General features: G+C 58.8%; 32 protein-coding genes. 28 read left to right on the forward strand and 4 right to left on the reverse strand.

The window, feature by feature from the left end; genetic code table 11:
• Positions 1–176 precede the first annotated feature (176 nt).
• Genes coaE through uvrB form a run of 3 tightly spaced genes read left to right on the forward strand, consistent with a single transcriptional unit; the run spans position 177 to position 3,684 of the window.
• Positions 177–818 carry a dephospho-CoA kinase gene (gene coaE / locus JMJ97_RS07795; RefSeq protein WP_260699805.1) on the forward strand — a complete coding sequence of 214 codons (642 nt, stop codon included), beginning with the start codon at positions 177–179 and terminating at the stop codon, positions 816–818.
• Positions 811–1,392, forward strand: a complete 582-nt coding sequence (locus tag JMJ97_RS07800; protein ID WP_022093787.1) for a lytic transglycosylase domain-containing protein — start codon at positions 811–813, stop codon at positions 1,390–1,392. The genes coaE and JMJ97_RS07800 overlap by 8 nt, the downstream gene beginning before the upstream one ends.
• A 51-nt stretch (positions 1,393–1,443) precedes the next feature.
• Entirely contained in the window at positions 1,444–3,684 is a 2,241-nt protein-coding gene (gene uvrB / locus JMJ97_RS07805; RefSeq protein WP_035138903.1) for an excinuclease ABC subunit UvrB, read from the forward strand.
• 65 nt (positions 3,685–3,749) lie between these two features.
• Here uvrB and JMJ97_RS07810 read toward each other — a convergent pair whose 3' ends face one another.
• The 4 genes from JMJ97_RS07810 to JMJ97_RS07825 all read right to left on the reverse strand — a co-directional run bounded on the left by JMJ97_RS07810 (position 3,750) and on the right by JMJ97_RS07825 (position 9,872).
• Complete coding sequence (locus JMJ97_RS07810) at positions 3,750–5,390, reverse strand: NAD(P)/FAD-dependent oxidoreductase (RefSeq protein WP_260699806.1); 1,641 nt, start codon at positions 5,388–5,390, stop codon at positions 3,750–3,752.
• Positions 5,391–5,470: 80 nt separating this feature from the next.
• Positions 5,471–6,742, reverse strand: a complete 1,272-nt coding sequence (locus JMJ97_RS07815; protein ID WP_260699807.1) for an NAD(P)/FAD-dependent oxidoreductase — start codon at positions 6,740–6,742, stop codon at positions 5,471–5,473.
• Positions 6,743–7,573, reverse strand: coding sequence for an Mrp/NBP35 family ATP-binding protein (locus JMJ97_RS07820; protein ID WP_022094864.1), 831 nt, complete (start codon positions 7,571–7,573; stop codon positions 6,743–6,745).
• A 145-nt stretch (positions 7,574–7,718) separates the two neighbouring features.
• Positions 7,719–9,872, reverse strand: coding sequence for an LTA synthase family protein (locus JMJ97_RS07825; RefSeq protein ID WP_260699808.1), 2,154 nt, complete (start codon positions 9,870–9,872; stop codon positions 7,719–7,721).
• Positions 9,873–10,065: 193 nt separating this feature from the next.
• On the opposite strand from JMJ97_RS07825, the gene uvrA reads away from it, so the two are divergent.
• The 25 genes from uvrA (at position 10,066) to JMJ97_RS07950 (ending at position 41,417) form a co-directional block, all read left to right on the forward strand.
• A complete protein-coding gene (gene uvrA / locus JMJ97_RS07830; RefSeq protein WP_260699809.1) occupies positions 10,066–12,945 on the forward strand; it encodes an excinuclease ABC subunit UvrA in 2,880 nt (959 codons plus the stop codon).
• Between the two features lie 132 nt (positions 12,946–13,077).
• Positions 13,078–13,578 carry a Cys-tRNA(Pro) deacylase gene (gene ybaK, locus JMJ97_RS07835; RefSeq protein ID WP_260699810.1) on the forward strand — a complete coding sequence of 167 codons (501 nt, stop codon included), beginning with the start codon at positions 13,078–13,080 and terminating at the stop codon, positions 13,576–13,578.
• Positions 13,579–13,683: 105 nt separating this feature from the next.
• A complete protein-coding gene (murJ, locus tag JMJ97_RS07840; RefSeq protein ID WP_260699811.1) occupies positions 13,684–15,264 on the forward strand; it encodes a murein biosynthesis integral membrane protein MurJ in 1,581 nt (526 codons plus the stop codon).
• A gap of 6 nt (positions 15,265–15,270) precedes the next feature.
• The gene (uvrC, locus tag JMJ97_RS07845; protein WP_338404621.1) at positions 15,271–17,211 is read left to right on the forward strand and encodes an excinuclease ABC subunit UvrC; all 1,941 of its coding nucleotides are present in this window, start codon (positions 15,271–15,273) and stop codon (positions 17,209–17,211) included.
• Between the two features lie 365 nt (positions 17,212–17,576).
• Entirely contained in the window at positions 17,577–19,190 is a 1,614-nt protein-coding gene (locus tag JMJ97_RS07850; RefSeq protein WP_260699813.1) for an ABC transporter substrate-binding protein, read from the forward strand.
• Positions 19,191–19,345: 155 nt separating this feature from the next.
• A complete protein-coding gene (locus JMJ97_RS07855) occupies positions 19,346–20,302 on the forward strand; it encodes an ABC transporter permease (protein WP_022094871.1) in 957 nt (318 codons plus the stop codon).
• 3 nt (positions 20,303–20,305) lie between these two features.
• Positions 20,306–22,321 carry a dipeptide/oligopeptide/nickel ABC transporter permease/ATP-binding protein gene (locus tag JMJ97_RS07860; RefSeq protein ID WP_006236160.1) on the forward strand — a complete coding sequence of 672 codons (2,016 nt, stop codon included), beginning with the start codon at positions 20,306–20,308 and terminating at the stop codon, positions 22,319–22,321.
• Positions 22,322–23,149, forward strand: coding sequence for an ABC transporter ATP-binding protein (locus JMJ97_RS07865; protein ID WP_006236159.1), 828 nt, complete (start codon positions 22,322–22,324; stop codon positions 23,147–23,149).
• Positions 23,150–23,229: 80 nt separating this feature from the next.
• Positions 23,230–24,207: an acetylxylan esterase gene (locus JMJ97_RS07870; protein ID WP_260699814.1), complete on the forward strand. Its 978-nt coding sequence runs from the start codon at positions 23,230–23,232 to the stop codon at positions 24,205–24,207.
• Positions 24,200–25,051, forward strand: coding sequence for an acetylxylan esterase (locus JMJ97_RS07875; protein WP_260699815.1), 852 nt, complete (start codon positions 24,200–24,202; stop codon positions 25,049–25,051). Before JMJ97_RS07870 ends, JMJ97_RS07875 begins: the two co-directional genes overlap by 8 nt.
• Positions 25,052–25,119: 68 nt before the next feature.
• Positions 25,120–26,040: a dihydrodipicolinate synthase family protein gene (locus JMJ97_RS07880; protein ID WP_260699816.1), complete on the forward strand. Its 921-nt coding sequence runs from the start codon at positions 25,120–25,122 to the stop codon at positions 26,038–26,040.
• A 172-nt stretch (positions 26,041–26,212) separates the two neighbouring features.
• Positions 26,213–27,178 (forward strand): ROK family protein, encoded by a 966-nt coding sequence (locus JMJ97_RS07885; protein WP_022094876.1) that lies wholly within the window; start codon positions 26,213–26,215, stop codon positions 27,176–27,178.
• A gap of 70 nt (positions 27,179–27,248) precedes the next feature.
• Positions 27,249–27,935, forward strand: coding sequence for an N-acetylmannosamine-6-phosphate 2-epimerase (locus JMJ97_RS07890; RefSeq protein WP_260699817.1), 687 nt, complete (start codon positions 27,249–27,251; stop codon positions 27,933–27,935).
• Positions 27,936–28,036: 101 nt separating this feature from the next.
• Positions 28,037–28,957 (forward strand): RNase adapter RapZ, encoded by a 921-nt coding sequence (gene rapZ / locus JMJ97_RS07895; protein WP_022094878.1) that lies wholly within the window; start codon positions 28,037–28,039, stop codon positions 28,955–28,957.
• Positions 28,958–28,963: 6 nt separating this feature from the next.
• Positions 28,964–29,893, forward strand: a complete 930-nt coding sequence (whiA, locus tag JMJ97_RS07900) for a DNA-binding protein WhiA (protein ID WP_260699818.1) — start codon at positions 28,964–28,966, stop codon at positions 29,891–29,893.
• Positions 29,894–30,086: 193 nt separating this feature from the next.
• On the forward strand, positions 30,087–31,112 hold the full coding sequence (gene gap / locus JMJ97_RS07905; protein ID WP_055286941.1) for a type I glyceraldehyde-3-phosphate dehydrogenase: 1,026 nt from the start codon (positions 30,087–30,089) through the stop codon (positions 31,110–31,112).
• A gap of 140 nt (positions 31,113–31,252) precedes the next feature.
• Positions 31,253–32,443 (forward strand): phosphoglycerate kinase, encoded by a 1,191-nt coding sequence (locus tag JMJ97_RS07910; RefSeq protein WP_035138885.1) that lies wholly within the window; start codon positions 31,253–31,255, stop codon positions 32,441–32,443.
• Positions 32,436–33,203 carry a triose-phosphate isomerase gene (tpiA, locus tag JMJ97_RS07915; protein WP_035138884.1) on the forward strand — a complete coding sequence of 256 codons (768 nt, stop codon included), beginning with the start codon at positions 32,436–32,438 and terminating at the stop codon, positions 33,201–33,203. Before JMJ97_RS07910 ends, tpiA begins: the two co-directional genes overlap by 8 nt.
• A gap of 5 nt (positions 33,204–33,208) precedes the next feature.
• The gene (gene gpmI, locus JMJ97_RS07920) at positions 33,209–34,762 is read left to right on the forward strand and encodes a 2,3-bisphosphoglycerate-independent phosphoglycerate mutase (protein ID WP_260699820.1); all 1,554 of its coding nucleotides are present in this window, start codon (positions 33,209–33,211) and stop codon (positions 34,760–34,762) included.
• A 164-nt stretch (positions 34,763–34,926) separates the two neighbouring features.
• Positions 34,927–35,181, forward strand: a complete 255-nt coding sequence (secG, locus tag JMJ97_RS07925; protein WP_006236144.1) for a preprotein translocase subunit SecG — start codon at positions 34,927–34,929, stop codon at positions 35,179–35,181.
• Positions 35,182–35,474: 293 nt separating this feature from the next.
• Entirely contained in the window at positions 35,475–37,151 is a 1,677-nt protein-coding gene (locus JMJ97_RS07930) for a peptide ABC transporter substrate-binding protein (RefSeq protein WP_055286936.1), read from the forward strand.
• Between the two features lie 156 nt (positions 37,152–37,307).
• Complete coding sequence (locus tag JMJ97_RS07935) at positions 37,308–38,345, forward strand: ABC transporter permease (RefSeq protein ID WP_022094885.1); 1,038 nt, start codon at positions 37,308–37,310, stop codon at positions 38,343–38,345.
• A 14-nt stretch (positions 38,346–38,359) separates the two neighbouring features.
• On the forward strand, positions 38,360–39,295 hold the full coding sequence (locus tag JMJ97_RS07940; RefSeq protein ID WP_055310513.1) for an ABC transporter permease: 936 nt from the start codon (positions 38,360–38,362) through the stop codon (positions 39,293–39,295).
• Positions 39,296–39,297: 2 nt separating this feature from the next.
• Complete coding sequence (locus JMJ97_RS07945; RefSeq protein WP_022094887.1) at positions 39,298–40,389, forward strand: ABC transporter ATP-binding protein; 1,092 nt, start codon at positions 39,298–39,300, stop codon at positions 40,387–40,389.
• Positions 40,389–41,417: an ABC transporter ATP-binding protein gene (locus JMJ97_RS07950; protein ID WP_022094888.1), complete on the forward strand. Its 1,029-nt coding sequence runs from the start codon at positions 40,389–40,391 to the stop codon at positions 41,415–41,417. The genes JMJ97_RS07945 and JMJ97_RS07950 overlap by 1 nt, the downstream gene beginning before the upstream one ends.
• Positions 41,418–41,580: the final 163 nt, after the last annotated feature.

Here is a 41,580-nt window from a genome sequence, read left to right on the forward strand (position 1 = left end):
GCCGTGCGCTTGAACTGAGAAGGGGGAGGCCTCGCGGCCTCCCCCTTTTTGCGTTGTATACACGTTGTACTTTGGGACCTAGCTCCCCCGTATTCGCTCTTACTGTTTGGCTGTATTTTGAGTTCTTCTAGTGTATTTGAGCGATAATTACTCGCATTGGCGTTAGGGAGGGCTTGATGTTTACCGTGTTTGTCTTGGGCAATATTGCTTCGGGTAAGTCGACTGCCTGCCGCTATTTCGAATCTCGTGGCGCTATGCTTATCGATCTGGATGAGCTTGCAAAATCTCTGTATGTGCCGGGCTCTGATATCGTCAATACTCTCGCGGATGAATTCGGTTGGGACATTTTGGATGAGGAGGGCGGCATTCGCCGCAGCATCCTCGCTTCTCGGGCTTTCGCTTCTCCTGATTCGGTCGCACGACTCAATGGCATCGTGCATCCCGTTCTGATTGAACAGCTTTCGCTGAGGATTCTCGATCCGGTTTGTTGTACGGTTTCATCTCCCCGTTACCCCTTTGCGGTGGTCGAGGTTTCTGCTCCGACTGGTTTTGAGGATGCATTTGGCTTGGCTGATGAAATTCTGGTCATTAGCGCCCCTTTGTCAGTTCGTCGCGAGCGCGCTATTCAACGTGGCATGGAGCCATCTGATTTCGATGCCCGTTCTGCTTGCCAGCCCGAAGAGTCTGCGCTGTGCAATCTCGCTACAACTGTGATTGACAATGCGGCAGACGATAACTCGCTCTTTGAACAACTGGACGCATGGCTTTCGCGCCATGGGTTCGGGGATGTAGTGGATAAGGAGGAGGCCGATGCCTAAGACACGTTTCCTTACGTGGTATCGCCTTATACCGCTGGCTGCCGTTTTTGCCTTCGGCCTTATCTCATTCGTTTACTCGTATGCTCCTGCCGCTTTCTTTAAGCCGCTGTATCCGATTGACTACGAGGCGTATGTAAAGCAATCCAGTATTTCGCATAATCTGGATCCGTATCTGGTGTGCGCTGTCATTAAGTCTGAATCGAATTGGGATCCCGAGGCCGAGTCGAATCAGGGTGCTCAGGGATTGATGCAGCTGATGCCCGAGACTGCCCAGGATATGATCGCCAAGGGCCTTGTCGACGGTGGCGAGTATTCGGCCGACAACCTTAACGATCCGGCTACGAATATCGAGTTTGGCTGTGCGTATCTCTCGTATCTTCTAGCGTATTTTAACGGGTCGACTGACAGTGCCATTGCTGCCTATAACGCCGGCATGGGCAATGTCGACGGATGGGCGCAGCAGAGTACGTCGCTTCATAATGCAATCACCTTTCCCGAGACGCAGGCGTATCTGATTCGTGTCAATAATGCCTGGGTTCGCTACAAGACCCTCTATCCCGATCGGTTCGTATAGGACTATGCCTGCCGCCTGCGTATACTGCAGATATATGAGTTAGGAGTATCCATGGCGGAATTTGAAGTAGAACGCGTTGGTGGTGAACTTAAGCGCTTTGGCGTTGAAGGCTCTGACGTGCCGTTTAAGGTCGTGTCTCCCTATGAGCCTGCCGGTTCCCAGCCTAAGGCCATTGAGTCGCTTGTGCAGGGCGTGAGGGACGGAGACCGCTATCAGGTTTTGTTGGGCGTGACTGGTTCGGGCAAGACCTTCACGATGGCAAAGACTATTGAGGCCCTGGGAAAGCCGACGCTGGTCATGGCTCCGAATAAAACGCTCGCCGCTCAGCTTGCGAGCGAGCTCAAAGAGTTCTTTCCCAACAACGCTGTGGTCTACTTCGTCTCGTACTACGACTACTATCAGCCCGAGGCGTATGTGCCGCAAAGCGATACATATATCGAGAAAGACTCCTCGATTAACGAAGAGGTTGAGATGCTGCGACATCAGGCGACCGCATCGCTGCTCTCTCGACGCGATGTGATCGTTGTCGCATCGGTCTCGTGTATCTATGGCATTGGCTCTCCTGAGGACTATGCGGGTCTGGCTCCAAACGTCGACAAGAAGGTGCCGCTCGAGCGCGATGACTTTATCCATGCACTTATCGACATTCAATATGATCGCAATGACTATGACCTTGCACGCGGCACGTTCCGCGTGCGCGGCGATGTTGTCGACGTGTATCCGCCTTATGCCGAGCATCCGTTGCGGTTTGAGTTCTTTGGCGACGAGGTCGAGCTGATTGCCGAGATCGATGAGGTCACCGGTGAAATGCTGCGTGAGTACGAGGCCATCCCCGTATGGCCGGCATCGCACTACGTGACCGAGAAGCCGAAGGTCAAGGCGGCTCTGAAATCGATCAGCGAAGAGTGCGAGAAGCGCGTGGCGGAGCTCAAGGCGACCGACAAGTTGCTCGAGGCGCAGCGTCTGCAGCAGCGCACCGATTATGATCTTGAGATGCTCGAGACGATGGGCTTTTGCAACGGCATCGAGAACTACTCGCGTCATCTGGACGGTCGCAAGCCGGGTGAGCCGCCGTTTACCCTAATCGATTACTTTCCCAAGGATATGCTCTGCATCATCGATGAGAGCCATGTGACGGTGCCGCAGATTCGCGGCATGCACGAAGGTGACCGCTCGCGTAAGGTGACGCTGGTGGAACACGGTTTTCGCCTGCCCTCGGCGCTCGATAACCGCCCGCTTCGTTTCGATGAGTTTGAGGCAAGGATACCCCAGTTTATCTATGTTTCGGCCACGCCGGGCGATTACGAGCTGCGGGTGAGCCAAAACGACGTGGAGCAGATTATTCGTCCGACCGGTCTGCTCGATCCCAAGATCGATGTGCGTCCGGTTCGCGGTCAGATTGACGATCTTGAGGACGAGATTCGCGAGCGCGTTGCCCGCAAGGAGCGCGTGCTGGTGACCACGTTGACCAAGCGCATGGCCGAGGACCTGACCGACCATCTGCTTGATGCGGGCATTAAGGTCAATTACATGCATTCTGATACGGCGACAATGGACCGTGTCGAGATCCTGCGAACGCTGCGCGAGGGCAAGATCGATGTTCTCGTTGGCATCAACCTGCTTCGCGAGGGCTTGGATCTTCCCGAGGTCTCACTGGTGGCAATTCTCGATGCCGATAAGGAAGGCTTCTTGCGCAACCGCCGTTCGCTGATTCAGACGATTGGCCGTGCGGCCCGTAACGCCGATGGCGAAGTCATCATGTATGCAGACGTTGTGACCGATTCGATGAAAGAGGCCATCGAGGAGACGCAGCGCCGTCGTGAGATTCAGATGGCATATAACGAAGAGCATGGCATTGTGCCCAAGACAGTGCGCAAGGCCATCAACGACATCTCAAGTTTTATTGCCGAGGCCGAAAAAACCGTGGGTTCCAAGGGGCGCTCGAAGGGCGACTCCCTTGGCCATGGCGCATTCTATACGCCCGATGAGTCGGGCGAGGGCGGCGTGCCGGAAACGGTGGCACCCGAGCAGACACTTGCGGAGCAGTTGGAAGAACTGCCGCATGACGAGCTTGTGCGGATCGTCGAAACCATGGAAGAGGATATGCGCAACGCTTCTGCCGCCATGGACTTTGAGGAGGCGGCGCGCCTGCGCGATGCCGTCGTTCAGATTCGGGCGATGCTCGAGGGCGCGTCTGAGGACGAGACGATCGAGCGCTTACGTTCGCAGGCCCGCAAGGGTTCCACGTTCGCATCGGGCAGAAAACGCCAGGGTGCACGGTTTAAGAAATAGCGAACAGGCCCCGAGTTCCCTGTGGAGCTCGGGGCCTGTGTCTTTTGCGCGCTGGAATTCGTGCGCTAGAGGTCTGCGATCAGGGCTTCGGCACAACGGATGCCGTCGGTGGCCGCGCTCATGATGCCGCCAGCATATCCAGCTCCCTCACCACAAGGGTAGAGGCCCGGGGTCGACACGGCATGGCACGTTCGGTCTCGGGTGACAGTGACAGGTGAGCTCGAACGAGTCTCCACGCCGGTAAGAACGGCATCGGGACGGTTGTAGCCTCGTAGCTTTTTTCCGAGTAGGGGAAGTCCCAGGCGGAGCGACTCGACGATATGCTGCGGCAGGGCTTCGTCAATTGCCGTCCAGGTCACACCGAGCGGATAGGTGGGCTTTACCTTTCCGGGCGCCTTGCTGGCGCGTCCTGCGAGGAAATCTCCGACGAGTTGTGCCGGTGCGTTCCAGTTGGAACCGCCCAGGCGATAGGCGGCCGCCTCGCAGGCACGCTGGAGCTCGATGCCGGCGAGCGGGTCATCGTTGGGAAGGTCCTCAGGCGTGACGTTAACGAGCAAGGCGGCATTTGCGTTGCGTCCGTCGCGGGCATTGAGGCTGGCGCCGTTGACGCACAGGTGGCCCTGCTCGGAAGAGGCGGCGACAACCTGCCCGCCGGGGCACATGCAAAACGAGAACACGCTGCGGCCGTTGGGAAGATGGGCGACGAGCTTGTAGGGGGCTGCTCCGAGGGCAGGATGTCCCGCCAAGGCTCCATATTGGGCTCGGTCGATGTCGCGCTGCGGATGCTCGATGCGAACGCCCATGGCAAAGGTCTTTTGTGCGAGGGCCACGTTGTGGTCCTTAAGGAGCTCAAAAATATCGCGAGCAGAATGCCCGCAGGCGAGGATGAGGTGCTTTGTCTCGATTGGCTCGTAAGCGGCGTCTTGGGACGATTGGACATCAATACCGGTGATGGCGCCAGACGCGTCGATGTGAATGTCGACGAGCTTTGTTCGATAACGGACGATACCTCCGAGCTGCTCGATGCGCTGGGATATAGCGGTGACAACCTTGGGAAGGATGTCGGAGCCAATGTGCGGCTTGGCATCCCACAGAATATCGCGGGGCGCACCCGCCTCGACGAAGGTTTCGAGGATAAGGCGATGGGCGGGATTTTTTGTTCCCGTATTGAGCTTGCCGTCCGAGAAGGTCCCCGCGCCGCCCAGACCAAACTGAATATTGCTCTCGGGGTCGAGGATGCGCTCCTTTAGAAAGAGGTCGATCGCCTGCGAGCGGCGAAATGCCGGGTCGCCGCGCTCGATAAGCAAGGGCTTAAGACCTGCTTTGGCGAGCGTGAGCGCAGCGAAAAGGCCGGCGCATCCGGCGCCGACAACGACAGGGCGTTCTTGAGGTGCGTCGGAGACGGGGGAGGGGAATGAAGGCTCATCGTCTTCTATCGCGCGTACGCGCGAGCGGTCACGCTCGGCAACGCTGTCGACCGCTTCTCGCTCGAGGTGGGGACTAGTCAGCTCAACACGAAAGCTCAGGATAAAATGGACGTCTCGTTTTTTGCGAGCGTCGATTGACTTGCGGTGGAGTTCGATGGACTTGATCTCGGAGTCCTTGCAACGTAGGATGCGCTTGGCGACTCGCTTGCCAACAATGAGGCAGGTATTTTCATCGCCGGCTTCATCGAGCGACGCGTTGACTTGGGTGATTTCGATCATCGAGGTCTCCTTAGAGGCAAGAAAGAGGCCGTCCGGTATCCCAGACGGCCCGAATGCGTTTTTGATTATAGACTGCGCGGCTACAGGCTGCTTGCAGCGCGAATGCCCGAGAGCCAGGCCCACGCAAGGTTAAAGCCTCCGCAATCGGCGTCGATGTCGAGCGCTTCGCCGCAGACGTAAAGCGGGGCGTCGACAACGCTGCGCGCGCGTAGACTGAGTGTTGAGATGCTCTCGACAGATACGCCACCACGCGTGACCTGCGCCGAGCGCTCCTCGGCTGTTCCCTCGACGAGCAACTTAAAGTGCTTGAGGATCGAGACCAGGTGGATGACATCGTTGGAGCCTGGATGGCACTGCTCGAACGCTGTACAGACGACGCGGGAGAGTTGCGGGGCGAGCATGCCGTCGAGCCAACGGGGATCGCGGGGCGAAAAGCCGCCGAGCAGCTTAACGCGCCGGTTGAGCATATCGAGCAGCTCGTCTTTAGAGAGGTCGGGGAAAACGTCGAGCAGGATCGTATCGCCGCGCTGGATACGACGGGAGAGGTTGAAGACAGCGACGCCCGAGATGCCGAAGGTTCGAAACAGTACTTCACCGTCTTCGTGCCAGAGCTCACTATGGTTACGGGTGAGCGTCAAGCGGGCGCGGACGCGCAGACCATCCAACGTCTTGAGTGCTGCCCGATCGCCAACGACCGTTGCCGATACGGGGCAGAGGATGGGGCGCAGCGAAGTGAGGGGGAGACTAAACGTATCGGCGATACCGGTGGGGTTGCCGCCCGTAGCGATAATTACGGCATGTGCCTGCAGGGCCTCGTTCTTGCGAGGGACATCGGCGAGCGCTTTCCGAAGCGAGCGGAGCTCCGATTTTCGGTCGTCGTGCTTTTTTGCCTTGAGCGCCCGCGCTGGACGGTCTATTTGGAGTGCCCAGCCTTCGGAAGCTTTGTGCGCCGAGGCAACGTTGGCTCCGCAGATTAAGGTGATACCTAGGCGGTCGCAAACGTTGAGAAGCGCGTCGCGCACCGATTCTGCGCGAAGGGAGCGCGGGTACAGCCGGCCTTCCTCAGAGGTTGTCATGATGCCCAGCGAGGAGAAGAAACCCATAAGCTCTTGTTCGGGTTGGGGGCCCATGACGGATTCGACGAATGCGGGGTGGTTATACCGCTGAGAACCAATCGATTCGTTGGAGAGGTTGCAGCGGCCGTTACCGGTCGCAAGGAGCTTAAGGCCGCAGGCGACATCGCGCTCAACGATGCAGACGCTTTTGCCAGCACGTGCGGCCGTAATGGCGGCGGCGAGGCCTGAAGCCCCGCCGCCGATTACCAGGACGTCATAGAAGGCGCTCGTGTTCACTTAGGCCTCGTCGGTCTCGTGCGGGGTAATAGCCTCGACGGCAGAGACTGCCTTGGGCAACATGCCATCGGGCAGCGCGGTCTCGACCTCGCCCTTATCGCAGGCCTCGGCGAGTGCCGGATTAATGGGAAGCTGGCCCAAGATGTCGAGGTTATAGCGCTCTGCGACCTCGGGGAGCTTGCTCTTGCCAAAGACCTCGATCTTCTTGCCGCAGTCGGGACACTCAATATAGCTCATGTTCTCGACAATGCCCAGAATGGGGACGTTCATCTTCTCGGCCATGTTGACCGCCTTGGCGACGATCATCGAGACCAGATCCTGCGGGCTCGTGACGATGACGATGCCGTCGACGGGCAGCGACTGGAAGACGGTGAGCGCGACATCGCCTGTTCCCGGAGGCATGTCGACCAGCAGGTAGTCGATGGGGCCCCACGAGGTCTCGCTCCAGAACTGCCTAATGGCGCCTGCGATGACCGGACCGCGCCAAAGGACGGGGTCGGTCTCGTTTTGGAGCAGAAGGTTGGAGCTCATGACCTTGACGCCGTGCTCGGAGATTTCGGGCAGCATGAGGTTGCCAAGGGCATGGACGTGGCGTCCGCTCATGCCGAACATCTTGGGGATAGAGGGACCGGTGATGTCGGCATCGAGGACGCCGACCTTGTGGCCGTGACGGGCAAGCTCGGTGGCGATGGCACCGGTGACAAACGACTTGCCGACACCGCCCTTGCCGGAAAGCACGGCGATGACGCGTTTGACCTCGGACAGCGTGTTCTCCTCAAATTGCGACGGCGACGTTTGTCCGCCGGCAGCCTGTGCGTGCTCGCAACCCATGTATGACTCCTTTGTATATGTTGGGGCCGGGGCCCCGTGATGTGACACGAGCGTCATTGTACCCTCGTTTGCGAGCGGGAGTCATTTGCGATGCATTTGGGCCGAGCGTGCTTGCAATACGATGGGTCCAAGCGAATGGGCGGGCTTACTGAACTTTGCTGGCGAACTCGAGGTATTGCATGCGCTGCAGCTTGTCGATCGTCGAGGCGTATGGGCTGTCTTCAGATTCCAAGTCGTAGCGCAGCCCGTCGGCACCAAGGTAGCCGGCAACATTGATGGTGGGCACATCTGACCTTGTTGCAAGCAGAGCCTTTTGATAGTCGGTGAGCGGGGCGCCGATCTTATTAAGGGTAATGGCTGCAATCTCGTTTGCCCCGACGGTGTCGTAGACGTTGAGCTCGGTATTGCCGGCGATTTCATAGTTAGCCCAGACGAAATAGGTCGACTGATAGATACGGAAAGCGTGGCTTGCCGTATCTTCCTGAGGGTACAGCTCGTCGTTGAGAGCCGTTGCGGCGCTCGGCTGATGGTCGCCAAAAAAGACAAGGACAACCGGTCTGCCGATATTGCGGAGCTCGTTGATAAAGTACTCGAGGTCCCGGTCGGATGCGTTGATGCAGGTAAGATAGGTGTTGAGCGCGCTATTGGCACCCTCGCTGGCTCCCTCGACCCAATAGTTTGTCAGCTCCTCGGCGGGAACGGTGCCATAGTCGTAGCCGCCGTGATTTTGCATCGTGACGTCAAAGATGAACTGTGGGGCTTCGTCGGTTCTAAGCAGGTCGAGTATCTTGTCGTAGGTGGCGTAGTCGCATACGCCGGCATGGTAACAGGGCGCACCTTCGAAATCGCCGATTGAAAGAAAGTCTCCAAAGCCCAGCTGCTGATAGATTTTATCTCGATGGTAGTTGACGGGGTTTTGCGGGTGCATAGCGGTAGCGGTATACCCAAGCTCCTTAAGGTCCTTTGCCAGGCTGTTGACACCATTCATCTGATATAGCTGATAGGGGATTTTGCCTAATCCGACAAAGGCCGTTGTCGCTCCGGTCAAAAATTCGAATTCGGAGTTCGCCGTTCCGCCACCGGCGACCGAAGCGAGCATGGTGCCGCGAACAAGTGTGTCGGGAAGCGAGTTGTAGAATGCGGGGCCGGTGTACCCGGCCGCCTGGAGCTGCTCAAAGCACGAAAGGTCGCTAAAACTCTCGTTCATGACGGCAACAATCGTCGGCTTGATTTCATTGAACTGGGCAACGGCCGCCGCGCGCTGCTCGCTCGAGCCATACGTACTGTCGTAGGTGGCGGCGAGCTCCTGCTCGATGCTCTGCGCCTCATCGGGCGTATAGTCTTCGGGCTTCTCAATGGGCAACTCGTTGACCATTTCGGTGAACGAAGTGATAAAACCCTGAGACGCATACGTGGTGATGGGCTGCCAACGGTCAAATCCAAAATTCAGCGCCTGCTCCAAGTCGATGCTGGAAAAGCCCGAGAGCCCCACAACGGCCACTAGCAGAAAAGCGCAGAGGTTGGCGGCGATTGCGGGGAAGACATGGGTGGGTGTACGGAGCTTTCTCGGTCGGATAAGCGAAAGAAGCCCCAGGGAAATCTCCAGCAGGGCTAGAGAGGTTACGATTCCGGCGGTAAAGGTAAACTCGTATCCCTCGCTCACTTCCATTGCGGTGCCAAGGGCCAAGATATCGCTTGGCAGGATGGCCTCGCCTTTAAACGTTATGACGAAGTGCTCGGCAATGCCAAGGATGCAACAGACGACGGGTACGAGGGCCATGACGACTCCATGACGTTGTCCCAGCAAATAAAGGGAGAGCAGGACCGTCGCGAGCAACCCGACGGAAAACCCAAATGAGTTGGCGGGAATGCGATAGAACGTTTCGTTGCAGGCAATTTCGAGTGAAACGAACGAGAGCGCTGAAACAGCGGCGATGACAAGGATGTCACGGCAAATACAGGCAACCGTTCCCGTCGCAAGATCGGTTTGGTCAATAAGTCCCGAAACCAAGGGCTCGACAAGAAGTATGACGGCGGCAGCACCGAGCGCCGAATAAGAAAGGACCCATAGGGAACTGTCCTCATTTACGAGCAATTGATTCGTAATCCATGCAGCTACCATGCCGAGCGGGATGAGGAGCGTCGCGCACCAAAAGACGCGGGCAATGGGCGGCTTTTCATTGTGTTTGATTGAAAAATACACGCGCACGACGACGGTGGCCACGATAAGGGCGGCGATGAATATGGGCAGATTGGCCATGTCACTCGAAGTGATTTCAAGGGGGATATCTTCGGTCATGGACGTTCTTCTGTTACAGCAAATTAAGTTCAGTATTAGATTACTGTAACCTTTCCACGACATTTCGAGAAACAAAGCGCCCGATACGCAAAGCTAAAGGTCTGCGAATCTTGTATTACGAACATCTGTGCGCGTCGAGTGCGCTAAACTCATCGGCAGTATGATTCGATGCAATAGGAGGCAAGGAGCTTCCATGTCTGATTCTTCTATCGTTATTCGCGGCGCTCGTGAGCACAACCTCCGTGATATCGATGTTTCCATTCCGCGTGACCAACTCGTGGTCATTACCGGTCTTTCTGGCTCGGGCAAGAGCTCGCTGGCATTTGACACTATCTATGCCGAGGGCCAGCGTCGATACGTCGAGAGCCTTTCGAGCTATGCGCGCCAGTTCTTGGGTCAGATGGACAAACCCGACCTGGATTCAATCGACGGCCTTTCGCCGGCAGTGTCGATCGACCAAAAGACGACGTCTAAAAACCCTCGCTCGACGGTTGGCACCGTAACCGAGATTTATGACTATCTGCGCCTGCTGTTCGCCCGTGTGGGCACCCCGCACTGTCCCGAATGCGGCCGCGTCATTGAGCGCCAGACGACCGACCAGGTTGCCGACAAGGTCTTGGCGGCGGGGGAGGGCCGCCGCGCGTTTGTGCTGGCACCGGTGGTGCGCGGGCGAAAAGGCGAGTACACCAAACTGTTTGAGGACCTTCGCGCCGAGGGCTTTAGCCGCGTGCGTGTCGACGGTGAAGTGCGCTCGCTCGACGATCCGATCGATCTGGACAAGAAGTTCAAGCACGATATCGAGGTCGTGGTCGATCGCATCGTGATCCGTGAGAACTCTCTTGGCCGTATCGCCGAGTCTGTTGAGCAGGCGACCGCGCTGGCTCACGGCAATGTAAACGTGTACATGCTGCCCGATCGTGATGCTCCCGAGGGGACCGAGGGCGAGCTTCTGGAGTATTCGTTGGCCTTGGCGTGCCCGGAGCATGGACACTCCATTGACGATCTTCAGCCGCGTGATTTTTCGTTTAACGCTCCCTATGGCGCATGTCCTGAGTGCGACGGCCTGGGCTTTAAGAAAACCGTTGATGCCGAGGCGCTGATCGAGGACCCCTCGAAGTCCATTGCCGACGGAGTCTTTGGTAGCCTGTTTGGCAATTCGAACTACTATCCGCAGATTTTTGCTGCGGTCTGCAAACACTTTAAGGTGAGCGCCGATACGCCGTGGGAGGACTTGCCCCCTCGCGTGCGTCGTGCATTCTTGGATGGCCTGGGCGATACGAAGATCTCGGTCGACTACCAAAAGCTCGACGGACGTCGCAGCCAGTGGGATACCAAGTTTTCGGGCGTTCGCAACATCCTGTACGAACGCTATACCGAGACGACGAACGAGAACACCAAGGCGCGCCTGGAGAAGTACATTCGCGAGGAGCCGTGCTCGACCTGCCACGGCGCTCGTTTGCGCCCTGAGATGCTCGCCGTCACCGTGGGCGGCAAGTCCATTTACGAAGTTTGTTGCCTGTCGTGCCGTGAATCGCTCGAGTTTTTTGAGGGCCTGGAACTCACCGAGCGCCAACAGTTTATCGGCGGCCGTATCGTCAAGGAAATTCTGGAGCGCCTGCGTTTTCTGGTCGATGTTGGACTCGACTATCTGACACTCGATCGCGCCTCGGCGACGCTTTCCGGTGGCGAGGCACAGCGTATTCGCTTGGCAACGCAGATCGGCGCGGGTCTCATGGGCGTGCTCTATATTCTGGACGAGCCCTCGATCGGTCTTCATCAGCGTGACAACGAGCGCCTGATCAAGACGCTCGAGCGCCTGCGCGATATCGGCAATACCGTTATCGTTGTCGAACACGACGAGGATACAATCCGTGCCGCCGACTACGTGATCGACATGGGGCCCGGCGCCGGTGTCAACGGCGGACACGTAGTCGCGGCGGGAACGCCTGCTGATATCATGGCGTGTCCTGAGTCGATGACGGGCGCTTATCTGACCGGCAAACGAATGATTCGGGTGCCTGATGAACGGCGCAAGCCCGGTCGCGGCTGCCTTAAAATTACGGGCGCTCGAGCCAACAACCTCAAAAACGTTACCGCCAAGATCGAGTTTGGTACGCTTACGGTTGTTACCGGCGTGTCGGGATCGGGCAAGAGCTCCCTGGTTACCGACACCATTGCGCCTGCCCTTACGAATGCTATTCACCGTTCGACGCGCCCTGTGGGTCCGTATAAAAAAATCGAGGGCATCGAGTGTATCGATAAGGTTATCGATATCGACCAGTCGCCGATTGGCCGCACGCCGCGTTCCAACCCTGCTACCTATATCGGCCTGTGGGATGATCTTCGCGCGCTGTTTGCGAGTACGCCGGAGTCGAAGGCGCGCGGCTACTCGCCGGGTCGTTTCTCCTTTAATGTGAGTGGCGGGCGCTGCGAGGCGTGCAAGGGCGACGGGCAGATCAAGATCGAGATGCACTTCCTTCCCGATATCTACGTTCCCTGCGAAGTTTGCGGCGGTAAACGCTACAACCGCGAGACACTCGAGGTCACCTACCGTGGCAAGACCATCTCGGACGTGCTCGACATGAGCGTCACCGAGGCGCTGGCCTTCTTTGGGAATATCCCGCAGATTAAGCGCAAGCTCCAGACGCTGTACGATGTAGGCTTAGGCTACGTGAGCCTGGGCCAGCCCGCCACGACGCTCTCGGGCGGCGAGGCGCAGCGTGTGAAGCTCGCCAAGGAGCTTCATCGACGCCAGACGGGCAAGACGTTCTATATTTTGGACGAGCCGACGACCGGTCTTCATTTTGAGGACGTCCGCCAGCTGCTCGATGTGCTGCAGCGCTTGGTCGATGCGGGCAACACGGTGCTGGTGATTGAGCACAACCTTGATGTCATCAAGGTTGCCGACCGCCTGATCGATATGGGTCCCGAGGGCGGTAACGGCGGCGGAACCGTCGTGGTTTCGGGCACACCGGAGCAGGTTGCGGACTGTCCGCAGAGTTATACGGGCAAGTTTTTGGCGCCGTTGCTCAGGCGTGACCGGGAGCGTCAGGCTCAACTTGATGCTCAATAAATAGGCGATTCAGTTTATGGGCGCCATCGACTCCTTGTGATTCGATGGCGCTTGCTGTGCCGAAGTGACGTATGCAGCCGAATTGGACATATACTTAATCCTTGCGTCCGAATGCGAGAGAAAGGATATGTCATGGCAAAGGCTGTAAAGACGCCAAAAACCAATGCGATGCGCGAGCAGGAAAGTGCCGGCATTTCCTATGTTCTACATACGTACGAAGACGATGGTGATGAGTCGGTGGGCCTGGGGGTCGCGATTTCGGAGCAGCTTGGCGAGGAGCCCGGTCAAGGATTTAAGACTTTGGTCTGCGTGACGCCGTCCAACGACTATGTCGTGTGCTGCATCCCTGTTGCCGACGAGCTCGATCTAAAGTCCGCCGCGCGTGCCGCGGGGGAGAAGTCCTTGGCCATGATGCATGTGAAGGATTTGCTTGCGGCGACTGGCTACGTTCGCGGCGGCTGCAGCCCGGTCGGTATGAAAAAACGCTACCGGACGCTCATTGACGAGACATGCGTCCTTTGGGATACCATTTTTATTTCGGGAGGCAAGCGTGGTTATCAGCTCGAGCTTGCACCCGATGATTTAATTGCATTTTGCGGGGCGACGGTTGCCGCGATTACGAGAGAGGACTGAGCGATGCCGCAGGAAGAATTGAAGTGCGGAGCTCATTTTGCAAAAGAATCTGCGCCTCAGACACCCTCATCCGAAGTTTCTTCGTCGCGAGATGACACTGACGACATGGGCTCGTCGGACTACTCCACGGTTGGTCGTTCCGCCGGGCTTATGACCATTCTGACTATCGTGTCTCGCGTCACCGGTTTTATCCGCACGTGGGCAATGGCGGCCGCTATCGGCATGTCGCTACTCTCGTCCTCCTATCAGGTCGCCAACAACCTGCCCAATATGCTCTACGAACTCGTGATGGGTGGCATGCTCGTGACGGCGTTTTTGCCCGTGTACATGGGCGTGAGGCGTGAGCAGGGTCGCGAGGCCTCGAACGAGTACGTGGGCAACCTGCTTGGCATTCTGCTTTTGGTGCTGGGTGGCATTTCGTTGCTGGGGACCGTGTTCGCCCCGGGCTTTATCTGGACGCAATCGTTCCTTTCGGGTGACGGCGGCAGCATGGATACCGCTGCGTTCATGTTCCGTTTCTTTGCCATCCAGATTCTCTTTTATGGTTTGGGCTCGGTGTTCTCGGGCGTTCTCAACGCACACCGCGACTACTTCTGGTCGACGTTTGCCCCGGTCCTCAACAATGTGATCGTCATTGCGAGCTTTATGGGTTTTGCGCCCGTGTCCGCACAGTTTGGCGAACGTGCCGGCATCATCTTGATTGCGGCCGGTACGACCCTCGGTGTCTTTGTTCAGATGGCATGTCAGATTCCCGCGCTTGGCAAGCACGGCGTGCATCCCCATATCCATATCGACTTTAAGGACCCCGCGCTGCGCCAGACGATTGCGCTCGGTATCCCGACGCTGCTCGCCACGGTGTGCATGTTTGTCTCGACTTCTATCACCAACGCTGCCGCGCTGGTGGTCCAGCCCGAGACGGGTCCTTCCGTCATCGCCTATGCGCGCCTGTGGTACACGCTGCCCTACGCGCTGATTGCCGCCTCGCTTTCGACGGCGCTCTATACCGAGCTCTCTCATGACGCACAGGAGAAGGATTACGACAGCGTTCGCACGGGCATTTCGCGTGGCGTCGCCCAGATGCTGTTCTTCCTGATTCCGTTCGCACTGTACCTGATTGTCTTCGCACGTCCGCTCAACATGATTTACTGTGCCGGCAAGTTCGATGAATCCGGCGTGGCGCTGGTGTCCGAGTACCTTGTCTACCTGGCGCTCTCGCTGCCGCTCTACGGCGTGGTCGTGTTGATGCAGAAGAGCTTCTCTGCCTTGCTCGACATGAAGCCCTATAGCCGCTATTGCCTGTATTCCGCCATCGGCCAGGCTGGCTCGGTTCTGCTGTTTGGCGTTGTGCTGGGCTTCGGTATGCCGGCAATCGCGCTTTCGTATGTTGTCGACTACGTGATCTTGGTCGGCTGTTCGCTGTGGTGGCTGCGTCGTCGCCTGCGTGGCCTTCAGGTCAAATCTATCCTGCATGGCGGTTTCTTTGGCCTTTTGCTCGGCGGCCTAGGGGCTGCCGCAGGCGCCGGCGTCATGTGGGCGCTTGAACACTTTGTCGGGGTACTTGGCGGCTCGATTCTGATTACTCTTGGCTATGTTTGCGTTGCGGGTGTCGTCTCGCTTGCTGTTACCTTTGGCCTTGCCGTCGTTCTTAAGATGCCCGAGGTCTCGGCGCTGCTTCGTCGCAAGTAGGTGCGTGTGGCCGGTCACGACAACATTCCAACACTCGCCGAGCAGGTTTCGCGCGTTCCCACGCAGCCCGGATGTTACCTTTGGAAAGATGCCAAGGGCGATGTCATCTACGTTGGCAAGGCGAAAAACCTGCGTTCCCGTATGCGCCAGTACGTGACGCTGCAGGATGAGCGCCAAAAAATACCGCTCATGATGCAATTGGTTGCGAGCTTTGACTACATCGTTGTCGAAACCGAGCATGAGGCGCTTGTACTCGAGCGCAACCTGATCGGCCAGTACCATCCGTACTTTAACGTCGACCTCAAGGATGACAAGAGCTACCCCTTTATCGCCATTACAAAGGGCGACCTGTATCCCGCTATCAAATACACGCGCGAGCGTCATAAGCCGGGAACGCGTTATTTTGGTCCCTATACCGATAGCCGCGCGGCGCGTGAGACCATTGACACGCTGCGCAAGGTGATCCCGATCTGCTCGGCTTCTTGTGCGGAGTGGCGTCGTTGTCGTCGTATCGTCGAGTCCCACAAGGGCGAGGAAGACATCGTCAATATGATTTGCGCGCAAAACGGGCGTCCCTGTTTTGACTACCATGTCGGGCGCGGGCCGGGCGCATGCGTCGGCGCGATTTCCCCTGCCGACTATGCCAAGAACGTCAAGCGTGTCGAACGTTTCTTGTCGGGCCATCGCAAGGATGTCGTCGACGAGCTTACGTCCGAGATGACGGAGGCAGCCGAGACGCTCGATTTTGAACGTGCGGCGCGCGTCAAGCGTCGCCTGGAAGTCATTAGGGGCCTGGACGATCGCCAACAGGTCGTTTTTCCATCGAGCGTCGATATCGACGTCATCGGCTTCTATCGCGAAGAGACTATCTCTGCCGCCTGTGTCTTTGTCGTTCGCGAGGGCCGAACGGTTCGAACTTGTGAGTTCATCCTCGATAAAGGCCTGGATGTCGACGAGGAAGAGCTTCAATCGGGCTTTCTTAAGCGCTATTACGACGAGACGGCCGATATTCCAGCCGAGATCAATCTCTCTGTCGAGCTTGAGGATGCTGAAGCGTTGGGGGAGTGGCTTGCGGGCAAGCGCGAACGCTCTTGCCATCTCCATAGGCCGCAGCGCGGCGAAAAGCACCGCCTGCTCGATATGGCTTCCAAAAATGCGCGCCATGCCCTCATGCGCTACATGATGCGCACGGGGTATGCTGACGATCGCACCAATCAGGCGCTCCTGGAGCTCGAAAGTGCGCTGGCGCTGCCTGCGCCGCCGTTGCGCATCGAGTGCTTCGATATCTCGACGTTGCACGGCACCTTTACCGTCGCTTCGATGGTGGTATTTACCAACGGCCGTGCCGACAAGGGCCAGTATCGTCGCTTTAAAATTCAGGCCGAATTGGACGAGGCGAACGACTTCGTATCGATGTCCGAAGTTCTGGGGCGTCGCTATGCTCCCGAGCGCATGGCGGACGAGCGCTTTGGCTCGCGCCCCGATTTGCTCGTTGTCGATGGCGGCAAGCCGCAGTTGACCGCTGCAATTAAGCAACTTGAGGCGCTCGGCCTCGATATACCAGTTTGTGGCTTGGCAAAGGCCGATGAGGAAGTTTTCGTGCCGTGGGACGAGACTCCCGTCGTGCTACCGACCGGCTCCGCTTCGCTTTATCTGATCAAGCAGGTTCGCGATGAATCCCACCGATTTGCGATTACGTTCCACCGCGAGTTGCGCGATAAGGCTATGACGGTTTCGGTGCTTGACGACGTTCCGGGCGTGGGACCCACTAGAAAACGTGCCATTATGCGCCATTTTGGCTCGATGAAGCGTTTGCGCGCGGCAAGCGAGCAGGAGATTGCGGAAGTTCGAGGCGTTCCGGCCGATGTCGCCAAAGCGGTCCACGAGGCACTTGTTGCATGGAATGCCGAGCGCGCCCAGGCATCGGCCAGCCGTTCCGAAAACTAAACGTGCTTCTAAACAACTGATATACATGATTGGCCGATTTTCAATCATTTATTTCGCGGCGATTACCTGTCGATTTCGGGTTTTATTAACGCTAAAACGTTTGACTAGCCATGGTGAACAACCCTGCTATCCTGCGGGTTGACGAAGACTGATATCTCACCTCGTCGATACATACTGTCTGGCGAATCGTTTGTCAATGAATTCGGTGAACGGTAGTAAATACCGTTCAAGCGTATGTATGTATCGGTCGCCGAGCGCGGCACCTCAGTTGGGTCCGTCGGTAGGTAAGGTATATATCGTCCGCAAGTTGCGCGGGGGCAAGTCTAGGTGCTCCCGGGTAAGATTCTCTATTGATAGGAGAAGACATGGCCATCATCAACAAGGGTATGTCCAGGCGTTCGTTCCTCGGCCTCACCGGCAGCGTCGCTGCTGTCGCAGGGCTTGGTCTCACCGGCTGCGGTGGCAGCTCCAACGACGAGGGTTCCGCTTCCGGTTCCACCGATTCCGCCAACCGTGGCGGCGGCGTGATCACCGCTGGTTCCGCTTACGCTCCGTCCAGCTTCGACCCCGCCAGCACCGGCTCCGCTGTGGGCCTGGGTGCTAACTGGCACGTCATCGAGGGCCTCTATGGCATCGATTACCACGACTACAGCACCTTCAACGAGCTCGCCACCGACGATCCCAAGTCCGTGGACGACACTACCTTCGAGGTCACCATCCGCAAGGGCGCCAAGTTCTCCGATGGCACCGAGGTCACTGCTGATGACGTCGTTGCCTCCTACACCGCTTGCGCTGCTTCTGCTACCTATGCTCCGTTCTTCCAGCCCTTCGAGTCCATCGAGGCCAAGGACGCCAGCACTGTAACGGTCAAGACCAAGGTCCCCAACTTCTCCCTGCTCAAGGATCGTCTGGCCATCATCCGCGTTACCCCGGCTACCCAGGCCGAGGAGGATCGCGCTAAGCAGCCGATCGGCTCCGGCCCCTGGATGTACGACTCTATCTCCGATACCGAGATCACCCTGGTTCCCAACCCCGAGTACAACGGTGAGTATGCTGCCGAGGATAAGAAGATCCAGTACAGCATCCTGACCGACCCCACCGCTCGCGTTACCGCTCAGCAGGAGGGCTCCACGCTCGTTATGGAGCTCGTCACCGCTGACGCCGTCGACCAGCTCGAGAGCGCCGGCTGCAAGATCGATAACGTCCAGGGTTTCGGCACCCGCTTCATCATGTTCAACGTCGCCAAGGAGCCTTGGAACAACGTCAAGGTCCGTCAGGCCGTCATGTACGCGCTCGACACCGAGAAGATGATTACCAACACCTTCGCCGGCCTTGCTACCGCTGCCAGCTGCTACCTGCCCAAGAGCTTCACCAACTATCATGAGGCTTCCACGGTGTACAAGACTGACGCCAAGAAGGCCAAGAAGCTCATCGAAGAGTCTGGCATCACCCCGGGCGCCATCACCCTGCGCACCACCGACAACGAGCAGATCAAGGGCATGGCCGCTCAGGTCAAGAACGACCTCGACGCTCTCGGCTTCGATGTGACTATCCAGACCGATACCTCGCCGGCCACCTACGCTGCCATCGACGGCGGCGAGGCCTACGATATCCTCCTTGCCCCTGGCGATCCGTCCTGCTTCGGCGCCGACCCCGACCTGCTGCTCAACTGGTGGTATGGCGACAACGTCTGGATGCAGACCCGTTGCCCGTGGAAGGATTCCGCTGAGTGGGCGAAGCTCCACGGTCTCATGGACGAGGCTCTTGCCGCCGAGGGCGACGAGCAGCAGAAGAAGTGGAACGAGTGCTTCGACATCATCGCCGACAACGCTGTTCTGTACCCCGTTGTCCACGTCAAGACCGTTTCCGCTTCCTGGGACGATCCGTCCACCGCGCCCAACGGCGAGGCCCTCGATGGCTTCAAGGGCATCGGCACGACGAGCATGTCCTTCAGGGGCGTCGCGACCGTCAAGGCCTAAGACTCGCTTGAGTCATATGTGGGGCGTCGGTCGTAAGGCAACGTCCTCATAGTTGAAACAAAGACCCGGGCGGCCTCGATGTCGCTCGGGTCTTGTAATGAGTATCCATACTCATATACCAGTTGGTCCTACCGACAAAAGAAAGGGGAGAGAACGTGAACAACTTTCTACGTTTGATTGGAAGGCGTCTCGTGGCGCTGCCGATCATGGCATTGGGCGTCACCGTCCTGGTGTTCTTCCTTATGTCGTTCTCCAAGACCGACCCCGCCTATACGGCGTTGGGTGACGGTGCCTCGCCCGAGGCGGTTGCCGAGTACCATGAGAAGTATGGTCTGGACGACCCCTGGCCCGTGCGCTACGTGCGCTACATGGGCGATCTGATCCATGGTGACATGGGCACCTATGGTGCTGCTCGCAACTCTGTTGCCAAGCGCATCTCCACGGCCCTGCCCGTCACGATGCAGCTGACCTTCATCGGTCTAGCCATCGGCGCGGTCGTCTCGTTTTTGCTCGGCGTCATCGCGGCACTGTATCGCGATAAATGGCCGGACCAAGTGATCCGCGTCTTCTCCATCGCCGGCTTGGCAACCCCGTCGTTCTGGCTTGCCGTTCTGTTGATCCTGCTGTTCTCTTCCTACCTTAAGGTGCTCCCGGCGTCCGGTGCTCTGCCTCACTTCACCACCAACCCGGCTGGCTATCTGGGACGTATGATCATGCCCGCTATCGCTCTGGCATTCCCGCTGACGGGCCAGATGACTCGTATCGTGCGTACGGCCATGGTCGAGGAGCTCGATAAGGACTATGTCCGTATGGCCCGCGGCGCCGGCGTTCCCGAGAAGGTCGTCGTCGGCATCAACGTTTTGCGCAACGCGCTGATCACCCCGGTCACCACCCTCGGTCTTAAGATCGGCTACCTCATGGGCGGCGCCGTCGTCATCGAGGTCATCTTCAACCTCCCCGGCATGGGTACTGCGATTCTGCAGGGCGTTCAGGGCAACGAGGCGAACCTGGTTCAGGGCGTCGTCATCGTCGTTGCTCTTGCCTTCATCATCATCAACATCGTGGTTGACATGCTCTACCTGCTCATCAACCCGCGCATCAGGACGGTGTAGATTATGGTAAAGATTCGAGAGAAGCAAACCGAGCAGCTCGAGAAGGCTGCCTCCAAGGGGCTCAAGCTCGGTGGCTGGAAGAAGATGACGCTGTCTTCTAAGATTGCCGCCGTCGTGCTGGTGCTGGTCGCCCTGACTGCGATTTTGGCGCCCCTTCTTGCCCCCTATAGCCCGGTCGAGATCTTTACGGCTCGCCAGGCTCCCGGCAACGGATTTATCTTCGGTACCGACGATAAGGGCCGCGACATTCTGTCGCGTATGCTCTACGGTGGTCGTTACTCGCTGATTATCGGCTTTGGTGCTACCGCCATGGCTTTGGTCTGTGGTTCCGTTGTCGGCGCTCTTGCAGCGGTTTCGCGCAAGTCTATCTCTGAGGCGATCATGCGTATCCTGGACATCATCATGTCCATCCCGGGTATCGCCCTCGCAGCCGTTTTCGTCTCCATCCTGGGCAATTCCGTGCCGTCGATCATTTTCGCCATCGGCTTTATGTACACTCCGCAGATCGCCCGTATCGTGCGCGCCAACATCGTGTCCGAGTACGGTGAGGACTATGTCCGCGCGGTCATCGTGTCCGGCGCCAAGGCTCCGTGGATTCTGATCAAGCATGTTCTGCGCAACTGCATCGCTCCGATCATGGTCTTCACCGTTACCCTGGTCGCAGACGCCATCATCTTCGAGGCCTCGCTGACCTTCATCGGCGCCGGCATCCAGGAGCCCACCGCTACCTGGGGCAACATCCTCGCCGACGCCCGCGGCGGCGTGCTCGCTGGCCGTTGGTGGCAGGCACTGTTCCCGGGCCTGGCCATTATGATCACCTGCCTGGCGCTCAACATCCTCTCCGAGGGCATTACCGACGCTATGGCTGCCGCTCCCTCCGCCGCCCTGGATCCGACCGATTCCTCCAAGCGTCGCGAGGCCGACCTGCTGGTCTCTGACCCCGTTCGTGCCTACAAGGAGCAGGCTCAGTCCCTGTCCGCCCGTCTTGGCGCCCTGCGCGATGTCGAGCTCAAGCGTAACGACCGCCATGTGCCCGATGAGTCCGTTGAGCCGATTCTTTCGGTCCGCGATTTCTGCATCCAGTTTGAGCACCACGGTGACATCAACGTCGTCGACCACGTCAACTTTGACGTCCGTCCCGGCCAGACCATGGGCCTGGTAGGCGAGTCCGGCTGCGGTAAGTCCATCACCACGCTGGCCATCATGGGCCTGACCGACGATGACGAGCATCTTTCCGGTGAGGTTCTCTGGGAGGGCCGCGACCTGCTCAAGATGAGCAAGAAGGAGTGGTTCGGCCTGCGCGGTACCGATATCGCCATGGTCTATCAGGACGCCCTGTCCTCGCTCAACCCCTCTATGCTCATCTCTGCCCAGATGAAGCAGCTCACCAAGCGCGGCGGCACCCGTAGCGCCGAGGAACTCCTGGAGCTCGTGGGCCTCGACCCCAAGCGTACGCTCGAGAGCTATCCGCACGAGCTTTCCGGTGGTCAGCGTCAGCGCGTTCTGATCGCTATGGCCCTTACCCGCGACCCCAAGCTGGTCATCTGCGACGAGCCCACGACCGCTCTGGACGTTACGGTCCAGAAGCAGGTCATCAAGCTGCTCAACGACCTTCAGGCCAAGCTCGGCTTTGCCATGATCTTCGTTTCGCACGACCTGGCTCTGGTCGCCGAGGTTGCCCATAACATCACGGTTATGTACGCCGGCCAGGTTATCGAGCAGGCGCCCACCAAGGAGCTGCTCACCAACCCGATTCACGAGTACACCCGCGGCCTTCTGGGTTCCGTCCTGTCCATCGAGAGCGGTTCGGGCCGCCTGCACCAGGTGCCCGGCGCCGTTCCGAGCCCGCGCGATTTCCCCAAGGGCGATCGCTTCGCGCCCCGCTCGAGCCATCCGCGCATTGGCCTGGACACCCGTCCGGTCTTCAAGCGCGTGCCCGGCACCGAGCACTTCTATTCCGAGCTCCCCGATGAGGTGCTCAAGGCAAATGGTTTGACCCCTCACGCGGAGGTGATGTAGATGAGCGAGACCGCAGTCAACGGCGTCGAGCCGATCATCTTCCTTGATGACGTCCACGTCACCTTTAGGACCCGTACCGGCTCGATTCTGCACCCCAACCTGGTTCACGCCGTCCAGGGTGTAACGATTAAGCTCATGCCCGGCCAGACGATCGGCATCGTCGGCGAGTCCGGTTGCGGAAAGTCAACCACCGCCAACGTCATGTGCGGCCTGCAGGCCCCCACGAGCGGCAAGGTCTACTTTAAGGGCAAGGACGTTACCAAGCGTACCGCCGAGGACCGTCGCCACATGGGTCGCGTCATCTCGGTCGTGTTCCAGAACCCGGCCACGGCGCTCAATCCCCGCATGGTCGTTCGCGAGCAACTGCTCGACCCCATGCGCGTCCACAACCTGGGTACCGAGGCCGAGCAGGAGAAGCGCGTCAAGGAGCTCTTGGAGCTCACCGGTCTGCCCAGCTCCGCCGCCGAGGTTCTTCCCGGCCAGCTTTCGGGCGGCCAGCGCCAGCGCGTCGCAATTGCCCGTGCCCTGTCGCTGAACCCCGATGCCATCATCGCCGACGAGCCCACCTCGGCTCTGGACGTTTCGGTCCGCGCGCAGATTCTGAACCTGCTGACCGACCTTAAGAAGGAGCTCGGCCTGGCCATGGTGTTCATCAGCCATGACATCCAGACGGTCCGCTATATCTCTGACGACATCATCGTTATGAATGGCGGCAAGATCGTCGAGCAGGGCGAGGCCAAGCAGGTTTTCCAGCACCCTCAGGACCCCTACACCAAGATGCTGCTCGGCGCTGCGCCGTCGCTGCTGCATCCCAAGCTCGGCGAGTAGCCTCGCTTTCCCTCCCGTGCGCCCGGTTCCCTTACCGGGCGCACCTCCGTTGCGATTTCGAAAGGTTGGGTTCACGAGCCATGCCAAGTGCTCAGGAGCTACAACAGCAATTTGGTGAATATCGAGGCGCTATGCCCCGTCCATCGGATTTCGATTTCTTTTGGAAGGACCGCATGGCCGAGGCCGACGCCGTCGAGCTCGATTATGCGATTGAGGCGGCTTCGGTTGCGGATTCCGCGACCTGTCGGTTTTTCGACCTCTGGTATACCGGCATGTGTGGTGCACGCCTGCATGCCAAGTACCTTAAACCTGTCTCGGACGAGCACGTGCCATTGGTACTTCAGTTCCATGGATATCCGGGTGCGAGCCGCAGCTGGTTTGAGCAAGCGTCGTTTGCGGGCATGGGCATGGCGCTCATTGCTCTCGATTGTCCTGGCCAAGGAGGCCCCTCCGAGGACATTGGTGGATTTGAGGGCACGACGGTCGCGGGCCATATCGTCGCCGGTATCGACGGCGACCCAGCCAACCTCTACTATGTCCGCCTACATCAGGATATCCGCATTCTGTGCCTTATCGTTCGCGAGCTCGAGGGCATCGATCTTGCCCGTGTGTTTGTGAACGGCGCGTCGCAGGGCGGCGGTTTGGGCATTGCGACCTGCGCGCTTAACAGCGAGCTCATCAATCGCGCCGCCATCCTCTATCCCTTCTTATCGGATTTCCGCCTGGTCTGGGATTTGGATGCCGACGACATTGCCTACGAGGGTCTGCGCTACTGGTCTCGCTGGTTTGACGAGGACTCGACTCGTATCGAGGAAGCCTATGCCAAGCTGGCGTACTTCGATTCCAAGAACTTTGCCCCCATGGTCAAATGCCCCGTGCTGTTTGGCACGGGCACAGCCGATATCGTCTGCCCGCCGGCGACGCAGTTTGCGGTCTACAACAACCTGACCTGTGAAAAGCGTCATGAGTTCTTTGAAGGTTTTGGCCACGAGGAGATTCAGGACTTTGATGATCTGATCATTCCGTTTTTCTGCGAGGGAGGGGAGGCTCATGTCTAAGTGCGAGAGCAATATCGAAGAGTTGATTGTCCCCGAGCTTGCGGGGATTCCTGGGACGGTTTCGTCAAGGCTCTCTGATTTCCGGGATTGGCGCGGCGATGCTTCTGTGGATGTTTCCGAGTTGGAGACAGCCGCTTCGGACCTTGAGGTTTGCGGGCTGACCGTTACGGCGATTGATTTCGCAAATCCGTGCGCGCGCTACTCCGAGGTTTCCTTTGAGCTCGGCGGGTATGTCGTGCACGGCCGTTTGATTGAGCCCTCTGGTTGCGCCCGAAGATCCGAGCTTGTTCCGCTGTGTCTGATGTTCCATGACATCGACCGACCCGTGCGGGGATGGCATCACATGACGCGGTTTGCCGCCATGGGATATGCCGTGCTTGCGCTGGACGATGAGACTATTGGATCCAGCGATCTGCAGCAGGGGATTACCTCGCCTGCTTTTGTCGAGCGTGTCCGTTGGGGCTGCGCGTTGGCGAAGGTTGCGCGCAACCTTGATGGCATGGATCCCGACCGCATCTTTGCATGGGGCGAGGGCCTTGGCGGCGGTGTCGCGCTGGCGGTTTCTGCTCTGGACGAGCGGGGCCTTGCCTGCACGGCGCTTGCCAATCCGCTTCCCAGCGGTCTCGAGACGCTGTCGCCTCGGGTTCGTGGCTCGGTGCTCATGGGCACATCGCTCATGGATACCGTGAGTGATCCCAAGGGCCAGTTTGCCGTATTCAACGGTCTTGAGTGTGACCGGAGGCATATCATCTATGCCAAATACGCTCACGAGCGCATCAATGCGTTCGAAAACGAAGTCGTCGACTTCTTTAACCAAACGTTCTATCCGTGTTCTTTGGCCTAGGCGGCCTGGACACTGCCAACAAGAGTGGGCGGCATAGGGCCGCCCGCCAGACAACTAAGGAGATTCTTGTGGCAACTCAGAAATTCACCGGCGTTATCCCTCCCGTCGTTGTTCCCGATACCGAAGACCACCAGCTCGATGTTGCCTCCTTTGAGCGCAGCATCAACCGCATGATCGATGCCGGCGTTGATGGCCTGTTCTTCCTGGGCTCTTCGGGCGAGGTCGTCTTCTCCACCGACGAGCGCCGTCGCCAGATTGTCGCCGAGGCCGTGCGCATCGTCGACCACCGCGTTCCCGTTCTGGTCGGCATCATCGACACCGAGACCGAGCGCATGATCGAGCACGGCAAGGTCGCCCAGGAGCTGGGCGCCGATGCGCTCGTCGCCACCTGCCCGTTCTATGCCCTGCAGGGCATGACCGAGGTCGAGGAGCACTTCCGCATCCTTCACGAGGAACTCGACCTGCCCATCTTCGCCTACGACATCCCCGTGTGCGTCCACACCAAGCTCCCCTGGAAGCTCCTTGCTAAGCTCGGCGCCGAGGGCGTCCTGGCTGGCGTCAAGGATTCCTCGGGCGATGACATCTCGTTCCGCTACCTCATTCAGGAGAACGAGAAGAACGGCCATCCGATGAGCATCCTTACCGGCCATGAGGTCGTCGTCGACGGTGCCTATCTCGCTGGCGCCGACGGTTCCGTTCCGGGCCTCGCCAACGTTGAGCCCGAGGGCTACGTTCGTCAGTGGAAGGCCGCTCAGGCTGGTGACTGGGCTACCGTCAAGGCCGAGCAGGATCGCCTCAATGAGATTTCGCACATCTGGGATGTCACCTCGGGCGTCCAGGGCTATGCCGGTGGCGTCGGCGCCTTCAAGACCGCTATGAACCTCATGGGCATCTTCGACAGCCCGACCATGCCGCGCCCGGTGAAGGCCATGACCGGTGAGAACGTCGAGGCGATTCGCAAGGTCCTCCAGGACAACGGTCTCCTTTAAAGCTTTCCCAGGCACCCGACCTCGCCGTTCAACCGTGCGGCCATGACCCATTAGGTCAATGGCCGCACGGTTTCTCGGCGATCTCGGGCACCTGGAAAACCTTTACCGCGCTGTGACGGCTAGCCTGACGGCGCATTTCCTGTAGTTGTTTTTGTCTCCGAAGGAGAACGACATGGAGAACAAGTACGTCTGCTCTGTCGATATCGGCGGAACTAAGATCGCGACCGCCATTATGGAGTACCCGGCTGACGGCAGCGTGCCCCATCCGGTCTTTGAAGCTGAGGTTCCCACCGAGGCCCAGGAGGGCGGCGAGGCTGTCTTCCAGCGTATCGAGGCGTCCATCAAGGCCGCTCTTGAGGCGAATCCCGATGTCGAGGTCCTTGGCGTCGGCATCGGTGCCGCCGGTGTCGTCGATCCCAAGACGGGCGCCATCGCGTATGCCAATGAGATTATGCCCGGCTGGTCCGGCGTTCAGTTGGGGCCGCGTCTGCGCGAGGACCTCGGCCTTCCCGTTGCCGTTGTAGGCGACGTGCAGGCTCATGCTCTGGGCGAGGCCCACTGGGGCGTCGGCAAGGGCAAGTTCTCCGTCTTGTGTTTGGGCATCGGTACGGGCATCGGCGGCGCATATGTCGAGAACGGCCGCGTGATGCAGGGCTTCCATGGTGCTGCCGGCCATATGGGCCACATCGAGTGCTCGGCTGCCGCCGGTATTCCCTGCGCCTGCGGGCGTTCCGGCCATCTGGAGTCGGTTGCTTCGGGCACTTCCATTGGTCGTATGTACGATGAGCGCTTTGGTCGCGTCGACCCCAGCCGTCCTTCGGTCGGTCGCGATGTGAACGACCTGTGCCGTGCGGGCGACGCAAAGGCGACCGAGGTCATCCATGACGCCGGCTTTGCGCTGGGTGCCAGCTTGGGCTCGCTCGCTAACATCCTGGACCCTGAGGTCATCGTGCTTTCGGGTGGCGTGATTCACCAAGGTCCCGATTGGCGTTCACAGACGTGGAAGGATTCGGTACACGAGGGCTATGCCAGCCAGGCGCTCGATCCGCTTCAGGACACGCCGATCCTCATCGGTTCTCTGGAGGGCGATGCTCCGCTCATCGGTGCCGCTGAGCATCTTCTTGCCTCGTTGAAGTAAACGTATCTTCTGTAGGAGCCTCCCGAGACAACACGCCTCGGGAGGCTGTTCTGAGAAAGGTTACAGCCTTATGACCGTCGATCCTTTGATTCAATCCCTGAAGGGCAAGCTCGTCGTGAGCGTTCAGGCGTATATGGGCGAGCCGCTTCGTACGCCTGAGACCATGGCTCAAATGTCTCGCGCTTGCGAGCTCGGCGGCGCCGCCGCCATTCGCTGCCAGGGCCTTGCCGACATTGCCGCCATTAAGGGTCGCTGTGAGGTTCCTGTTATCGGCCTGTGGAAGGATGGGCACGAGGGCGTTTACATCACGCCGACGCTGCGCCACGCTCGCGCCTGCGTTGCTGCGGGTGCCGATATCGTGGCGATCGACGCCACCGATCGTCCGCGTCCCGATGGCAAGACCGTCGAAGATACTTTCCGTCCGCTGCACGAGGAGGGCGTGCTCCTGATGGCCGACTGTGCCACCATCGAGGATATTCGTCGTGCTGTCGACATGGGCTTCGACCTGGTGTCCACCACGCTGTCTCATGGTGTTGCCGCCATCGACTGCACCAAGGCCGATGGCCCCGATCTGCCGCTCCTGCGTCAGGCGACCGAGGAATTCCCCGGCCTTCCCATCATTTGCGAGGGTCGTGTGCATACGCCCGAGGAGGCTCGCGCCGCGATCGATGCTGGCGCCTGGGCCGTTGTCGTCGGCACCGCCATCACGCACCCCACGAGTATTACGAGTTGGTTCAAGGCTGCGCTTGAGGCGTAAGACAGGCCTCGTATCCGCTCGGGGCGGTATACTCAATATAGGCAATTGACCGCGCGGGATCCGGGTTGCTGGGTCCCGCGCTTGTTTTCGGGAGGCAACACATGCAAAAGGGAGATGCCATGGATGCGGCGGAGCGCTCGGAGCGCATCCCCGATATCGTCATCATCACCGGAATGTCCGGATCAGGCCGCACACAGGCCATGCACGTGTTCGAGGACATGGGCTATTTTTGCATCGATAACCTGCCTCCGCGTCTCATCGCCCAGCTTGCCGAGCTCGTCGGCATCAATACGGGCGTGGGCAGGCATCTCGCCGTCACCTGCGATTTGCGTAGCCAGGGACTGTTTGACGAGTTGCTCGATGCGGTCGCCGCTCTCGAAGAGCGCGAGATGAGCTGCGACATCGTGTTCCTGGAGGCTTCTGACGAGGTGCTGATTCGTCGCTACAGCGAAAATCGCCGCCGTCATCCCATTGCCAAGCCGGGGGAGACTACGGCCGATGCCATTCAGCGCGAGCGCCTTCAGCTGCAGGGCGTGCGCGACCGAGCCGATATGATTATCGACACGAGCCGTCTGCGCACCTCTGCGCTGCGCAACAAGCTGCGTATGGCATTTTCCGAGCTGTCCGACCAGCAGCTTATGGATGTCCACGTGTTCTCGTTTGGCTTTAAGCACGGCATGCCCGTCGAAGCGGATATTATGATCGACGTCCGCTTCCTGCCCAATCCGTTCTACGATCCCGAGATGCGCACGATGACCGGTCTCGATAAAAAGGTCTCCGATTTTGTTCTGGACCATCCCAAGACGCAGGAGTTTTGGAAGGCTTGGACACAGCTGCTCGATACGGTCATGCCCGGTTATATCGCGGAGGGTAAGCCGCAGCTTTCTATCGCCATCGGCTGCACGGGCGGCCAGCACCGCAGCGTTGCCATTGCCGAGGCCACGGCCCGTTACCTGGAAGGCGCTCAGTATCATGTGAGCATCTCCCACCGCGACCTGTCGCGCGCCAACACGAAGGCATAGGCCTGCATGTCGTTTACCGCTGAGGTGCGCGACGAGCTTGCGCGCTGCGAACCCGAATGTGAATACTGCGACTTGTCGACGCTTGCCGCCCTCACGCGCGTGAGCGGTACGCTCTCGCTTACCGGCTCTGGGCGGTATCGTTTGACGGTTGCGACTGAGACGGGAGCCGTCGCGCGCACGATGATCACGCTGACGCATCGTATCCTTAAGCTCAAAACGGAGTTCACCGTCCGTAAATCTGTATTGCATAAGGTTCGAAACTACCTCATCACCTTGCCTGATCAGCCAGACCTGGATAAGGCCTTGGTTCTGCTGGGTATCCTCGAACGTAGGGGAGGACTTGTCGCCGGCGTACCCCGACATATCGTTGCCCGTCCTTGCTGTAGACTTGCCTATATCCGCGGCGCGCTCATCGCGGGCGGCTTCGTGGCCGATCCACGCGGCGATTTTCATTTGGAGATTGCTGTGCAGGGCGAGCAATATGCCAAGGGGCTTTGCGATCTGTTGGAGCAGATTGGGGTCCATGCTCGTGTTAATGCACGGCGGGGGTCATATGCCGTGTACATTAAGAGCGCCGAGGAAATCGAGCATCTATTAAAGCTGATTGGCGCCAAGCGCAGCGTTGCCGAGATTGAGGAGGCGCGCGCGGTCAAGTTGGTTAAGAACGATGTGAACCGTCGCGTGAACGCCGAGCTCGCCAACCAGACCAGAAGCGCCGGTGCCGCCCAACATCAGCTTGCGCTTATCGATGAGCTCGAGCAGCGTGGCCTTCGTGATACGCTTCCGGATGCCTTGGCGGTCTTTTGCGACCTGCGCGAGCGCTATCCCGATCTGTCGCTGCGTGATTTGGGGGAGATGGCTGACCCTCCCTTGTCGAAGTCAGCCCTCTACCATCGTGTTTTACGGCTTGAAAAGCTCATTGAAGCAAACAAGTAGTTTGAAGTAACGACTTATATATGGATTTAGCTGCTATTTTAGTATTTAAAACGTTTTAACGTAAATTTGATTTTCAATTTCGAGCATTCTCGTGAAATTCAAGTCAAAAAAAAGGTATATTAGGCGAGTGGTTAGTTTGTGGGCCTCAACGGCGGGCGCTGTAGCTCGCGGGGGCCTTACGAAAGGAGACACAATGGCAGTAAAGGTTGCTATTAACGGCTTCGGTCGCATCGGTCGTCTGGCTTTCCGTCAGATGTTCGGTCATGAGGGCTCCGAGATCGTCGCTATCAACGACCTCACCTCTCCCGATATGCTCGCTTACCTGCTGAAGTACGACTCCACGCAGGGCAACTACGCTCGCGATCACGAGGTCGTTGCTGGCGAGGATTCCATCACCGTTGACGGCAAGGAGATCAAGATCTACAAGGAGGCCGACGCTAACAACCTGCCTTGGGGCGACCTTGACGTCGACGTCGTTCTCGAGTGCACCGGCTTCTACACCAGCAAGGCTAAGGCTCAGGCCCACATCAACGCTGGCGCCAAGAAGGTCGTCATCTCCGCTCCGGCCGGCAGCGATCTGCCCACCATCGTGTACAACGTCAACCATGAGACGCTGACCGCTGAGGACAACATCATCTCCGCTGCTTCCTGCACCACCAACTGCCTCGCCCCGATGGCCAAGGGTCTGAACGACTTCGCTCCCATCGTGTCCGGCATCATGACCACCATCCACGCCTTCACCGGCGACCAGATGCCGCTCGACGGCCCGCAGCGCAAGGGCAACTTCCGTCGCTCCCGCGCCTGCTCCGAGAACATCGTCCCGAACACCACGGGCGCTGCCAAGGCCATCGGCCTGGTTCTCCCCGAGCTCAACGGCAAGCTCATCGGTGCCGCCCAGCGCGTCCCGACGCCGACCGGCTCGCTGACCAACCTCTACGCCGTCGTTGACAAGAAGGTCACCGTCGACGAGGTCAACGCTGCCATGAAGGCCTACGCCGAGACCATCCCCGAGACCTTCGCCTACAACGAGGACCAGATCGTCTCCCGCGACATCGTCGGCGAGACCCACGGCTCCATCTTCGACGCCACTCAGACCATGTGCTCTGACCTCGGCAACGGCCAGACCCTCGTTCAGGTCACCTCTTGGTACGACAACGAGAACTCCTACACCTCTCAGATGGTCCGCACCATCAAGTACTTCGAGAAGTTCGTTGCTTAATTTAGCTTTTAGCGAATAGCTCGTTGAGCGTCTAAAGAAGGGCGCGGCCTTATAGGGCTTACACCCTAGGGTCGCGCCCTTTTTATAAGAAATCGTCTGCCGTAATGGGAGGCAGACACGTACGAAAGGTAGAAGCAAACATGGCCTTTACCAAGAAGACCGTCCGCGACATCGATGTCGACGGAAAGCGCGTTCTCGTCCGCGTTGACTTTAACGTGCCTATCAAGGATGGCGTCGTTGGCGACACCACCCGTATCAAGGCTGCCCTGCCCACCATCAACTACCTCGTTGAGCACAACGCTCGCGTCATCCTCATGAGCCACCTCGGCCGTCCCGAGGGCACCGGCTTCCAGCCCGAGCTGTCCCTCGAGCCCGTCGCCAAGAAGCTCGCTGAGCTCTCTGGTCTCGACGTTGCCTTTGTCGCTGACACCTACGGCGAGAAGGCTGCTGAGGCTGTCGCCGCCGTCGAGCCGGGTAAGGTCCTCGTTCTCGAGAACGTCCGTTTTGACAAGCGTGAGAAGAAGAACGATCCCGAGATCGCCAAGAAGCTCGCTTCCTATGGTGACGTCTTCGTTCTCGATGCCTTCGGCACCGCTCACCGCGCCCAGGGTTCCGTCGTGGGCCCCGCCGCTTACCTGCCTGCCGTCGCCGGCTTCTTGCTCGAGAAGGAGGTCGACACGCTGACCGGCATCTTCGCCGAGCCCGAGCGCCCCTTCGTCGCCATCGTCGGCGGTTCCAAGGTTTCCTCCAAGATCGGCGTTCTCGATCACCTCATCGACTCCGCTGACACCCTGATCATCGGTGGCGGCATGGCCTACACCTTCTTCCTGGCTCAGGGCCTGTCCGTTGGTCAGTCCCTCAAGGAAGAGGACTGGGTCGAGCGCGCCGGCGAGATGCTCAAGAAGGCCGAGGAGAAGGGTGTCAAGATCCTACTCCCCATCGACAACCGTGTTGCCGATCACTTTGGCGAGGACGCTGTCCCCGAGGTTGTTGCTTCCGACGCTATCCCCGACGATCGTGAGGGTATGGACATCGGTCCCAAGACCGAGGAGCTCTATGCCGAGGCTGTCAAGGGCGCCAAGACCGTGTTCTGGAACGGCCCCATGGGCGTCTTCGAGTTTGACAACTTTGCTCACGGCACCCAGGCTATCGCCGAGGCTCTCGCCGAGGCTGACTGCACCTCGATCATCGGCGGTGGTGACTCTGTCGCAGCTGTCAACAAGTTCAACCTGGCCGACAAGATGAGCTGGATCTCCACCGGTGGTGGCGCTTCCATGGAGCTCGTCGAGGGTAAGGCCCTACCCGGAGTGGAGGCGCTTCTCGATGCCTAATCGCACCCTTCTTATCGCTGGTAACTGGAAGATGAACAACGACGTCGCCGAGGCCGCCAAGCTCGCCGACGAGCTGGCTCAGGCTCTGCCCGAGGTTCCGGCTGGCGTCGAGGTGCTCGTCTGCCCTCCGACCATCGACATCACCACGGTTCATGACCGCATTCAGGCTGCCCCCATCGCCCTCGGCGCACAGAACGTGTACTGGGAGGCCAAGGGTGCCTTCACCGGTGAGTCCTCTTGCGACATGCTCAAGTCCGCTGGCTGCACCTACTGCATCATCGGTCACTCCGAGCGTCGCGACTACTTCCACGAGACCGACGAGGATCAGAACAAGAAGGCTAAGGCTCTCGTTTCCGCCGGTCTTGTTCCCGTCTTCTGCTGCGGCGAGTCCCTCGAGGTCCGCGAGGCTGGCACCTATGTCGAGCACGTCGTGAACCAGGTCAAGGCTGGCCTTGCTGGCCTTGAGATCACCTGCCCCAAGCAGGTCGTCGTCGCCTACGAGCCCATCTGGGCCATCGGCACAGGCAAGACCGCTACCGCCGAGGACGCTCAGGAGGTCTGCGGCGCTATCCGTGAGACCCTCAAGGAGATGTTCGGCGAGGAGCTCGCCAACGGCATCCGCGTGCTGTATGGCGGTTCCGCCAAGCCCGGCAACATCGCCGAGCTCGTCGCCAAGCCCGACGTTGACGGCGCCCTCGTGGGCGGCGCTTCGCTCAAGGCTGCCGACTTCGCCTCTATGGTCGTCAAGGCAGGCGAGTAGGACATATGGCACAACGTCATCTTCCTGCACTCCTGATCATCATGGATGGTTGCGGCCTTGCTCCGGCCGATGGCGAGAACGCCGTCGCCGCTGCCAAGACGCCCTTCCTTGATGGCCTGTACGAGAAGTACCCCCACACCACGCTCGGCGCTTCGGGCGAGGACGTGGGCCTTCCCGACGGCCAGATGGGCAACTCCGAGGTGGGTCACCTCAACATCGGTGCCGGCCGCATCGTGTTCCAGGAGCTTTCGCGCATCAACAATGCCATCAAGGACGGCTCCATCGCCAAGAACGAGGTTTTTGTCAAGGCTATGGACGATGTCAAGGCTGACGGCAAGACTCTCCACCTCATGGGCCTTATGAGCCCTGGCGGTGTTCATTCTCATATGAACCACGTTGAGGCTCTGGTCAAGATGGCTGCCGAGCATGGCGTCAAGACCGTTCGTGTCCACGCCTTCATGGATGGCCGCGACGTCGACCCGCAGTCCGGTGCTGGCTACATGAGCGAGTTCTGCGCCTTCCTGGCCAAGATTTCCGAGGAGACCGGTTGCGACGCTCGCGTTGCCACCGTCTCGGGTCGTTATTGGGCGATGGACCGCGACAACCGTTGGGAGCGCATCCAGCGCGCCTACGACGTCATGGTCAACGCGTCCGATGCCGATGTCGACCCCGTTGCCGGTATCAAGGCCTACTACGAGAAGGACCCGCGCGGCGACGAGTTCGTCGAGCCCTTCGCTGCCCACAACGAGGGCATTCACGAGGGCGACGCGGCCATCTTCTTCAACTTCCGTCCCGACCGCGCTCGTCAGATGACCCGCGTGTTCACGGACAAGGAGTTCGACGGCTTTGAGCGCGAGCAGATCAAGCTTTCGCACTTTGTGACGATGACCGAGTACGATCCGACGTTTGACGTCGAGGTCGCCTTCCCCAAGACGTTCCCCGAGAACGTCCTGGCCGACGTTATCGCCGCCAATGGCCTGAAGCAGCTGCACACTGCCGAGACCGAGAAGTACGCCCACGTGACGTTCTTCCTCAACGGTGGCATCGAGGAGCCCAAGGAGGGCGAGGAGCGCGTGCTCGTCGCTTCCCCCAAGGTTGCTACCTACGATCTGCAGCCCGAGATGAGCGCTCCCGAGGTTACCGAGAAGCTCGTCGCCGCCATCAACGAGGATCGCGCTGATTTCTACATCGTGAACTTCGCGAACTGCGACATGGTTGGTCACACCGGTGTCTTCGACGCTGCCGTTAAGGCTGTCGAGGCTGTTGACGATGCCCTGTCCAAGGTTGTCCCGGCGATTCTCGCCAAGGGCGGCTTTGCACTGATTACCGCCGACCACGGCAACGCCGATCACATGTTTGACGTTGCTTCCGACGGTTCCAAGCATCCGTTTACGGCTCACACCACCAACCGCGTGCCGTTCATCATCGTTGATGAGAAGGCACAGCTCACCGGTATCGAGGACGGCCGTCTTTCCGATATCGCTCCGACCATGCTCACCATGGCTGGTATTGAGCCTTCCGCCGAGATGACGGGCCGCGTGCTCGCCACCGAGGCCTAAGAGAAAACAAATACCGTTTTCTAGTAAGGGGGTTGTCCACAACCGGACAACCCCCTTTTTGGTATTTCTGCCATTTCCACCTCGTCCTTGAGTGGCAGGTAGGGGAGAGCGGGGGATTGTGGTACAGTACTGGAGTTTGAACTGTTCTATTAAGGAGCTTATCTATGGGTCCGTTCCAGATTCTTCTGTTTGTCGTTTGGGCTGTCTCTGCCGTGGCGCTGACGATTCTCGTCCTGATGCATTCCGGTAAGGGCACCGGCGTTTCGGATATGATCGCTAGCTCGCTGTATAACTCCAGCTCTGCCACGGGCGTCATGGAGCAGAACCTCGATCGCCTGACGGTAATTATGGCCGTTGTTTTTGCCGTGTGCGTCGTCCTGTGCATGTTCTTCTTCCCGCAGGGCATCGTGGGCTACTAAGCATCGGCGTATATACGTTTGCAATGGGTCTCGCATGTGCGGGACCCTTTTTGTTTACATATTTGTAACAGAGTCAAAATATCCCCACATACTTCGCCCAACTAAAGAAATTCTCGACCGTTAACCGGAATTAGCCCCAAATCGTGCATAAAATGCGCTACTGTATTGCGAAACGTTGGTTCGTTGTGCATAACCAGCCATAGCAGCGGGCGGCGTTTTGATGGTTCGGATCGGATTGTCTCGACATATGTCCGACTGAACATTTCTTTGTTCTATCTCATAAGGAGGATGGCATGGCTGATTCTATGTTCCACCAGCCCGTTATGGGTCGTCGCGCCTTTGTTGGCGGCACCCTCGCTGCGAGCTCCATGGCTTTTCTTGCCGCATGCGGCAAGAAGGGCGGCGACACTTCCGGTTCTGAGTCCGGTTCGACGCTGAACTTCTACATCAACAACCCGGTCTGCATCGACCCCTACAATGTCCAGGAGGACCAGGGCACTCAGGTCGAGTACCAGCTCTTTGACGCTCTGACCTCTTATGACGCCGAGAAGGGCGAGATCGTTCCGCTGGCTTGCGAGTCCTTCGAGGCCAACGACGACGCCACCGAGTTCACCTTCAAGATCAAGAAGGCCAAGTTCCACAACGGTGACGACGTTACCTCCAAGTCCTTCAAGCTCGGTTGGGAGCGTCTGGTCAACACCAAGTCGGCCATCGCTACCGAGTATGGCCCTTCCGAGGTCTCCTATCACCTTTCCATGGTCGAGGGCTATGACGATCTGCTTGCCGGTAACGCTACTGAACTCAGCGGTGTTACCTGCCCCGACGATGAGACCCTCGTCGTCAAGCTGTCTTCCGCTTACGCCGACTTCCCCTTCGTCGCCTCTCACCCGGCTCTGGCCCCGGTTCCCGAGTGCGCCGAGTCCGATGCCAAGAGCTTCTACCTTGCACCGGTCGGTAACGGCCCGTTCATGATGGACGGCAAGTGGGAGGATGGTCAGGAGATCAACCTCAAGAAGTTCGACGATTACTATGGCGACAAGGCCAAGATCGATGGCATCCACTTCCAGGTCATCAAGGACATGGAGACCGCTTACAAGGAGTTCCAGGCCGGTAACCTCGATGTCTGCGACGTTCCCGTTGCTCAGATCGACGCCGCCAAGAAGGATCGCGGCGTGTCCAAGGACGGCTACACCATGGGTGACGGCGAGCGCATGCTGCTCGGCTCCGAGCCTTCCACCTACTACCTGACCTGCAACAACACGGCCGAGCCGTTCAACAACGCCGACCTGCGCAGGGGTATCTCCCTGGCCATCAACCGTGAGGCCATCTGCAAGACTATCTTCAAGGGTACCCGTACCCCCGCCGACGGCATTGTTCCTCCGGGCATCGATGGCTACAAGGAGGGCGCATGGGAGTTCTGCGCCTACGACGTCGACAAGGCTAACGAGTACCTGGACAAGGTTGCTCCCGCTGGCGCTAACGGCGATCGTGGCATTAACGTGACCCTTTCCTACAACCAGGATGGTGGCCACAAGGAGATCATGGAGTCCATCATCGGTGACCTCGCCAAGGTTGGCGTTACCGCTGTCTCCGATACCCCTGAGTGGTCTGCCTTGCTCGAGCAGTACCAGAACTTTAACTATCAGTTCGGTCGTCTGGGTTGGATTGCCGACTACCCGATTATGGACAACTTCCTGTATCCGCTGTTCCACTCCGACTCCCTCGGTGGCGACAACCGCTCCGGTTACAACAACCCCGAGTTCGACGCCAAGGTCAACGAGGCTCGCACCACGGTTGACGACGAAGAGCGCGTTGCTAAGATGCAGGAGGCCGACGCTATGGTCGCTGCCGACTGCCCGGTCATCCCGGTGATGTTCTACACGCACACCATCGTCGGCTCCGATCGCATCAAGCACCTCTATGTCGATCCGCAGAAGCACGCTGAGCTGGGTACCGCTGAGCTCGCCTAAGAGTTTGCAGCTTCCGTGAGGGTCAAGTATTTACGTAGACCTCATGGGAAACATACAGTTCTCCCTAACCTGGGGTAAACTGGCTGATGGTAATTTTGGGATGCCGGTCTGGCGATCGGCATCCCATTTAGGTTAATCCCTAGATAGGGGAGTGGTATGGGTAAGTACATCGTTAAACGTGTGCTTCAGTTCATCCCGGTATTTTTGGGCGTTACGCTGATTCTGTTCGCCCTTCAGAATATCGTGCCGGGAGATCCGATCAAGCTGATCGGTGGAGACAAGGCTCTGTCCCCCGAGGTGGAGCTTCAGCTTCGCGTCCGCTATCACCTGGTCCAGTCGGACGAGGACGGCAACGCGATCCTTGACGAGAACGGCGACCCCGTTCAAACGTCGCTCGTGGACCGTTACTTGTATTACATGAACGGCCTGCTTCATGGCGATCTGGGCAATTCGTATCAGCGCAAGCTGCCGGTTACGGAAATTTTTGCCCAGAAGTATCCGTATACGGTCAAACTTGCCGCGTGCGCCATCGTGCTCGAGGCAATCATGGGTATCGGTGCGGGTATCATTTCGGCGGTAAAGCGTTATTCCTTCTGGGATATTTTGGTAACGCTCACCACGTCGATCCTCGTTGCGGTCCCGGCCTTCTGGCTCGGTATGTTGCTGCAGCTGTTCTTTGGCGTCATCCTCAAGGACGCTACGGGCGGTGCAATCTCCATGCCGATCTCGGGTGCCGGCGGTTCCAGCTCTCAGTATCAGGATTGGATGCACTATGTGCTTCCGACCATTACGCTGGCTTCGGTTTCGACCGCTTATGCCGCCCGCATTATGCGCTCGCAGCTGCTTGACGTCATGAACCAGGATTACATCCGTACGGCAAAGGCCAAGGGTCTCTCCAATCGCGCGATCATCGTCAAGCATGCGCTTAAGAATGCACTCATCCCCGTCGTTACCTATATTGGTGTCGACTTTGGTGGCATGCTTTCGGGCGCCATCCTGACCGAGACGGTTTTTAACTGGCCCGGTATCGGCTATGAGGTCTATCGCGCCATTAGCATGCGTGACTGGCCCATCGTTATGGGCGGCGTTACGCTCATCGTCGTCGTCGTCATGGTGATTAACCTGCTCGTCGACATTAGCTATGCATTCCTCGACCCGCGCATCCGCCTTGGCGGTCCGTCGGATAAGGCCTAAGGGAGGTACGTCTCATGCAGGAAACTGATTCTCAGTCTCAGGAGCAGGCTACCGCCACCAAGGCCGCATCTGCTCCCGCCAAGTCCCGCACGCTGTGGGGTGACGCTTTTAAGCGTCTTCGCAAGAACAAGCTCGCCGTTATCGGTGTCTGCTGGATCATCATCGTCGTTTTGGTTGCCCTGACCGCAGATCTGTGGGCTAAGCCCTGGCTCGGTTCGCCGACGGCTTCCGACTCGACCACCATGGCCGAGACGTCGCTGTTGGCTCCGTGTGCAGAGCACCCGTTTGGCACCGACGCCCTTGGTCGCGACATTCTCGTCCGCGTTATCTACGGTGCACGCGTTTCGCTGTCCGTCGGCATTATGGCCACCGCGATCTCCACGGTGATCGGTCTGGTCATGGGTGCTCTGGCCGGTTTCTACGGCGGGATCTGGGATACGATCATCATGCGCTGTGCGGACATCTTCCTGGCGTTCCCGTACGTGCTGTTCGTTGTCGCCATGATCGCCGTTATCGGCCGTGGTCTTCAGAACGTCTTTATCGCCATCGGTATTCTCGGCTGGCCTTCGATTGCGCGCGTCTTCCGCTCTGCAATCTTGACGGTCAAAGAAAACGACTATGTTGACGCTGCGCGCGCGATGGGTGCATCTGATGCTCGTATCGTAGTGCGTCACATCTTCCCGAACTCCGTCGCCTCCATCGTGGTCTACGCGACCATGAACATTGGTGGCGCCATTCTGACCGAGTCCGCTCTGTCCTTCCTCGGCATGGGCGTTATTCCGCCTACGCCTTCGTGGGGCTCCATGATTCAGGACGGTCAGCAGTATCTTCTGACTGCTCCCTGGATGATGATCATGCCCGGTCTGGCAATTCTCTCGACGGTGCTCGCCTTCACCCTGCTGGGTGACGGTCTGCGCGACGCCCTCGACGTCAAGATGAAGGACGCATAAGGATGAAGAAGAACAAGAACTATGTGGACCTGAAGGACCAGCCGGTTCCCGAGGGCCAGCATCTGCTCGAGGTCGATGACCTTAAGATGTATTTCCATACCGAGGATGGTGTCGTTCGCGCTGTCGACGGTGTGTCCTATACGCTCGATCGCGGCGAGACCCTGGGTGTCGTCGGTGAGTCCGGCTCCGGTAAGTCCGTGACCGCCATGACCATCATGGGCCTCATCTCGATGCCTCCGGGAAAGATCGAGGGCGGCGACGTTCGCTATCGCGGTCGTTCTATCCTCGAGATGACCGAGGAAGAGATGCAGCACATTCGCGGAAACGACATCGCGATGATCTTCCAGGATCCTATGACCTCCTTGAACCCGGTCTATAAGATCGGCAAGCAGGTGGGCGAGGGCCTTCGTCTGCACCGTGGCTACTCCAAGCAGGAGGCGCTCAAGCGCGCTACCGAGCTTTTGGACCTCGTGGGTATCCCCGAGCCCGAGAAGCGCGTCAATGAGTATCCGCACCAGTTCTCCGGCGGTATGCGTCAGCGTGTCATGATCGCTATGGCTCTTGCCTGCGATCCCGATATCCTGATTGCCGACGAGCCCACGACGGCTCTGGACGTTACCATTCAGGCTCAGATTATCGAGCTCATGCAGGAAATGCAGGAGAAGAACGGCAACGCCATCATCATGATTACCCATGACCTGGGCGTCGTTGCCGATATGGCCGATAAGATCATGGTTATGTACGCCGGCCGTCCCGTCGAGTTCGGTACTGCTGAGGAAATCTTCTACGAGAGTCGCCACCCCTACACCTGGGGCCTTATCCGCTCCATCCCGGAGCAGGCCATCGAAGAGAAGAAGCCGCTTACGCCGATTCACGGCAACCCGCCTTCGCTCATGAACCTGCCTGAGGGCTGCGTGTTCTCGCCTCGTTGTCCCTATGCGACGGACAAGTGCCGCAAGCAGCGCCCCGAGCGCGTTGTCACCGAGTCTGGTCATTACTCTGCGTGCCACTACTCCGGTGACCCCGAGTTCCTCAAGAACGCTCCTGAGACGTCCCGTACGCGCAAGGATTCCAAGAAGGGAGGCGAGGCGTAATGGCAGATACCAACGAGCGTACTCCGCTGCTGAAGGTCGAGCACCTCTCTAAGGAGTTCCCCGCTGAGTCCGGCATGTTCGCCAAGCGCTTCTCCAAGCGTGTTGTCTCTGCAGTAAATGACATTTCGTTCGAGATTTATCCGGGCGAGACCTTTGGTCTGGTTGGTGAGTCTGGTTGCGGTAAGTCCACGACGGGTCGCACCATCATGCGCCTGACCAAGCCGACCGCCGGTAAGGTGTTCTTCCAGGGTAAAGATGTTGCCGAGATGAGCAAGCATGAGATCAAGGACATGCGTCGCGAGATGCAGTTCATCTTCCAGGATCCCTATGCTTCGCTCAATCCCCGTATGACCATCGGCGAGATCGTCTCCGAGCCCATGACCATTCATGGCGTGGGTACCAAGGAGGAGCGTATCGAGCGCGTCCGCGAGCTGCTGGACGTCGTCGGTCTGAATCCCGAGCACATCAACCGTTATCCGCACGAGTTCTCGGGCGGCCAGCGCCAGCGTGTCGGCATCGCCCGCGCGTTCGCTCTGAAGCCCAAGCTGATTATCTGCGACGAGCCTGTCTCTGCACTTGACGTATCCATTCAGGCCCAGGTTCTGAACCTTCTTAAGGAGCTCCAGGACAAGTTCGGTACCGCGTATCTGTTTATCGCTCACGACCTGTCCGTCGTGCAGCACATTTCCGATCGCGTTGCCGTTATGTATCTGGGTAAGATGGTTGAGGTTTCGGACTGGAAGACGCTCTACAGCGAGCCTCACCATCCGTACACGCAGTCGCTGCTGTCTGCCGTGCCGGTTCCCGATCCTGATATCCAGAAGACCCGCAAGCGCATCATCCTCGCTGGCGATCCGCCGTCGCCGCTGGATCCGCCGACCGGTTGCCGTTTCCACACTCGCTGCCCGATCGCTCAGGGTATCTGCTCTGAGAAGCTTCCCGAGTTTAAGGAAGTTGCACCTGGTCACTGCTGCGCGTGCCACTTCGCGGAGCCGTTCCCGATCAAGGAATCGCACATCGACCTGTAGTAGGTTGTTTGTCCGGGCCCGTGCTGGACTTAGTTTTCAGAACGTCCTCGACCATGGAAACCCCCTTATCCTGCTCCTTCGGAGCCGCGGATAAGGGGGTTTCCTGGTCTGACGCTCCTATTTGGCAAGGTGTTTTTTAGAATCCATTTTGCGCTCGGCCTCG

The sequence above is a fragment of the Collinsella aerofaciens genome, assembly GCF_025289055.1.
Taxonomy (GTDB): Bacteria; Actinomycetota; Coriobacteriia; order Coriobacteriales; family Coriobacteriaceae; genus Collinsella.

Bases quoted from the DNA above. Each gene is read 5' to 3' on its own strand.
- coaE (WP_260699805.1), top strand. From the start codon at position 177: ATGTTTACCGTGTTTGTCTTGGGCAATATTGCTTCGGGTAAGTCGACT.
- JMJ97_RS07800 (WP_022093787.1), top strand. From the start codon at position 811: ATGCCTAAGACACGTTTCCTTACGTGGTATCGCCTTATACCGCTGGCT.
- uvrB (WP_035138903.1), top strand. From the start codon at position 1,444: ATGGCGGAATTTGAAGTAGAACGCGTTGGTGGTGAACTTAAGCGCTTT.
- JMJ97_RS07810 (WP_260699806.1), bottom strand. From the start codon at position 5,390: ATGATCGAAATCACCCAAGTCAACGCGTCGCTCGATGAAGCCGGCGAT.
- JMJ97_RS07820 (WP_022094864.1), bottom strand. From the start codon at position 7,573: ATGGGTTGCGAGCACGCACAGGCTGCCGGCGGACAAACGTCGCCGTCG.
- JMJ97_RS07825 (WP_260699808.1), bottom strand. From the start codon at position 9,872: ATGACCGAAGATATCCCCCTTGAAATCACTTCGAGTGACATGGCCAAT.
- uvrA (WP_260699809.1), top strand. From the start codon at position 10,066: ATGTCTGATTCTTCTATCGTTATTCGCGGCGCTCGTGAGCACAACCTC.
- ybaK (WP_260699810.1), top strand. From the start codon at position 13,078: ATGGCAAAGGCTGTAAAGACGCCAAAAACCAATGCGATGCGCGAGCAG.
- murJ (WP_260699811.1), top strand. From the start codon at position 13,684: ATGGGCTCGTCGGACTACTCCACGGTTGGTCGTTCCGCCGGGCTTATG.
- JMJ97_RS07850 (WP_260699813.1), top strand. From the start codon at position 17,577: ATGGCCATCATCAACAAGGGTATGTCCAGGCGTTCGTTCCTCGGCCTC.
- JMJ97_RS07860 (WP_006236160.1), top strand. From the start codon at position 20,306: ATGGTAAAGATTCGAGAGAAGCAAACCGAGCAGCTCGAGAAGGCTGCC.
- JMJ97_RS07865 (WP_006236159.1), top strand. From the start codon at position 22,322: ATGAGCGAGACCGCAGTCAACGGCGTCGAGCCGATCATCTTCCTTGAT.
- JMJ97_RS07870 (WP_260699814.1), top strand. From the start codon at position 23,230: ATGCCAAGTGCTCAGGAGCTACAACAGCAATTTGGTGAATATCGAGGC.
- JMJ97_RS07875 (WP_260699815.1), top strand. From the start codon at position 24,200: ATGTCTAAGTGCGAGAGCAATATCGAAGAGTTGATTGTCCCCGAGCTT.
- JMJ97_RS07885 (WP_022094876.1), top strand. From the start codon at position 26,213: ATGGAGAACAAGTACGTCTGCTCTGTCGATATCGGCGGAACTAAGATC.
- JMJ97_RS07890 (WP_260699817.1), top strand. From the start codon at position 27,249: ATGACCGTCGATCCTTTGATTCAATCCCTGAAGGGCAAGCTCGTCGTG.
- rapZ (WP_022094878.1), top strand. From the start codon at position 28,037: ATGCAAAAGGGAGATGCCATGGATGCGGCGGAGCGCTCGGAGCGCATC.
- whiA (WP_260699818.1), top strand. From the start codon at position 28,964: ATGTCGTTTACCGCTGAGGTGCGCGACGAGCTTGCGCGCTGCGAACCC.
- gap (WP_055286941.1), top strand. From the start codon at position 30,087: ATGGCAGTAAAGGTTGCTATTAACGGCTTCGGTCGCATCGGTCGTCTG.
- JMJ97_RS07910 (WP_035138885.1), top strand. From the start codon at position 31,253: ATGGCCTTTACCAAGAAGACCGTCCGCGACATCGATGTCGACGGAAAG.
- tpiA (WP_035138884.1), top strand. From the start codon at position 32,436: ATGCCTAATCGCACCCTTCTTATCGCTGGTAACTGGAAGATGAACAAC.
- gpmI (WP_260699820.1), top strand. From the start codon at position 33,209: ATGGCACAACGTCATCTTCCTGCACTCCTGATCATCATGGATGGTTGC.
- secG (WP_006236144.1), top strand. From the start codon at position 34,927: ATGGGTCCGTTCCAGATTCTTCTGTTTGTCGTTTGGGCTGTCTCTGCC.
- JMJ97_RS07930 (WP_055286936.1), top strand. From the start codon at position 35,475: ATGGCTGATTCTATGTTCCACCAGCCCGTTATGGGTCGTCGCGCCTTT.
- JMJ97_RS07935 (WP_022094885.1), top strand. From the start codon at position 37,308: ATGGGTAAGTACATCGTTAAACGTGTGCTTCAGTTCATCCCGGTATTT.
- JMJ97_RS07940 (WP_055310513.1), top strand. From the start codon at position 38,360: ATGCAGGAAACTGATTCTCAGTCTCAGGAGCAGGCTACCGCCACCAAG.
- JMJ97_RS07945 (WP_022094887.1), top strand. From the start codon at position 39,298: ATGAAGAAGAACAAGAACTATGTGGACCTGAAGGACCAGCCGGTTCCC.
- JMJ97_RS07950 (WP_022094888.1), top strand. From the start codon at position 40,389: ATGGCAGATACCAACGAGCGTACTCCGCTGCTGAAGGTCGAGCACCTC.